This is a genomic window from Brevundimonas sp. (assembly GCF_036659295.1).
In the GTDB taxonomy this organism is placed as follows: domain Bacteria; phylum Pseudomonadota; class Alphaproteobacteria; order Caulobacterales; family Caulobacteraceae; genus Brevundimonas.
This window is the reverse complement of record NZ_JAVXCU010000011.1, coordinates 1-50077: the sequence shown is the minus strand read 5'-3', so window position 1 is coordinate 50077 and position 50077 is coordinate 1. Positions and strand designations below refer to the sequence as shown.

The window sequence follows — 50077 nt, the reverse complement described above, 5'->3', positions numbered from 1 at the left end:
GCACGTTCAGCCCTGTGGCGGTTGGCGTCCATTCCGAGGCGGCCGTTTCTGCGCCTGTGCCATCTATAGCGGGCGAGGCTGTGGCGGCGGTGTTGGGGCTGGGCATTGCCGAGATGAATGCGCGTCGTGCGGTCGAGCAGGCTCTGTCCGATAAGGGCGAGGAAGCCGGACTGTCGGCGATTATCCGTGCCGCCCTTCAGGAACTGGGCAAATGACGGACCATCAGGATTTGAACCGCCTGCTTTCGGCAGAGGCGGCGGCGGGCGAGGCGTTTGATCGCGCCTTGCGCCCGCAGACCTTTTCCGAGTTCGTTGGTCAGCCCAAGGTCAAAGACAATCTGTCGATCTTTATCGAGGCGGCACGCAAGCGGCAGGAGGCTCTGGACCATGTGCTGTTGTTCGGCCCTCCGGGGCTGGGCAAGACAACGCTGGCCCAGATCGTGGCGCGTGAACTAGGCGTTGGCTTTCGGGCCACCTCCGGTCCGATCCTCGCCAAGGCCGGTGATCTGGCCGCCATCCTGACCAATCTCGAACCGCGCGATGTGCTGTTCATCGACGAAATCCACCGCATGTCGCCGCAGGTCGAGGAAATCCTCTATCCGGCCATGGAAGACCATGTGCTGGACCTGATTATTGGCGAAGGCCCGTCGGCGCGTTCGGTGCGGATCGATCTGGCACCCTTTACGCTGGTGGGGGCCACGACTCGGGCAGGACTGCTGGCCACGCCCTTGCGTGACCGTTTCGGGATTCCGCTGCGACTGGAATTCTATACGCCCGAAGAACTGACCATGGTGGTGCGCGGCACGGCCCGTAAAATGGGTGCGGAGATCGACGCCGATGGGGCCTACGAAATTGCGGCCCGTTCGCGTGGCACGCCGCGTATTGCGGGGCGTCTGCTGCGCCGTGTGCGCGACTTTGCCGATGCGCTGGGCGAGCCGATCATCAACCGTTTGGTGGCGGCACAATCGCTGGCACGTCTAGAGGTTGATGAGGCGGGACTGGACAGCAATGACCGCCGCTTCCTGAAAGCTTTGATTGAAAACTATGGCGGTGGTCCCGTCGGCATGGACACCCTTGCCGCCGCCATCGCCGAAGCCCGCGATGCTGTCGAGGACGTGATCGAGCCCTATCTGTTGCAACAGGGGTTCATCCAGCGCACCCCGCGTGGGCGCATGGCCTGTGCGCGTGCCTATGAACATCTGGGGCTGTCGGCTCCGCCGCCGGTGCCGAGCGCCGCACAGGACCTGTTCGGTAAATAATAAATGGATGGGGAAATCGAGAATGAGCTGCTTTGGACGTACTTTTTTCGATATGTCCATAAATGTTTTCAACGATTAGCAATCGTTGGAGAGCCCTTCAGTCGAGAGGCCGAACATACTGGTGAGATTCCGCCATTAGCTCACGCAGTTGTCTTACGCTCGTTGTGTTCATCAGACGCAATTCAGATATTACTCGACCGGCATTTTCTTATCGATGCCACAACGCTCGCAAGAGGTTTGTCTGAAGCCGAAATATTCCTTGGAGCTCTGCGTGTGAAGCCGGTCGAGGCTGTCGAGCGTTTGAGACAAGACTGGTTCATAGGGCGAGTAGGGCATGCCAAAGTTGTAAAAGACATCCTTGAAGCTCGGCCCCAAGACCGGCGCGAAGCAGCGAAGGTAGTGAGCGAAGCTCAGCCGGGTCAGCTGATTAAATGGGCTGATTTTGCCAAATGGGTAGGTGATAATCGGCCTTACGCAGTCTTTAAAAAAATTCTCATCGAATGCAGCGCATATCACTGCTGGATCATTAGGCAGGCACATTGAGCTGAATGATGATGAGAGTGCTTGGTCCGGATATGTAGTTCGGCCTTTTGAACTAATTGAAGCCGACCAACTCGCGTTCGAGTGCGCGCGCGCATTAATCAAAATTGGCGAAGAATATGTTGCGTTGTTGGGTATCCCCTCGGAAGTGTCTGGCTGGATAGAAGTAACTCAAAATTTCAATGCGGGAGTGTTGCCTCTCGGAGAGATAGGCGCGAAGTCAGGCCTATGACTGATCTTCCCACCGCTGGCCGTTTTGACGGTACGGACCATCTGCTGCCCATCCGTGTCTATTACGAGGACACCGATTTCACGGGTGTGGTCTATCACGCCAACTATGTGCGCTATTTCGAGCGGGGGCGTTCGGACTTCCTGCGGGCGGCGGGGATCGGCCATACGGATTTGCTGGAAAGCGAAGATCCGCTGGCCTTTGTCGTTAGCGAGCTGAACATCAAATATGTCCGCCCCGCCAAGATCGACGACGCCTTGATTGTTCGCACCCGCTACGAGGTGGTCAAGGGCGTGCGGATGCTGATTAAGCAGACGATCGAACGCGATGGCGAGGTGATCTGCTGGGCCGATGTGGTGGCCGCCTGTATCCACATGGATGGTCGCCCGCGCAGACCGTCGAAACTGTTGATGCAAAAGGTCGAGCCGTGGCTTTCGGGAGCGGCGGAAAACTGAAATCCGTCAAAAAACGACCCGATAACGCTTATGTCAGCCCTAGACGGGGTGACGGGGGCAATCAGGACCGTTAGACGCCGGTTCTTGCCTTGAATTCGCCATCGGATGGCGTTCTCAAGGATGTGAATATTCAAAACGATCAAGGATCATTGAATGGCTGCCCCTGTCGACGCCTCGTTGTTGAACCCTATCGAGCTGTTCCTTGCTGCCGACTGGGTGGTGAAGGCCGTGATGATCGGCCTTGCTGTGGCGTCGATCTGGTCGTGGACGGTCATTATCGACAAGGCTGTGCGCTTTAGCCGGATGTTCCGCCGTGCCAACGAATTCGAGCAACTTCTGGAAAGCGGCCGTTCGCTGGAAGAAGCTGCCGCTGCTGCTGGCCCCAATCCGGTCGAGCCTTTGCCGCGCATGCTGCAACTGACCCTGCATGACTGGAAAGAAGCCCGCCAGCGCGGACAGATGACCGATGCGCAAGGTCAGGCCCTGCTCAACCGCGTGGACCGTGCGATGGATTCGGTGATCTCGCGCGAGAGCCAGAAGATCGAGAACGGTCTGGGCGTCTTGTCGGTGGTGGCGACCGCTTCGCCGTTCATCGGCCTGTTCGGCACGGTGTGGGGCATCATGAATGCCTTTGACCGTATCGCCGCCGCCGGTAACACCAATCTGACCACGGTGGCCCCCGCCATTGCCGAGGCTCTGTTTGCGACGGCAATCGGTCTGGCTGCGGCTATTCCGGCCTATATGGCGTTCAACGCGTTTTCGGTGACGGCAGGCAAGTTTACCGGCCGTCTGGAAGCGTTTGCCGACGATCTTCAGGCCGCGCTGGCGCGTCGTTTGTCGGGGCCGTCGGCTCCGCCGCCCCCGCCGCCGCCACCTTCGGACAACCTGAACCTGCGCCGGGGTAACTAATGGGCATGGGTGCAGGTGGTGCATCGGGCGGCGGTCGTGGCCGTCGCCGTGCGCGCAAACGTCCCTTGAGCGAAATCAACGTCACGCCGCTGGTCGATGTGATGTTGGTGCTGCTGATTATCTTCATGATTTCGGCACCGCTGATTACGGTAGGTGTGCCAGTCGAGCTGCCCAAGACCGAGGCCAGCGCCGTCGAGGTCAAGGAAAAGCCGGTGGCCGTTTCCATCAAGGAAGACGGACGCATCTATGTCGGCGAGGCCGAGGTCAGCTGGGAACAGCTGCCGCTGCGCGTGGCCGAAGAAGGCGGCGAAAACGCCGCCGAAAAGTCCGTCTTTATCCGTGCCGATGGCCGTGCCCCCTATCAGGCTGTGGCGCGTGTAATGGCGCGTCTGTCATCGTCGGGTTTCACCAAGCTGAACCTGATCACCGACACCGCCGAGGCGGCAGGAGCTTAAGGCCGGATGCGTAAGCCATCCCCCGCACTGGCAGGTTCGGTTGCGCTGCACGTCGGTGTGGCGCTGCTGGCTCTCGTCACCCTGACGGGCCGCAAGATCGAGCCTGTGCCGATGGTCAATTCGGTACCGGTCAGCATTGTCTCCGACATGGTGATCGAGGCAGGCCCTGCCGATAATCCGCAACCGGAAGACAGCCCAGAGGACGGTTCCTCAGCCCCGCTGATCTCGCCGCCGGAACCAGACCCGGAGCCGACGCCCGCACCGCCGACGCCTGCGCCACCCGCGCCGAAACCGCCGACGCCGCGTCCGACACCGCCAACGCCTGCGCCGCGCCCGACACCCACACCGCCCCGGCCGACGCCAACACCGGCACCGCGTCCGACGCCCACGCCGACACCGCCCAAGAAGGCGGAACCGACCCCGCCGCGCATCAACCCTGCGCCCGCACGTCCGAACCCGACCCCGCCGCGTACCAATCCGGCCCCCAGCCGCCAGCCTCCGCGCGAGGAAGGCGTCAATCTGGCCGATCTGGTCAATGGTCCGCGCCGCGTGACCGGCAATACGGGGCGTCCCGCCCCAGGCCAGCAAGGTCGCGGCACGGCGCCTCAGGCCGTGGGCCGCCCCGCGCTTCAGGCACTGGGCGCACAGGTGCGTCCGCAGCTGAACTGTGATCTGGTGGATGCAGGCGAGGTTGTTCGGGTGCTTGTGCGTCTGGATGCGCGTGGACGTCTGGTGCGTGCCCCACAGGTGCAAGGCCGTGGCACACCAGCATCCGCACGGGTCGTCAGCGCCATCAATGCGGCTGTACCGTTCGACATGCCGGCAGGTTACGAGGAACAGGACCTGCCGTTCGCGTTTAATACATCAGACTTCTGTTGATACGGTCGTTTACGACGCGGCATCAGAGTACGGATAAACAGGGGGCACTATACCGTTCCCGACAGACTTGGAGATCAAAGGTGCGCAACAAAACTTGGCTAGGCTTGGCGGTTCTTGCGGCAATGGCACCGGCTGTGGCGACAGCGCAGGTTTCCAACCGCTCGCAGACCGAAGACATCATCATCAGTCAGGCCGACCTGACGCCGTTGCAGATTGCCGTGGTGCCGTTCACCGGCGTTAACGGCCCGCAGATTTCCGATGTCATCAGTGGCAACCTGAAGCGCTCGGGCTTCTTCTCGCCGCTCAATCCGGGCAGTTTTGTCGAAACCGGCCTGACCTTGGCCAATGCGCCCAACTATCCGCAATGGACCTCGATCGGCGCACAGGCTGTCCTGTATGGCGGCGTTACCCAGCGTGCCGATGGCCGCGTGGATGTGGGCTTCCGCCTGTATGATCCTTATCGCCAGTGCCAACTGGTCAGCTACCAGTTCACGGCCACTGCCGAGCAATGGCGCCGGATGGCCCACAAGATTTCGGATGTGGTCTATCAGCGCCTGACCGGCGAGCCGGGCTATTTCGACAGCCGCGTGCTGTTCGTGGCCGAGAGCGGCAGCCAGACCAACCGCCGCAGCCGTCTGACGATTGTGGATCAGGACGGTTTCAACCCCGTCTTCCTGACGCAGGGCGACGAGGTGATCATGTCGCCGCGCTTCTCGACCCATAATCCGGACGAAGTCACCTATGTGGCGCTCGGCAAGGATTATAGCCGTATCTACCTGTACAATCTGGCGACCGGCCGTCGCGAGAGCCTCGGCGAGTTCGACGGTCAGGTTCTGGCCCCGCGCTTCTCGCACGACGGTTCCAAGATGGCTTTCTCCATCATCCGTAACGGCAATACCGACGTCTATGTCATCAATCTGCGCACGCGCCAGCTTTCGCGCCTGACCAGCGATCCGGGCATCGACACCTCGCCGTCCTTCAGCCCTGATGGCTCGCAGATTGTGTTTACGTCCGACCGTTCCGGCTCGGCACGTCTTTACACCATGCGTTCTGACGGTTCGGGACAGCGCCCGATCAGCCGTGGTGGCGGCAGCTATACGGCACCGGCATGGTCGCCGCGCGGCGATCTGATTGCCTTTACCAAACAGTCCGGCGGCCGTTTCCATACCGGTGTGATGAACACCGATGGCACCGGCGAGCGCACCTTGTCTTCTTCCTATCTGGAAGAGGGCGCATCATGGGCACCGAACGGTCGCTATGTGATGTTTGCCCGTCAAAGCCCGGGCGGTGACACCCGTCTGTGGACGGTGGATCTGTCGGGTCGTGTGGTGGCACAGGCCGGTTATACCGAGCGCGGTTCCAGCCCTGCATGGTCGGGTCTGCTGGATGCGCCTCCGGCCAATCTGGGCGTCAATCAGGGGCCGGATTCTTGTGCAGCCTCATAGGCTTGTAACGTTCCGGATCAATAGCTTCACTCCTGCGTTATCAAGTGTGTCTAGCGCTGGTACGCAGGCGTGAGGCGATGTAGCTAAAACTCACTTTTTAAAGCTCAGCTTGGATCGCACGAAGCGATCCTGTCTCTCGGAGTCGATCATGACCAAGGTTTCGATCATCAAGGTGGCGACCATCGGCGCAATCGCTGCTGCAATGGCCGCCTGTACGCCAAAACCGCCGGTTGAAACGGCCACGCCGACCCCGCCGCCGGCTGTGACCAACCCGACCTATCCGACTGCCCCGACCGGTCCGGTCGGCGGTGCCAACACCGGTCCGGTGGCTGGCTCGGAACAGGACTTCGTCATCAATGTCGGTGACCGCATCTATTTCGACCTCGATTCGTATGAAGTGAACGCCGAGGCGGGCATGCGTCTGGGCGCTCAGGCGCAGTGGCTGCAACGCTATCCGTCGGTCAACATCCGTATCGAAGGCAATGCCGACGAACGCGGCACTAGCGAGTACAACCTGGCTCTGGGCGCACGTCGTGCCGAGTCGGTTCGCAACTTCCTGATCTCGCGCGGCATTCCGGCCAACCGTATCGACACTATCTCGTTCGGCAAGGAGCGCCCGATCGTAGAAGGTTCGAACGAATCGGCATGGGCGCAAAACCGTAACGCCCGCACCGCCATCGCTTCGGGCGCGCCGCGCTAAGCGATCGCTACGACAGCTAAAAAAGAACAGGGTGTCGCCTTTCGGGGCGGCACCTTTTTCTTTGGGCTTTTCATCGCGGTTCGGCTGATACAAACAGGGGGCGAATTTTCGGGGGGAGTTTCAGATGGCCACAGGCGCATCGGCAACAGGACAGGCTGACGGTCATCATGCGGACGCTCACAGCGTCTGTCCCGATTGCGGGGCGCCCGCACAGGGTAAGTTCTGCGTCGACTGCGGACAGGAAATCCACGTCCACCGCACCCTGTTCCATCTGGGCCACGAACTGCTGCACGGCATCATGCATTTCGATGGCCGTTTCTGGCGCACCCTGCCTTTGCTGGTCAGCAATCCCGGAAAGCTGACGCGCGAATGGATCATGGGAAAGCGCACACGCTATGTGTCGCCGCTGGCCATGTTCCTGTGCACGCTGTTTGTCATGTTCATGGCGCTGAGCTTTGCGCCGCCGCCCAGCAATGTGGTGGTCAATCTTCCGAACCAGATCGCTCACGAGAAAGAGCTTCTGGCCGAGGCCGAAAAAGCCGTCACCGAGGCGCAAGCGACGATTGATGGGGCAACAGATGGCGCGACAGCGGGCGTGGCGGCAGGCAAGATGGCCTCGGCCTCGATGCGTGCGCAGACGGCGCGGGAGCGTGTCGCGACCCTCGAAACCGAAGCCCGTGAAGGCCGCAAGGATGGCTTGAAGGCCGGTAGCTGGCAGGCGCAGGTGGCAGACCTGAAATTTGATGATGCGGACAAACCGCACAGCCTGAGCGGCTCGGTCGAAAAGAAGCTCAAAAACCCCGATCTGGCGCTCTATAAGCTGCAGCAGACGACCTATAAGTTCGCCTTCCTGCTGGTGCCGTTGTCCATTCCTTTTATGGCGCTGATCTTTTTGTGGCGTCGCCAGTACACCTTGTACGACCACGGGGTGTTTGTTCTTTATTCGCTGACCTTTATGGCTGTGTTGCTGATGGTCGCGATGATTTTGCGCACCGTGTTTCCGTCGATGAGCAATATCGTATCGGGCCTGTGTATGGCGATCGCGCCTGTCCATATCTTTGCCCAATTGAAGGGCACTTATAATCTGGGTGTATGGGGTGCGTTGTGGCGGACGATGGTGCTGGGGGTGTTCTGCACCATCGTGATATCGTTCTTCATCATCGCCATCATCTATCTGGGTCTTGGGCACTGAAGCCTGGGACGCTGACAGATTGGGACACTGAAGGTTGACTTGCGGGATCGTGCAAACGGTGGAACGAACAACGACATGAACAATAAGCCTTTTCGCCTTAAACGTTCGGCGGTTGCCACCGCTGTAGGCCTGTGTTTGCTGGGCGGCGGTTTTGCCATCGCGCAACAACAGCCGCTGGAGCCGGTACAGTGGGACAAGCGCCGTCTGGACCAACTGGACCGCAATGTGCGCCGTCTGGAACGCGCCCTGACCCAACGCAACGCCGCCGGACAACCCGTGCTGGTGGAGCCGGATCCCGAGGTTGTGGTCCTGCAAGGTCAGGTCGAGATTCTGGATCGTCGTCTGGGGGACCTCGAGGCGACCTTCCGTCGTGTGAACGCCGAGAGCGAGCGCATGACGTTTGATCTGGACGAGGCCAATCGCAATAATCGCGAACTGTCATCGCGCGTCGGTACGCTGGAAAACCGTCTGAAACAGATGGAAGAAGAGGCCGAACTGAATGCGCCGATCGAAGCCCATTCGCCGACCGGCAATGCGGCGGGCGACCTTCAGGCAGCCATGCGCCTGAGCGGGGACGATGCCCGTCGCGGTATGCGCGCTCTGGAGACGGTGACGGTAACGTGGCCGGACACGCCGCAGGCCCGCGAGGCCTTCAGCCGTCTGGGCGACATGTATGTGGCCTCGCGCGATAGTGCAGGGGCTGTCAGCTTCTATGCCCAGGCTCTGAATGGCTGGCCGCGCACGCCTTGGGCGGCCGAGACCACGCTGAAACTGGCCGAAGCTCTGCGGGTGACCGACCGCAAGACGCAGGCCTGCGCGACCCTGACCGACTTTACCCGCCGCTATGGCGAGACGGCGACGGCCCAGCAAAAGACCCGCGCGACCCAGATGCGTACCCGCGCGGAGTGCAGCTGATCTCACCATCCGAAACGGACGGGCTGAAGGCGCGGGTATTCCGCCAGCTTTCAGCCTGTCTGGATCATGGGAAGCAGGATCAAAGCAGGCAGGCTCCCGTAGCCGTTGGCTTATCGGGGGGCGGCGATAGTCTCGCGCTTCTGGCGCTGGTCTGTGAATGGGCCAAGGCGGCAGATCGTCCGGTTCTGGCCCTGACCGTGGATCATCGTCTCAACCCTGCCAGTGCGGACTGGACCGCGCAGGCAGGGCGCATGGCCACAGGTCTTGGGGCCGAGTGGCGCGCCCTGAATTGGATGGATGCAGCGGCAGGATCGGGGGTTCAGGCCCGCGCCCGTCAGGCCCGACACGGATTACTGGCCGATGCCGCCCGCGAGGCAGGGGCGACGATACTGGTTCTGGGCCATACGGCTGATGATGCGGCCGAAAACCACTGGATGCGGGCCGAGGGTATTCCTGTGGGTCGCTTGCGAATATGGTCGCCTTCGCCGGTCTGGCCACAGGGGCGGGGCATCAGCCTGTTGCGGCCCTTGTTGAACGAACGCCGCCAGACTCTGCGCGATTATCTGCAGCAGCGGGGGCTGGACTGGATCGATGATCCGGCCAATGAGGACGAACACTATAGTCGGGTGCGAGCGCGCACGGCTTTGGGGGGCGTATTGCCTTTGGACCGGCCTGAGATTGCCGCGCCCTTCGTGTGGCAGGCATCATCCGAGGCCGAAACCCATGCGGGCGTTTTGCGGTTTTCACGACGGGCCATGCTGGATGCGCCCGATCGCATATTGGCCATGGCACTGTTGTGCGTCGCGGGCGGGGATGTGCCGCCGCGAGGCTATCGGCTGGAGCAGTTGAAAGCGCGACTGGCTGCGGGCGAGGATGGCGTGGCGGTCTTGTCCGGCACGCGAATCGAAATGCAGGGCGACGATCTGACCCTGATGCGCGAGGCCGGAGAGCAGAAGCGCGACGGCTTGGAGCCGCAAATCCTGCACGCGAACAGGCTGACGGTTTGGGACGGGCGTTTCGAGGTGCGTGTCAGCGGGCCGGACTGGGCGATTATGCCGGCAAAAGGACGATTAAATCGTCTGGATGAAAAACATCGTCGTGACCTGGTAAGCCTGCCACCTGCGGCACGATCCAGTCTGCCGGTTTTCCATAATATCAAGCAAGATCAGTATGTTCCGGCTTGGATTGTGGCCGAGGTCCGGTGTCTGGTGGGACCCAGATTTCGTGTGAACTGCCTTGTCGGTGCGGACGAAACGCCGCAGGAGGCCGCACTGTTTGACCTGTGGCATGGCGAAACCGTTCCGACTGCCCTATTTTCCTAAGTGAATGACTGCTGTCCGGTATGGCCCTGTGGCGATGCCGGGGAACCGAGGACCGCATGAACCTGCGAAATATTGCCATCGGCGCCGGGATCCTACTGATCATGGCCGTGGTGTACTCAACCATGTCCCAGACCGGAGGGCTGGCCTCCAAGGCTGTTGCGCCCGGTGCTGCGGGGCGTCCGGCCGAGATCAACTATTCCCAGTTGATGACCGCTATTGAAGCGCAAGAAATCAAAGAGGTCACTGTACGCGGCGAAGCCGTCAGTGGCGTCTATAAGAACGACAGCAAGTTTACGACTGTCCTGCCGTTCCCCAATCCTGAACTGATCGACAAGATGAATGCCTCGGGCATTCTGGTGGACGCCAAGTCCACCAAGGCGCCGTGGTGGTCGGGCGTGCTGGGCCTTCTGCTGCCGGTCGTGCTGATCATCGCCTTCTGGCTGTTCATCATGAACCGCATGCAGGGCGGCTCCAAAGGCGCGATGGGCTTTGGCAAGTCCAAGGCCAAGCTGCTGACCGAGCATAAGGGTCGCAAGACCTTTGCCGATGTCGCAGGCGTCGATGAAGCCAAGGAAGAACTGCAAGAAGTCGTCGACTTCCTCAAGGACCCGTCGAAATTCCAGCGTCTGGGCGGCAAGATTCCCAAGGGCGCTCTGCTGGTTGGCCCTCCGGGTACCGGTAAGACGCTGCTGGCCCGTGCCGTGGCGGGTGAAGCGGGCGTGCCCTTCTTCTCGATCTCGGGTTCGGATTTTGTGGAAATGTTCGTCGGTGTGGGTGCCTCGCGCGTCCGCGACATGTTCGAACAGGCCAAGAAAAACGCCCCCTGCATCATCTTCATCGATGAAATCGACGCCGTGGGCCGTCACCGTGGCGCAGGCCTCGGCGGTGGCAATGACGAGCGCGAGCAGACCCTCAACCAGTTGCTGGTTGAAATGGACGGCTTTGAAGCCTCGGAAAACATCATCCTGATCGCCGCGACCAACCGTCCGGACGTTCTGGACCCGGCTCTGCTGCGTCCGGGTCGTTTTGACCGTCAGGTCACGGTGCCGAACCCCGATGTCATGGGGCGCGAACACATCCTGCGCGTCCACATGAAGGATGTGCCGCTGTCGGCCGATGTGAACGTGAAAACGATCGCACGCGGCACGCCGGGCTTCTCGGGTGCGGACCTTGCCAACCTTGTTAACGAAGCGGCCCTGACCGCTGCGCGCAAGGATCGCAAGATGGTCACCCAGCGTGATTTCGAAGACGCCAAGGACAAGGTCCTGATGGGTTCGGAACGCAAGTCCATGGCCATGAGCGAGGAAGAAAAGCGTCTGACCGCCTATCACGAAGCCGGTCACGCCATCGTCGCGCTCAACGTCAAGAAGACCGATCCGGTCCACAAGGCGACCATCGTTCCGCGCGGTCGTGCACTGGGCATGGTGATGCAGCTGCCGGAAGGCGACCGCTATTCCATGAGCTATCAGCAGATGGTCGATCGGATCGCCATTCTGGCCGGCGGTCGTGTTGCTGAGGAGCTGATCTTCGGCAAGGAAAACATCACCTCGGGGGCTTCGTCGGATATCGAGCAGGCGACCAAGATGGCACGCGCCATGGTCACCCGCTGGGGCTATTCGGAGAAACTGGGCACGGTGGCCTATGGCGAGAACCAGGAAGAAGTCTTCCTGGGTCACTCGGTGTCGCGCACCCAGAATATCTCTGAAAAGACTGCGCAGCTCATCGACGAGGAAGTGCGCGCTCTGGTCATGGGTGGCTGGGACGAGGCACGTCGTATCCTGACCGAAAAGGCCAAGGATCACGAAGCCCTGTCGCAGGCCCTGCTGGAATACGAGACCCTGTCGGGTGAAGAGATCAACCAGCTTCTCAAGGACGGCACCCCGCCGAACCGCGAGGATGTTGGCGAGCCGATCTCGGGCCCGTCGTCGTCGGTGCCGCTGACGCCCGAAGAGGACAAGGCTGCGGCCGAGGATGTGACACCGCAAGAACAGGCGGCGGCTGATATCACAGCGGCCACCGGTGTTCCGGTTTCCGATCCGGAGGAGCCCAAGGCTTCGGCCTGATCGCTCTGGTCTAAATAAAAAGGGGCGGCACCATCAGGTGCCGCCCCTTCTTTTTGCCCCAAAGCGCGGGATCAGTCGCGATAGTTCAGCGCCGGTGTACGGTCACCCAGCAGGGCGCGGTACTGGAAGTTCGGGCCACGACGGCGCTCGAACTCGGCAGTGGCCTCGGCAATGACTTCCGGCGACTGGAACAGCTCGGCGGTGGTCAGGGCCAGGGTCTTGGTGGCCAGATGCGCGCCCTTCAGACCGATGGTGGAACCTGCGGCCACCACATTCTGCCAGCTGTGACCAGCCGAGCCGGGGACGAAGGTGGCCGTGGACAGGCCAACGGTCGGCGTCACCCACGACACGTCCGACACATCCGTAGAGCCGCCGAAGTCGCCACCCAGAACCGCCGGTTCGATCTGGCCGACCGAAGCGAGGTCCGGCTGGGTCGGCAGGGTCTTCTGGATCTCGCGGGCCAGCGCGATTTCCTCGGGCGTCCATTCGATGCCGCCCACGCTGCGTAGATTGCGGTCCATGACGTTCATCAGGGTTTCGTTGGTCAGCATCGAATAGACGCCGCCAATGGCCTCGAACTCGACACGGGTGCCGGTGCCCAGCGCGGCACCATCAGCCGCCAGCTTCACGCGCTCTAGGACGTCACGGACAATCTCGGGATTGTTGTGGCGCACATAGTAATAGGCCTCGGCATAGGCGGGCACCACGTTCGGGGCCTTGCCGCCGTCGGTGATGGCATAGTGGATGCGGGTGCGATCGGGCACATGCTCGCGCATCAGGTTGACCATGGCGTTCATGGCCTCGATGCCGTCCAGCGCCGAGCGACCCTTGTCGGGTGCTGCGGCCGCGTGGGACGAGGTGCCATAGAAGCGGAACTTGCCCGAGACATTGGACATGGTGTCGCCCTGACGGGCCGAGTTCACATTGCCGGGGTGCCAGTGCAGGCTAACATCGACATCGTCGAACAGGCCGTCACGGACCATATAGACCTTGCCCGAGCCGCCTTCTTCGGCGGGCGTGCCATAGACGCGCAGCTCGCCCTTGATGTTGTTGGCCTGCATCCATGCTTTTACGGCAATGGCGGAATGAACCGAGGCCGCACCGAACAGGTTGTGGCCACAGCCGTGACCGGCATGGCCGCCGGCGCTTTCCTGAACGGGATTCATCGTCTGCGACAGACCGGGCAGGGCGTCATATTCGGCCAGAACCGCGATGACAGGGCCGTCGCCATTCTTGAAGCTGGCCAGAAATGCGGTCGGCTCGTTGGCGATGCCGGTTTCGACATTAAAGCCCGCATCGCGCAGTTGCTGGGCCAGCAGGGCCGCGCTCTGGTGTTCCTGATAGCCCAACTCGGCGAACTTCCACAGTTCCAGCGCAGCGTGGTCGATGGCGGCCTGATTGCTCTCGACGCTCGAGACAATGGCGCTCTGGTGCTCGACGCTAAGCGGACCGGCGACTGCGGCCGAGGAAAGGGTGAGGGCGGCCATGCCGAATGCGGCGGCCGTGATGGCACGCATGGAGGTCAGGCGACGCGAAGCCTTGTTCATAGTCTGCTCCGTTACTCTTGAGGTACTGATAAAGAGAAAGGGCGGAAGGCGATCATCGCCTCCCGCCCCGATAGTCTCAAGACTGATTAGAAGGTCTTACGGACGCTGGCGTACCAGTAGCGGCCGTAGGGCTGGTAAACCGTGCCAACATAACCGCCGCTGGCCAGAGGTGGCTGCTCGTCGGTGATGTTACGAACGCCAACACGAACTGAAGTGTCCGTCAGAGCATGGCTGAACTTGGAGCCGTCGAAGGCATACTCGGCGTAAAGATTGCCGGTGATGGTGTCGTCGACAGTCCAGTAATCGCCGTCTGCATTGGTGACGCTGTCGTCATACAGCGACGAGATGTACTGGGTGAAGGCACCCACGGTCCATGCATCCTTGCGCCAGGTGGTGGACAGCGACCACTTCCATTCCGGACGGCCCATGTCGGCGATCATGTCGCCCATGGAACCCGAGATGAAGACGTTCGAGTCCAGAGTGCCGTCGGCAACCGCATTGGCCAGCAACTGGGTATCCGGCGCCATGTCGAGGTAGTATTTCAACAGGTGCGAGACGTTCAGGTTGGCGCTGAAGTCACCGAAACGGTCGGTGCGCAGCTTCCACATGACGCCCAGGTCCAGACCTTCAACCGTTTGCGGCTGCTGGTTAGTGTAGGCATCCATGATGTAGTCGATTTCACCGGCAGGTGCGAAGCCCGAACCCGCGAAGATGCGTTCGTCGGCAGCGGTGACTTCCTTACGGACCACGTTCGGGTTGTAGGAACCCTGTTGACGCAGCAGGTAGTCCAGCGTCACAGCGTTCTGGCCGCGGAACAGACCGACCATGCCGGTTTGTTCAACCTGCCACCAGTCGGCGGTGATGGTGAAGTCACCCAGTTCAGCCGGAATGAAGCGCGGCTGGAACACCACGCCGAACGACAGGGTTTCCGACTCTTCCGGCTCCAGGTCCGGGTTGCCGGAGCGACGTTCCGGCGTCGACTTGCGGGCATGCGCTTGTCGGAAGTCGTTGATGTATTCGGCGGTCACAAAGTTGCCGGTCGAAGCACCGCAGTTACGCAGGCCACCCGTCAGGGCCCCATTGGCGTCCAGAGCCGCGCAATAGGTCCAGTCGATGGTTTGGTTCGAACGGGTGATGACGGTCGCGTTGATCTGCTCCAGGTTCGGTGCGCGGAAGCCTTGGGCCCACGAACCACGAACGCGGAAGCCATCGACGATGTCCCACGCTGCTGCGATCTTTGGTTTGGCGATCGAACCGAAGTCCGAATATTCCTCGAAGCGGCCAGCGAGCTGGATTTCAAGGTTGTGAACCAGCGGCACGCCCATGTCAGGCGAGACCAGCGGCGCGGCGATTTCGGCATAGGCCGAGAAGACTTCGCGCTCACCGTAGGTGTCTGGGTTTTCGTTCTGGTTGATCAGGTCCGAAGACCAGGCGCCTGCCAGATTCTGATAGCGGATGGTGCCGTCCATGCGGGCGTCACGGTCATCCAGCTGGGTTTCCTTGCGGAACTCGATACCCGCTGCCACGCCCACCGGACCTGCCGGCAGTTGATAGATGTCCGGACGCGAGATCTTGAAGTCCCACAGGGCCAGCTCGGTCTTGGTGCGACGGACCAGATCGACGCGGATGCCATCGATGGCCGCTTGGCTCGATGGCGTGCTATCGCCAACGCGCGGGTTGGCAGCGTTACCGCCGTTGAAGAAGTTGTAGGCGTCCGGCGTGGTCTTGCTGGCCCATTCTTGCAACTTGGTAGCCGAAATGTTGTCCGACACGTCCTTGGCGGAGGCTTCGGTATACAGCAGGGCCGATTCCCAGTCCCAGCCATTCCAGTCACCGCGCAGACCGCCGAGGATGCGGAACTGCTTGTTGGTTACAGCGACGCTGATCGGGCCAAGGTCCGAGAAGCGGTAGCCGGTCATGGTGATGTCCGGGCTGCCAGCAATCGGATTATAATAGTTCGAACCCGGGATGATGAAGTTCACAGCCGAGGCCGAGGCGATCGGCTCTTGGTAGGCTTGCGACTTGGCGTGGTAACCGCCCAGTTCACCGAAAGCTTCAATGTTGTCGGTCAGCTGGTAGCGACCGGTGAGGAACAGGTTGAAGCGATCCACTTCCGGCATAACCGACAGGCCCATGGCTGCGGTGTCTGCGTTATACTCGGTCGGCAGGGTGCCGTTGTTACGCAGGCAGACACCATCGCCGATCTGGGTGGCGCAGAGCGGGGACGTGCTCGGAAGGACGGTAAAGGCTTGGCCAGCCGAACCGTTGGCGTTGCGAACGGTGAAACGGCCCCACGGAGCAATGTTCGAGGTGCCGACCAGAGTGCTGTCACCCTCGAAGCCAGTGCCTGCGAAGAGGTGGCGGATGTCGTTGGTGGACGTGTAGTCCTGATCCAGCGTGTTCAGTTCGTCACGATGGTCGTAGTTGAAGAAGACCGAAACATTGGCGCGACCGTCCAGCAGGTCCTTGCCGCCATACAGCGACAGGTTGGTCTCGCGCATGCCGGTGCCCTCGGCACCGCCGTGCTGGGCCGAGACGGTCCAGTTGTTCATGTCATCGCGCAGGACGGTGTTGACCACACCGGCCACGGCATCGGCACCATAGATGGCGGCGGCACCGTCACGCAGCACTTCAAGGCGCTTCAGGCCCGAAACCGGAATGGCGTTGGTGTTGTAGGTCAGAACCGGAACGAGGTGCTCGTTGGCCTGCGAGGTCGGGTGGCCCACGACGCGGCGACCGTTCAGCAGCACCAGGGTATTGCCGATGCCGAGGCTGCGCAGGTTGACCGAACCGGTATCGCCACGCGCCGAGTTCGAGGTGTTCGGCTGGTAGGCCGAGTTGAACGTCACGTCGCCCATCTGCGGGATGGAGCGGAACAGATCATCGCCCGAAACCGGAGCGGCGGCGATGATGTCTTCTTCGCTCAGGACGGTGACCGGCAGGGCTGCCGTGACCTTGGCTCCGCGAATTTGCGAGCCGACGACGACGATTTCGTCAACGGCGGTGGGTTCTTCGTCGACAACGGACTGGGCCGTCGCCGAGGAGGCGGCGACGACGCCGAGCAGGGCGCTGGAGGCCAGCATGGCTGCGCGCAGAGAGTTGCGACCCGAACGGGTGGCCGGTTTGCGTTGAGACATCTTGAAGAGTTCCCCTCTTGTATTTTTCTTATCTGGCGACCGGCTGTCCGAAGCGCCCCCAGCCTATGCGGAAACAGAACCGGAAGGGTCGTATTGCCAGAAGCTGTACTGCGCGCAGTTGTTGCAGCACCAAGACAACTAGGCAACCATATAGGGGCGTAATATTGTTCGAATAGCGACGATACTTAAGATCAATTTCTAAAAAATGCTTGTTCTAAAGGATTTTTTGGAATGGTATCGCTTTGAAGGCCTCGACGTTTTCGAGGCTCCGTTGCGCAATAGTGACGGTTTATATGCTTTAAAGTGGCCGTACTGTGGCGCTGGCGAGAAGGCGGGGGATGACGATGCATCGTCGAATGAATTTGTGGGCGGCCGTTTCGGCGGCGGCGCTGCTCGGTTTTGGCCCGATGGTGGCTCCTGCCTTGGCGCAGGAAGCGGCGGTTCGTCCAGCGGCGGGCAGTGGCGGCGATATCGTCAGCTATGGCCAGATCCACAATCCGGTCATCGGTCGTGACGGCATGGTGGTGTCCCAATCCGATCTGGCCACCCGCGTCGGGGTCGAGATTCTGGCCAAGGGCGGCAATGCCGTTGATGCGGCGCTGGCCGTCGGTTTTGCCGAGGCTGTGACCCTGCCGCGCGCGGGCAATATCGGTGGCTCGGGCTATATGGTCATCCATATGGCGGCCACGAGCGACCGTCCGGCACAGGACATTGCCATCAACTATTACGGCACGGCCCCTTCGGCCATGACCGGCCAGACCCTGTTGGGCGCAGACGGCAAGTTCGACCGTTCGCACCCGTCCGATATGCGCAATGTGGCGGTACCGGGTACGGTGATGGGCTTCCATGAAGCCTTTACCCGCTTTGCCTCCCTGTCATGGTCGGACCTGATCCAGCCCGCCATCAAACTGGCCGAGGACGGCTATGTGCTGAGCGATGGCGAGGCCAGCGCCACGGGTGGACGGGCGCGTTTTCTGGCCCTCGATCCGGGCGCAGCCGAGGCCTATCTGAAGGCTGACGGCAGTGCCTACCAACCGGGTGAGATGTTCAAGCAGCCGCTTCTGGCGCAAAGCCTGCGCGAACTGGCGGCGGGCGGGGCCGATGCCTTCTATAAGGGTGATCTGGCCCAAAAAATCGTTGACGGGGTTCAGGCACGCGGCGGCATCATGACCATGGCAGACATGGCCAGCTATCGCGCCGTGGTGTCCGAGCCGATCTGGGGTTCATACCGTGGCCACCGCATCGCCTATATGCCGCCGACGGCCTCGGGCGTCAGCGTCGCACAGGCGCTGAACATGCTGGAGCATTTCGATCTGGCCGAGATGGGCTGGGGCAGTGTCGACAGCCTGCACCTGATTTCCGAGGTGATGAAGGTGGTCAATGCAGACCGCCGTCTGATCGGTGGCGATCCTGACTGGGCGACACCGGCCAAGGGTCTAGCCAGCAAAGGCTTTGCCGAAGAGCGGGTAAAGCTGGTGGCGCTGGACAAGGTTCTGAACGGCAATCAGGTGCCGGACGGCAACCCCTATCCGTATGAGAGCCAGGACACGACCCACTATTCGGTGGCGGACAAGTTCGGCAATGCGGTGTCGGTTACCTATACCCTGTCCAACTCTTATGGGGCGCACGTAGCGCCGGTTGGAACGGGTATTCTGCTGAACAACCACGTCGACAACTTCTCGTGGGGAACCGAGGGCGAGCCGAACTCTCCGGCTCCGGGCAAGCGTCTGGGTTCGACCATCACACCGATGATCGTGTTCAAGGACGACAAGCCGTGGCTGGTCACCGGTACACCGGGTGGTGGCTATATCATCGCCACCATGGTGCAGTTGCTGTCCAACGTTATCGACCATGATCTGAACGTGGCCGAGGCCGCCATGCGTCCGCGCATCAATCAGGGCTGGGGCGGCGCACCGCTGGAACTGGAGGGTGGTTTCTCTCCGGATGTGGAGCGTCTTCTGCGCGAGCGTGGTCACCGGACGCGCGGTTCCAACACGATGGGCTCGACCCAGTCGATCATGATCGAGGGGGATCGCTTCTACGGGGCCGCCGATACGCGCCGTCCCGACGCCTCGGCGGTGGGCGTGCGCTGAAATAGCGGTTGAATGGAAAGGCCCGACCCTTGCGTCGGGCCTTTTCTTGTATGACGACTGGTTCGGGACTTCGTCTGAGGGGGCGGGGGGAATGGTGAGGGGCTTTTATGCGTAAGATGATGATGGCAGGGGCTGCGGCTCTGGTGCTGGCGGCGGGTATGCCTGTGGTAACGATGGCGCAGACGCCGTCTGTGGCCACAGCGGCTTGGCAGGACGGCCTGTTTGCGGTGCGCACCGATGCGGCGCGCGGCAAGGTCAGCGCCCGTTTTGGTGCGCCGGACGCCTCGGGTGTTGTCGGTCGCTATCTGTACCAACCGGGTATTTCGGCGGGCATCGGCATGGACGGCACCGGCCTTGACCGCTCGGCACTGGGACAGGCGCAGGTCGTCGCCTTTAGCGTCGTTGGCAACAAGGTCTATGCCCGTTTCGAAAACAATCGCTATCGCGCCGAAGGGGCCAGCGCCGACGAACAAAATGCGGTCGCCGCCAGTTTTGCCACATCCATTGTCTGGTCCGGAGATGTCGTTGAGCGCCACGCCGATGGCAGCCTCAGTGTGGACCTGTCGGGCTTTCTGGAGCGCGACGCCGTCAATGTCGTCTCGCGCCTGAAACGTGCGGGGCAAGGCAACTATAAGCCCGCTCCCGCCCTGTCCTATCTGGAAGCCGGCGAGACGCTGGTCTTCCCCGACAATGTCGAGTTCCAGACTGTCCAGACCTTTACCTCGGACGAGCCTGCCGGATCGATAGGCCGCGTAGCCCCTGATGGCCGCTCATTGTCGTTGGCCATTCGCCACAGCTTTATCCGCCTGCCCGATGACGGCTTTACCCGCGTGCCGCACGATCCGCGTTCGGGCACTTCGGCGCAGATCACAGTGACCGATTTTGCCACCGATCTGGATACGCCGGTGGTTAGCCGTCTGGCGCGCCGTTTCCGTCTGGAAAAGACCGATCCTTCGGCCGCTCGCTCAGCCGTTAAAAAACCGATTGTCTTTTATGTGGACCGCGCGGCCCCACTGGCCATCCGTCAGGCCCTGATTCAAGGCGGTGACTGGTGGGCCGAGGCGTTCGACAAGGCGGGCTATATCGACGCCTTCCGTATCGAGGTTCTGCCCGAAGGGGCGCATCCGATGGATGCCCGCTACAACATCATCGCCTGGGTCCACCGCGAGACGCGCGGCTGGTCCACCGGCACCAGTGTCAATGATCCGCGCACCGGCGAGATTGTGCGCGGTGTGGTGCAACTGGGCTCGTTGCGCGACCGTCAGGACAAGATGATTTTCGAAGGGCTGCTGGGGGCCGACAAGTCGGGTACCGGCCTTGTCGATGATCCGGACCAGTTGGCCTATCACCGCCTGCGTCAACTATCGGCGCACGAGATCGGCCATGCGCTGGGCATTTCGCATAATTTTGCCGCCTCGCGTTATGAGGGGCGTGCTTCGGTGATGGACTATCCGGCTCCGTGGGTGATCGCCCGCGATGGCGAACTGGACGTGTCGGGCTCCTATACGACCGGTGTTGGCGCTTGGGATCTGTTCACCGTGGACTGGTTGTATGGCGACCAGCAGGGCGTTGATCCGGTGGCGCGTCGTGCGGCGCGGGCCGCCGAAGCACAGGCCAAGGGCTATCGCTTTGTATCCGACAGCGACACGCGCCCGCTGGGTTCACTGCAACCTTACGGGGCCATGTGGGATAACGGTGCCGATCCGGTGGCGGAACTGGCCAATGTGATGGAGGTGCGCCGTATCGCCCTGTCGCGCTTTGGTCTGAACAACCTGCCGGACGGTGCGCCGATGGCGGACCTGCGCCGCGTGATCGTGCCGATCTATCTTTATCACCGCTATCAGACGACCGCCGTGGCCCGCCAGATTGCAGGGCTCGACTATGGCTATGCGGTCAAGGGTGATGGACATGAGCGGGCATTGTCTGTCGATGCGGCCACCCAGCGGGCAGCGCTGGATGCACTGATGGGCGTTCTGGCACCGGCGCAACTGGATATCCGCGACGATTTGCTGGACCTTCTGTCATCGGAGCAGTCGGGCAATAATGAACGCCAGTTCGGTATCGAGCTGTTCGAGGGCCGCGTGGGCGGGGTGTTTGATCCGGCCTCGGCGGCTTCGGCGTCTTCCGAGGTGGTGTTTGAGACCCTGCTGGCTCCCGAGCGCCTGAACCAGTTGGTCGAACAGAGCCGCCGCGATGCTGGGCAGTTGTCCCTGACCGAGGTGCTGGACCGCCTGCAAACCGAACTGGCGGGAAGTGCCGGTCTGTCCCCGCGTCAGGCTGAACTGCGCCGCGTGGTCCGCAGCCGCTATGTGTCGTACCTTGCGACACTGGCCGAAGGTCACGCTTTGACGCCAACGGCCAAGGCGATGGTACTGGATGCCGGTAAACGCTTTGGCGAGGCGTTGAAACGCAATCGCGGAGATCGTCTGGAAGTGGCGCATGCCACCTATCTGGGCAATATCCTCAGCGGTCCTGTTGAGGGGTGGGAGGTTCTGAAGGTTGCACAGGCGGTGCCGCCCGGAGCGCCGATTTAAGGGCGACCAATAGGGAAGCTGCCCCGATTTAATCGGGGCGACCAGCTCTCAATCCTTCGTCATCCTCCGGCTTGACCGGAGGACCCAGCGGCGCGCGTAAGCGCGAAAACTGCAGGCACTGCGGATGAAGCCAACATCACCTCCGGTGCCGCTGGGTCCCCCGGTCTCGCTTCGCTCGCCGGAGGATGACGATATTAGAAGGGGGTTAGTCTCTGGCTTTGATCTTCGCACAGCGCCTTGATCCAGCGGGTGACGGTGCGGATGCGGGCGGTGTCGGCAAGGTCGTGGTGGATGCTGAGCCAGAAGCGGCGTTGCAGCAGCACCTGCGGCAATATACGGACCAGTCCGTCGGCCATGAAACAGGGCAGCACACCGATTGCACCGCCCGAGCCGATAATCTCCTGCTGGGCGCGGATTGATGATGACGCCAATTGCGCGTGAAGTCCCGACGACACCTCGCCCAGATAGTTCAACTCCGGCGCATAGATGAGGTCCTCGACATAGCCTGTCATCACATGGCTGTTCAGGTCGGCGATGGTGAGCGGCGTACCGTGGGCGGCCAGATAGTCGGGGTGGGCATAGAGCGCCAGTTGGTAGTCTGTCAGGGGCGCGGCGACGAGGCGTGCGGCATCCAGCTGGCTGAGCGTAACGGCCAGATCGACCTCGCGGCTGGACGGTGACAGGAAGCCGGAGTTGGCCGCCAGTTCGATACGGATACCGCGCCCTTCGCGCAGAAGGCGAGGCAGGGCGGGGGCCAGAATGGCGGTGCCGAACCCCTCGGAGGCGGAGATTCTGACGGTGCCGCTGACGGTATCGGGGCGCACGGCCTGTTCGCCTTCCGTCAGGGCGCGTTCGGCCGCTTCGATGGATTTCAAAAACTGCGATCCCGCCGCAGTCAGGCGCAAGCCCGAACGGTCGCGCACCACAAGGGTGGCCTTGAGCGCCGTTTCCAATCGTGCGACGCGGCGTCCGACTGTGGCGGCATCCATGCCCAGCCTGTCACTGGCGCGACCCAGCGTTCCCGAACGGGCGGCTTCGGCAAAGACACGCGCATCATCCCAGTCGAACATTCAGCCGTATCCTGCGTATTTGCATCATAGGTATTGCGTTATTGCATTATGGCAAGTGCAGCAGGATTGATAGGACTTGGGGCAACGAACCGGACCATCCGGTCATCTGGAAACATCAGGAAGGGCGGGACGCTATGCGCGACATCAACCACTTCATCAACGGCAGCAGCTTTACGGGTGCATCGGGTAATTTCGGCGACGTGTTCGATCCGAACACCGGCGAGGTTCAGGCCCGCGTGCAACTGGCCACGGTTTCGGAAATGGACAAGGCCGTTCAGGCGGCACAGGCCGCTTTCGAGGGCTGGTCCACCACCAATCCGCAGCGCCGCGCCCGCGTGATGTTCGAGTTCAAGCGTCTGGTCGAAGCCAATATCGACGAACTGGCCGCCCTGCTGTCCAAGGAACACGGCAAGGTCATCGCCGACTCCAAGGGCGACATCCAGCGCGGTCTGGAAGTGATCGAGTTCGCCTGCGGTATCCCGCACGCCCAGAAGGGTGAATATACGTTCGGTGCCGGTCCGGGCATCGATGTCTATTCCATGCGTATGCCGCTGGGCGTTGTGGCGGGTATCACCCCGTTCAACTTCCCGGCCATGATCCCGATGTGGATGTTCGGCGTGGCGATTGCCGTGGGTAACACCTTCATCCTCAAGCCGTCGGAGCGCGATCCGTCGCTGCCGGTACGTCTGGCTGAACTGATGATGGAAGCCGGTGCCCCTGCCGGTGTGCTGAACGTGGTGCATGGCGACAAGGTCGCTGTGGATGCCATCCTGGAGCACCCGCTGGTTCACGCTGTCAGCTTCGTTGGATCAAGCGACATCGCCCACTATGTCTATCAAAAGGGTGCCCAGAACCATAAGCGCGTTCAGGCCATGGGCGGTGCCAAGAACCACGGCATCATCCTGCCGGACGCCGACATGGATCAGGTCATCAAGGACCTGACCGGTGCGGCCTTCGGTTCAGCAGGCGAGCGCTGCATGGCGCTGCCGGTCGTGGTGCCGGTCGGCCAGCGCACCGCAGACGAACTGCGCGAGCGACTGGTTTCGGAAATCCCGAACCTGCGCGTTGGCGTGTCTACCGACAACGACGCCCACTATGGTCCGGTCGTCACCCAGGCGCACAAAGAGCGCGTGATCGGCTGGATCAATAAGGGCGTCGAAGAAGGTGCCGAACTGGTCGTTGATGGCCGCGAGTTCAGCCTGCAAGGTCACGAGAAGGGCTTCTTCATCGGCCCGTCGCTGTTCGACCACGTCACACCGGAAATGACGGCCTATAAGGAAGAAATCTTCGGTCCGGTTCTGCAGATCGTGCGCGCCGCAAACTTCGAAGAAGCGCTGGCCCTGCCGTCGAACCACCAGTACGGCAACGGCGTCGCCATCTTTACGCAGAACGGCCGGGCCGCCCGCGATTTCGCGGCGCGTGTGAACGTCGGCATGGTCGGCATCAACGTGCCGATTCCGGTGCCGGTCGCCTATCACACCTTCGGTGGCTGGAAGCGTTCGGCCTTTGGCGACATCAACCAGCACGGCATGGAAGGCGTCCGCTTCTGGACCAAGACCAAGACCGTGACGGCCCGCTTCCCTGACAGCGAGCTGGAGCACACGGACTCGTCCTTCGTCATCCCGACCATGGGTTAAGGACGGCGATATGGACTTCCAACTGAACGAAGACCAGCGGGCCATCGAGGATGCGGCCCGCGCCTTCGCCGAGGCGGAACTGCTGCCGAACTCGGCCAAGTGGGACGAAGAGAAACACTTCCCGCGCGAACAGCTGAAGCTGGCTGCCGAAATGGGCTTTGCCGGTATCTATGTCGGTGAAGAACATGGCGGCATGGGCCTGGGTCGCATGGAAGCGGCGGTGATCTTTGAAGAGCTGTCGCGCGGTGACGTGGCGACGGCGGCTTTCATCTCGATCCACAACATGGCCTCGTGGATGGTCGACAAGTTCGGCAGTGCCGAGCTGCGTGCACGCTTTATCCCGTCGCTGGTGTCGATGGACAAGATCGCCAGCTACTGCCTGACCGAGCCGGGTTCCGGCTCGGATGCGGCGGCCCTTCGCACCACAGCGGTGCGCGATGGCGACTACTATGTGCTGAATGGCTCCAAGGCCTTTATCTCGGGCGCTGGCGCATCGGACGTTTACGTCGTGATGGTTCGCACCGGTGGTGAAGGGGCCAAGGGTATCTCGGCCATTGTCGTTGAAAACGGCACAGCGGGCCTGTCGTTCGGTGCGAATGAAAAGAAGATGGGCTGGCATGCCCAGCCCACCGCAGAGGTCGTGTTCGACAACTGCCGCGTTCCGGTCGAGAACCTGATCGGCGTTGAGGGCGATGGCTTCAAATATGCCATGGCGGGTCTGGACGGGGGGCGTCTGAACATCGCCGCCTGCTCTCTGGGCGGAGCACGTCTGGCGCTGGAAACGGCACAGGAATACGTTGCGGGCCGTAAGCAGTTTGGTAAGGCGATTGGCGAGTTCCAGAACACCCAGTTCAAACTGGCCGATATGGCAACCGATCTGGAGGCTGCCCGTCTGATGGTACGTCGCGGGGCATGGGCGATTGATACGCAGCATCCCGAGAAGACCAAATGGTGCGCCATGGCCAAGCGCTTTGCCACCGATGCCGGTTTCCAGATTGCCGATGAAGCCCTGCAACTGCATGGCGGTTATGGCTATTTGAAAGACTATCCACTGGAACGCATCGTGCGTGATCTGCGTGTTCATCGTATCCTCGAGGGCACCAACGAGATCATGCGTGTGATCGTGTCACGGGAACTGTCCAAATGAGCGAAGCCGAAGTCATCACCCGCATTGAAAATGGTGTGGGCCGGATCACGTTGAACCGCCCCAAGGCCATCCATGCGCTGAACCGCGCCATGTGCGAGACGATGATCGAGGCCCTGCTGGCTTGGCGCGATGATGCGGCGGTATCGTCGGTTCTGATCGACCATGCGGGGGAGCGTGGTTTTTGTGCCGGTGGCGACATCCGCATGATCGCCGATAGCGGCGCGGGCGATAGCAGCGAGGCCAAGGCCTTCTTCCATACCGAGTATCAGTTGAACCATCTGATGTTCGAGTACGCCAAGCCGATCACCGCCATCGTGGACGGTATCGTCATGGGCGGCGGCGTCGGCATTTCCGAGCCCGCCTGTGTGCGCGTTGCTACGGACCGCACCACCTATGCCATGCCGGAAACGGGTATCGGTCTGTTCCCCGACGTGGGCGGCGGCTGGTTCTTGCCGCGCCTTCCGGGCCAGACCGGCGTGTGGCTGGCCCTGACGGGTGCGCGTTTGAAGGCGGCCGATACGGTCGCTCTGGGCATCCACACCCACTTTGTGGCGTCCGATGCTGTCGAGGCGCTGAAGGCCGATCTGCTGTCCAATCCTTCGGACCCGAAGTCGGTGGCCGATCGTGTGTCTGGCGATGCAGGTGAGGCTCCGCATAATGCCCACCGCGAAGCCATCGACCGCCTGTTCGGTTTTGATCGCGTCGAGGACATCTTCGCCGCGCTCGAAGCCGACGGTTCGGAATGGGCGCTGAAACAGCTGTCGATCCTGAAGACCAAGTCGCCGCAATCGCTGAAGGTGTCTTTGCGCCAGATCCGTCTGGGTGCAGGCATGAAAACCTTCGCCGACAATATGGCGATGGAGTATGCGCTGGGGGGCCGTATCGTCTCCAGCCATGATTTCCAGGAAGGCGTCCGCGCCGTCATCATCGACAAGGACAATGCCCCCAACTGGCAGCCTGCCGATGTTTCGGGCGTTAGTGATGCCAGCATAGAGGCCCTGTTCGCGCCTCTGCCCCAAAACGAAAAATGGACACCGCTGGCTTAATCAAGCGACGCCAAATCTAGGGAAGAAACCATGAGCAAGATCGCATTTATCGGCCTTGGCAATATGGGCGGCGGCATGGCTGCCAATCAGGCCAAGGCGGGCCATAAGGTGATGGCGTTTGACCTTAGCGCCGATGCTCTGAAGCGCGCCGAAGCGGCGGGCTGCACGCCGGTCGCGTCGGTGGCTGATGCTGTCGCAGGGGCCGATGTGGTCATCACCATGCTGCCCGCTGGCCCGCATGTGATGTCGGTCTATGCCGAACAGGTTCTGGTCCATGCGCCGAAATCTGCCCTGCTGCTGGATTGCTCGACCATCGACGTGGACACCGCCCGCAAGGTGGCGACGCTGGCGACCGAAGCAGGCTTTACCTTTGCTGACGCCCCCGTTTCGGGTGGTACGGCAGCGGCGGATGCAGGCACGCTGGCCTTCATGGTCGGCTGTGACGAGGGTGTGTTCGCCAAGGTTGAAGCCGCTCTTGAACCGATGAGCCGCATCACCATCCGCGCGGGCGATCATGGCGCAGGCCAGGCCGCCAAGATTTGCAACAACATGCTGCTGGGCATTTCGATGATCGGCACCTGCGAGGCCATCGCCCTTGCCGAAAAGCTGGGTCTCGACCCCGAGCGTTTCTTCGAAATCGCGTCCAAATCGTCAGGCCAGTGCTGGAGCGTGAGCAACTATTACCCCTGGCCCGGCCCCGTGCCGACCGCCCCGTCCAACCGCAACTATGAAGGCGGCTTTGCCACTGCCATGATGCTGAAAGACCTGAAACTGGCCCAGGACGCCGCCGCCAAGGCCGGAGCCTCCACCCCGCTCGCCGCCCAAGCCGAGGCCCTCTATGCGCTGTTCAACAACATGGGCAACGGCCAGAAGGACTTCTCGGCCATGTTGCAGATGCTGCGCGGCAAGCAGGACTGATCCTGCGTAAATATCGAATGACACAGGCTCCGGGCGAATGCTCGGAGCCTTTGTTTTTGGCGAGGCTATTAGGGATGTGACGCCGCGCTGCCTTGGCGCTACAAGGCGGGAATGACCCTGATCCTGTTTAACAAGCCGTTTGATGTGCTGAGCCAGTTTACCGACAAGGGAACCGAAGGCAGCGAGCGGAGCACCCTGTCCAACTATATCCCTGTGCCGAAGGTTTATCCGGCGGGGCGGCTGGATCGGGACAGCGAAGGCCTGATGCTGTTGACCGACGACGGGCGGCTGCAGATGCGCATTACCGAGCCGCGCTATAAGACCAAGAAAACCTATCTGGCGCAGGTCGAGGGCATTGCGACCGAAGAGGCGCTGGAGAAACTACGTCGCGGCGTGATGCTGAAGGACGGCATGACGCGCCCTGCCGAGGCCGAGATGATTGACGACCCGCAATTGTGGGAGCGTGTGCCGCCGATCCGCGTGCGTAAATCCGTGCCGGATTGCTGGATCAAGATCACTATCTCCGAAGGCCGAAATCGTCAGGTACGCCGTATGGCGGCGGCGGTGGACCTGCCGTGCTTGCGTCTGGTGCGCTGGAGCGTCGGCAACTGGTCGCTGGACGGCCTCGCCCCCGGCGAATGGAAAGAAGTCGAGCGCTAAGCAAAACGTGCGGCTATTCGGGTACTTCGAGTTCGCCAATAATGTCCCATCCGTTTCGGGTCTCGCGACGGATCACATAATAGCCGGGGCGTAAGTATAAGGTGGTGCTGGTGTCACCGGCGGGAACCAGAGCATGGTCGGAAGGGACTACGCCCATGCCTTCTACCGAACGGACAGCCTGTATCAGGCAGATGTCGGAACTGGCCGCAAAGCGGACAGGAGCGGCCCGCCGCTTCGGATCATTAGCCCACCATTCGGGTCTGTTGTTCACGGCCGGTTTGCGCGGGTGAAATACGGACAAATCGACCTTGCCAGAATAGGATTCGGCGGTGAATGCCTGACCTGAGGGTTCGAAGACACAGACGGGCTGATCCGGTTTCAGACGCTCCAACACTGTGCGCGTGAGAGAAGGATCATTAGCTGGATCAAAGGCAGGCCAGTTGAGCGACTGTTCGACCGTCAGTGGGTCGATACCGGTATAGCGCTTCAGTCTTGAGGCAAACCATTCCCGTTCGCCCTGTGGCGCTTCCAGAATGTGGGAGTGACCGCACAGGACAATGATCTTGCTGTCGGGGTGGGGCGTCAGAATATTGTCGATGAAGTTTCGGGCCTGCGCTTCTTCCCGCTCGTTGATCTGGTCCACACTGCTGGCACTGTCGGGAAGCAGGCTTTGATGTTCAGCCTGTTCATAGGCGGCCAGCCGATAGCCTAGCTCCAAGGCTTCACGCACCGTCTCGGCATAGACCGGATCGCGACTGTAATAGCCGTAGAAAGGCAGGAAGGGCATTTTGTGCCGCAATTCCTCGACAAGGACAGGGTGATGTTGGCGCGGTTTTCCAATGAAGGTTTCTGCAGCAAAAATATCGAACCCCAACGGTCGTAGCGCCCGTAAAACCTCAAGGGTGAAACTGCGATGGCGTGAAATACAGTGATGCTCGTTCAGGATCACGACGCGCGTGTCGCGGGCGCGTTCGACGATGGCATTAATGGCGGGTTCAGAGGTGAGAACAAGCTCTTGCGGCACTGTAAATTGCCGCTGGGGAGAGGCGGTGGCTCGAGCCTCGTCGCCAACAAGGGACGCGAACTGATACAGGAAGCTTTGTGCCGCTTGGTCACCGGCCTCGGATTTCTCGATGAGCTCCAGGTACTGGGGCAAGTACAGGTTCGCGCTGTTATTGAGCGCGTTCCCATCCATCTTTTCTTGCGCCCAGAGCGCGGTGGGAGCGAGGGCGGCTGCTCCGGATATCAGGCTGAAGGCGCGGCGCGAGATCATGGCGTCTGTTCTCCACTAGAAGCATCACCATAACCGTGTGTATCAAGCTTGAAAGTGAAAAGCCCCGAACCGATGGTTCGGGGCCTCCGTTTATCCTGAACTTGTGAGGGGACAGGATGGTGGGGGAGCTTTAAGCCGCCTTTGCTGCGGCGGCGCGGTTCTTGACCAGATCATCGACCACACTGGGATCGGCGAGGGTCGAGGTATCGCCCAGAGCGCCGATCTCGTTTTCGGCGATCTTGCGCAGGATGCGGCGCATGATCTTGCCCGAGCGGGTCTTGGGCAGGCCGGGGGCCCACTGGATCACATCGGGAGCAGCGATGGGGCCGATCTCGTTGCGGACCTGTGCGATCAGGGCTTTGCGCAGTTCCTCGGACGGCGTCACATCGGCGTTCAGCGTGACATAGGCATAGATGCCCTGACCCTTGATGTCGTGCGGGAAGCCGACCACGGCGGCCTCGGCCACGTCATGGTGCAGCACCAGCGCGCTTTCCACCTCGGCGGTGCCCATGCGGTGGCCCGACACATTGATCACGTCATCGACGCGGCCGGTGATCCAGTAATAGCCGTCCGCATCGCGGCGACAGCCGTCACCCGTGAAATACTTGCCCTTATAGGTCGAGAAATAGGTCTCGAAGAAGCGGGCATCATCGCCGTAAACGGTGCGCATCTGGCCGGGCCAACTGTCGGTGATGCACAGATTGCCTTCGGTCACGCCATCCAGCACCTGTCCCTCGGCATCGACGATTTCCAGCTCGACCCCCGGCAGCGGCTTGGTGGCCGAGCCCGGTTTCAGGTCGGTCGCCCCCGGTAGCGGCGAGATCAGGATGCCGCCGGTTTCGGTCTGCCACCATGTATCGACGATGGGCAGTTTTCCGTTGCCAACCACCTCGTGATACCAGCGCCATGCCTCTGGGTTGATCGGTTCCCCGACCGTGCCGAGCAGGCGCAGTGACTGGCGGCTGGAGGACTTCACCGGATCGTCGCCGTCCTTCATCAGGGCGCGGATGGCGGTGGGGGCCGTGTAGAAGATATTGACCTTGTGCTTGTCCACCACATCCCAGAAGCGCGACACGGTCGGATAGCTGGGGATGCCCTCGAAGAACAGGGTGGTGGCCGCATTGGCGAGGGGGCCGTAAACCGCATAGGAGTGGCCCGTCACCCAGCCCACATCGGCCGTGCACCAGAAGACCTCGCCCGGGCGATAATCAAAGACGTTTTCATGCGTCCAAGAGGCCCAGAGCAGATAGCCGCCGGTGGTGTGCAGCACGCCCTTGGGCTTACCCGTCGAACCGGACGTATAGAGGATGAACAAAGGGTCTTCGGCATTCATCGGCTCTGGCGGGCAGTCGGGGGAGGCGGCATCAACGGCGGTCTGCCAGTCGATGTCGCGGCCATCCACCATCGCGGTGGGCGTGTCAGTGTGGCGCAGCACCAGCACGTTCTTGACCGATACCTTTTCCAGCGCCTTGTCGACATTGGCCTTGAGGGGAACCTTGCGGCCCCCGCGACAGCCTTCATTGGCGGTGATGACAAAGGTGGAGCGGCAGTCTTCGATGCGGCCCGCGATGCTGTCGGGCGAGAAGCCGCCAAAGATCACCGAGTGAACGGCCCCGATGCGCGCGCAGGCCAGCATGGCATAGGCGGCTTCGGGGATCATCGGCATATAGATGGTGACGCGGTCGCCCTTTTGGACGCCGCTCGATTTCAGCACATTGGACAGACGCGAGACGCGGTCATGAAGTTGGCCATAGGTGACGTGCTCGCTGTGGGTCGGCTCGTCGCCTTCCCAGATGATGGCGACCTCGTCCTTGCGGGCAGGCAGGTGGCGGTCGATGCAGTTGGCCGAGACGTTCAGCACGCCATCCTCGAACCATTTGATGCGGAAGTCGTCCTTGTTGAACGAGACGTCCTTGATCTTGGTCGGGAAGGTCATCCAGTCGAGGCGTTTGGCGAGGTTCGACCAATAGGCATCGGGGGTTTCGCGTGCCGCCTTTCGGGCCGCTTCATAACCGGCGGAATCCATGTGGGCCTTGGCGGCAAGGTCTTTGGGGACCGGATAGATTTCAATCTCTGACACGCGTTTTCTCCCGATGACTTTTACTTATTATTTCGGCTTAAAAGCCGTATTTGGCGAACAGGCTGAGACGGTTCATGTCACCGCTTTGACCGCTCTGGAGTTCCCGTGTTCCGAACATCAGTTCGGCACCGACATCAACGCCCGTCAATGGTGTCCAGATCAGGTTTGCGCGAGCGCTGGAGGCCGAGCGGCTGACGCTAAGGCCCGTCAGTGTTTCGGGGTTATCAATTTCCTGATGGGACAGAATGAGGCTGGAGCGCCAGCCTGCCTGCCATACATGGCGATAGGCGGCATAACCGGCCAAGACCCCGATGGCTTCGATATCGCCGGTCGCATCCAGCACACCGTCATTGGCCAGATTCAGGCCGACATAACGGCCAATGCCTTCGCCGCCGGTCAGCATCAGACGGATATCGTCGGATGCGCCCAGCTTGAACTTGGCCGAGGCCGACAGACCCCAACCATAGGTCGAGCTATCAATGGCACTGGTCGGATTTTCATATTTGAGCTGACGAACCAGACCGGCCAGTTGCAGTTCGCCCCAAGGCCGGACATGCGCATAGCGTGCCGTGATGTCGGGCAGGGCGTTGTCGTCGGCAATGATGCGGGCACCCCCCCCAAACGGCGTCAGGGTGGTTTCGGGGTTTTCAACCGATAGCGACAGCGGGCCGCGCGTATAGCGAACCTGAACCTGACGCGACAGGATCATGCCCTCGCTGGGGCCGAGATAGTCGGCGCTTTCGGGGATGACGTTCAGGTTCTGGAAGTTCGACCATTCCTGACCGATCAGCCAGTTGTCGATGGTGACAAAGGCACGGCGCAGGGCCGGTGATGATGGATTGGTGGTGCGGTGGTCGCCGCTGCCGGGCAGGGCCTGAAAATCCATCTCGATACGGGCACCGACCTTGTGGCCGCCGACCTCGCCATCGGATGTCAGCCAGAAACGGGTCTGGCGGGCGCTGAAATCGGTGGCGGTGCCTTCGGATGTTCCGCCAACCGGAATGGAAGAGGGCAGGTAGAAGTCACGGCCCAGATCGCCTGAGGGGATGTCGCCATCGCCATAGTGCGAGACATTGACATCGGCCTTGATGAAACCGCCGAACCGGATCGTATGGTCGCCGACGCGCAGACCGTCAGCGGGGCGCTGTGAAGCAGGACGGGGGGCTTCGGCCATAGCGGCAGGCTGGGGGCGCTGCTCGATACGGATGATGTTGTCGTTGAGGGTGCGGTTCTGGGTCTGCTGCTCGCTGCGGGCAGTACGAATCTCGGATTTCAGGCTGTTCAGTTCGGCTTCGAGCAGGGCAATGCGGGCTTCGAGCGCCGCAGTTGTGTCCTGGGCATGCGCATGCGGAGCATAGGCTACAGACGCGCCAAGGAGCGCGAACGCAGCCGCCCCGCCTAAAAGGCGGTGTCTATCCATAGGTTTCCTCCCGGGCCTGAACTTTTGCAGGTCTCCGATTGTCACCTTTTCGCGTTGCAACGGTTTCCGACATCTAGCCATTGGTCTAATCTCGACCAAAGTCGGTGCATGTCATTCTGTCGCCATGACAGTCGGGCAAGCCTCGGAATCATTTGATGGAAGGACATCCATGGACAGAATCGTCGTCGCGGACGATCACCCTCTCTTCCGTGAGGCGCTGGTCTCGGCTGTGCGAAAAGCACGACCGGACGCCAGTGTGGTGGAATGTTCCAGCTTTGCCGAGGCCGAGACCGCCCTGAATTCGGGGACGGTGGACCTGATGCTGCTGGACCTTAAACTGTCGGATGTCGAAGGGATGACGGGCTTGAATCTGGTCCGTGCCAACCATCCTGCTGTGCCTGTTGTCGTGGTGTCGGCCAGCGAGGAACCGCACACAGTGCGTCACGCGCTGGCGGTCGGTGCGTCGGGCTTTATTCCCAAATCGGCTTCGTTGGAAACCATGGTCGAAGCGATCGGCCAGATTCTGGAAGGCGAGACATGGGCCCCCGATGTCGGCGAGGCCGAGGGCGAGGAAGCCGATCTGCAAAGCCGGATTGCCAGCCTGACCCCGTCGCAACTGCGTATTCTGGAAGGCCTGAAGGCAGGCCGTCTGAACAAGCAGATCGCCTATGACCTCGGCGTGACCGAGGCCACGATCAAGGCGCACCTGACCAGCGTGTTTCGCAAACTGGGCGTCCAGAACCGCACCCAGGCCGTCATCCTGTCCCAGCAGATCGATCTAGGCTGAGCTTAGCCGGTCCCCACAGATCGCGCCATGATGCGGTCTGTGGGCGGTATCAAACAATGCCCTCAAGCAGCGAGCCACCGCGTGGCGAGCGAAAGGGCAGATCGCACCGCGATCATCCTTAAAGAAGAAGCCCTCAAGCAGTCAGCCTCCGCGAGGCTGACGTTAGGGCGTGATCGCCATGCGATCACTAACTTAAGAAAGCCTTCAGGCTGGCGGGTTTGACGGGTTTTGCCATCAGGGTGGCACCGGCCTCGGCGGCCTGTTCGGCCAGTTTTTCCTGTGTCGAGGCGGTCATCAGGGCGATACGTTTGACACCGCGCGCTTTCAGCATCCTGACGACGCTCAGGCCATCGGGCTGACCGATATCCAGATGCAGATCGACAATGGCAGCGTCGAACGGGCCCTCCATGGCCTCGACCTCGGCCGCGGAACTGGCCAGTATGGGCACCGCGCCCCAGCGTTTCAGCAGGGCCTCCATCGCCTCGATAATGGCCGGTTCGTTGTCCACGCACAGCACACGTTTGCCCGATAGGGGCGTCTGCGAGGTGACGACCGCTTCGGCGGGGGCTGTCACGGCGGCTGTACGCGGGGTGGAGATACGGAAGACCGATCCGTACCCGACAGTCGATTCCAGCGATACCGGATGGCCCAGAAGTCCTGACAGGCGCCGGACAATCGCCAGCCCCAGCCCTACGCCCGGTTCATCGACCGGCGCGCCGGGAAGACGAACAAACTCGCCAAAAATACGCGCCTTTGCGTCTTCGGGAATGCCGCGTCCGGTATCGGCGACCACCACATCAATACGGTCCTTATGGCGACGGGCACCGACCAGAACCGCGCCCTCGTCGGTATAGCGGATGGCATTGGCGACAAGGTTTTGCAGCATGGAGCGCAAAAGGTCCCTGTCGCTCATTATCCATGCGCTGGTCGGGTGGACGCGCAGTTCCAGACCCTTGGCCTCGGCCATGGGGGTGAACTCGCGGGCGATGTCGCTGAACAACGGGTTCAGGGCCATAGGCGCGACACTGGGGTCCACGCCGCCGGCCTCCAGCTTGGACAGGTTCAGCAGGGCCGTCAGCAGGCGGTGGGCGCTTTCGATCGAACGGTCAGCATTGACGGCGAGGGTTTGCGAGCGGCTGTTGGCGACGGCCTCGTCCTCGCGCAGGGCGGCGATAAACAGGCGCGCAGCGTGCAGCGGTTGCAACAGATCGTGGCTGGCAGCGGCCAGAAAACGGGTCTTGGAGGCGGTGGCCTGCTCGGCCATGTCCAGAGCGGCTTTAAGCTGGGTGGTGCGCTCGGCGACGCGGCCTTCCAGTTGCTCATTGGCTTCTTTTAGCTGGCGGGCAGCGCGGCGCAGGTCGGTGATGTCGGTATAGGAGGTGACATAGGCCCCACCCGGCAGTGGCTCGCCGACGGCTTGCAGAATGCGGCCATCCGACAGTTCGCGCTCATGGAAGTGGCGCTGGCGACGGTGCAGGGCTTCCAGCCGGCGCTCGATCCAGTTGTCGATGTCTCCATCCACCAGATCGCGTTCGCCATGCTCGGCATTATAGCGATACACCGAAGCGATCGGCATGCCCACATGCAGGAAACCGGCGGGCAGGTTGAACATCTCGATATAGGGGTGGTTCCACGCCACCAGACGCAGATCGTCATCCACCACCACCACGCCCTGATCGATATTGTCGAGCGTGGTCAGCAAGATCTGGCGGTTGAACTGTACGGCCTGCGAGGCTTCGTCCAGCATCCGCACAACGTCTTCGGGGGCGCGGCCCCCACCGGACAGGGCGGCACCGATGACGCGGCGTGCCGCGACGGCCCCGACCGCACCGGCCAGCATACGTTCGGCCGCACGGGCAAGGCCGGCATCGGCGGGGTCGCTGTTTTTCAGCCGCACGCCGACCTCGTCGGCCCATGCCTCAAAGGCTTTGTCGGCGCGTTCCTGTCCGATGAAGCGGGCGACCAGAACCTTCAGATCCTGCACCGATGCCCCAGACAGATGGCCGCGCCCTTCCAGCCATTCGGCCTCCTTGTGATCGACAAAGGCGCGCGCCTGTACACGGTCGATCAAGCGGGGCGCAGACCGGCGCGAGACGATGATATAGATGCCCAGATTGAGACCCAGAGACAGGAAAACCCCGACAGCGAACGGGTCTTCCAGTCCGAAAATATGGTGGACATGCAAGGGCAGGTCGGGGGCCAGTTGCGGCATGGCCAGCATGAAGAACCATACCACCATGCCGATGCTCAGACCGGCCATTGCGCCACGGCTTTGCCCGCCGCGCCACAGAACCGCACCGAACAGGGCCGGTGCCAGTTGCGCCAGTGCCGCAAAGGAAACCAGCCCCATATCGGCCAGACCCGAGGCCGGATCCATCGCCAGATAATACAGCCAGCCCAGAAACAGGATGGCAACGATGGCGATCCGGCGGACGTTCAAAATCTTGCTGGCCATCGCGCTCATCGGCGCGGGCGGGTGACTGCCGGACGGGCCACGACGGGCGCTCATGAGCGGCAGGACGAGGTTGTTGGAAACCATGGCGGACAGGGCCACGGTTTCGATAATGACCATGGCGGTAGCCGCCGAAAAACCGCCGACAAACACCACAGAGGTCAGCAGGCTTTGTTGGTGGGTAAAAGGTAGGGCCAGAACCAGCAGGTCGGGATTTGTCCCCGACAGGGACAGACTGCCTGCCGCGACCAGAGGCAGAACCGCCAGCGAGGTCAGGCACAGATAGAGCGGGAAAATCCATTGGGCGCGGCGCATCTCGTCGGGGGCACCGCCCTCGACAAAGCCGACGTGAAACTGGCGCGGCAGACAAAAGACCGCCAGCGTCGCCACAAGGGTAATGGCCCAGAAGCGGGCATCGGTTTGTGGCCAGCGGGACAGGTCCCCCAGGCCCGATGTGAAGGCGGTGATCGGCTGGGGCGTTTGGGTCAGCAGTATGACGGCAAATACGGCCACGGCCAGAAGCGCGCCCAGCTTGACGATGGACTCCACGCCAATGGCCTGGATCAGGCCGCGATTATGCTCGGTCAGGTCTGTGCGACGCGCGCCGAACAGGATGGTGAACCCTGCCAGAACCGCTGCCAACATCAACACGGTCAGGTTTTCGGAGCCTGCAACAGGGCTGTTCACGTTCAGCATCTCTCCGGCCATGGAGAGCGAGCGCAGTTGCAGGGCGATATAGGGCAGGGACCCTAGAATGGCGACGAGGGTAACGGCGGCACCCAGCACGGGGCTCTTGCCATAGCGGGCAGAAATGAAGTCGGCGATGGAGCCGACATTGGCGCGTCTGGCCGCCGACGCAATGCGCCGCCATAGCGGAAACAGCAGGGTCAGCCCGATGGCGGGGCCGATATAGATGGGCAGATAGTCCCAGCCATCGCGCGAGGCGGTACCGACGGCACCGTAATAGGTCCACGAGGTGCAATAGATGGCCAGTGACAGGGCATAGAGGCTTGGGCCGATAAGGCCGGAGCCCTTGGCCTTGATGTCGGGGCGTTCATACCACCATGCGATGGCGAACAATGTGGCCATATAGGCCACGGTCATGGCCAGTGTTGCAAAGCTGAACATCATGGCATCTGGGCCTTCTATGGCAGGCGCGACAAGGGAAAAGAGGCACCAACGGCCATAAGCGACCAAAAAGGGCGGACCGCTTGACGGCCCGCCCTCGTAAGGATCGGATCAGAACCTGTCCGGACTAGTCGTGAATATTCACGTCCTTGCCTTCCTTGACGAAGATGACCCCGATGATGACGGTCAGCACCGCAATCACGATCGGATACCACAGGCCGTAATAGATATTGCCGGTGGCCGCGACCATGGCAAAGGCGGTGGTGGGCAGGAAGCCGCCGAACCAGCCATTACCGATGTGATAGGGCAATGACATGGAGGTGTAGCGTACATTGGTCGGGAACATCTCGACCAGAGCCGCTGCTATCGGGCCGTAAACCATGGTCACATACAGGACGAGGATAAACAGGATGGCGATCACCATCGGCTTGTTCACCTGCGCGCTGTCAGCCTTGGCTGGATAGCCGGCCTCGGTCAGGCTGGCGGTCAGGGCCGTGTCCCAGTTCTTTTTCCGGGCATCAAAATCGGCCTTGGACAGTGCGGTGCCGTCAAACGATTGCACCGTTACATCACCGATCTGGACATGGGCGATCGTGCCCGCCGGAGCGGCGACGTTTTCATAGTTGATGCCTGCCCGCGCCAGATGGGTTTTGACGACATCGCACGAGGTGTTGAACACGGTCCCGCCGACGGGGTCGAACTGCAGATTACAGTTGGCCGGATCGGCGACAACCTTGATCGGAGACGATGCCACCGCAGCCGCCAGTTGCGGGTTGGCGGCCTTGGTCAGTCCGTGGAACAGCGGGAAATAGGTCAGGGCAGCCAGCAGGCATCCCACCAGAATGATGGGCTTGCGGCCGATCTTGTCTGACAGCCAGCCGAAGATAATGAAGAAGGGCGTGGCCAGTGCCAGCGCTGTGGCGATCATGATGTTCGACAGCGACGGGTCGACCTTGAGAGTCTTTTCAAGGAAGAACAGGGCGTAGAACTGGCCGGTGTACCAGACCACGGCTTGACCAGCAGCCAGACCGAACAGCGCGATCAGCACCAGTTTCAGGTTCGGCCACTTCATGAAGCTGTCTTTGAGCGGGGTGGTCGAACCCTTGCCCTCGGCCTTCATTTTCTCGAATGCCGGACTTTCGGACAGTTTCAGGCGGATCCACAGCGACACACCCAAAAGCAGGATGGAAACGAGGAACGGAATACGCCAGCCCCATTCGCGGAAGGCGTCCTCGCCGATGGCGCTACGGACCCCCAGGATGACCATCAGGCTGAGCAGCAGGCCGACCGTGGCGGTGATCTGGATGAACGAAGTATAGAAGCCGCGCTTACCGTGGGGCGCGTGTTCGGCGACATAGGTGGCCGCGCCGCCATATTCGCCGCCCAGTGCCAGACCCTGAATCAGGCGCATCAGCACCAGAATGATCGGGGCGGCAATGCCGATGGCGGCATAGGAGGGCAGAAGGCCGACCACAAAGGTCGACAGGCCCATCAGCAACATGGTGACGAGGAAGGTGTTCTTGCGACCCCAAAGGTCGCCCATCCGGCCAAAGACGATGGCCCCGAACGGACGCACCGCAAAGCCTGCAGCAAAGGCCATCAGTGCAAAGATGAAGCCGGTGGTCTCGTTAACGCCCGAAAAGAACTGGGACGAAATAATCGCGGCCAGCGAGCCGTAGAGGTAAAAGTCGTACCATTCGATGACGGTACCGACAGACGAGGCCGCAATCACCAACCGGTCATTCTTTTTGACCGTGCGATCACCCCCGTCCGCCCCGTGAAGGGTGCGGTCGGTCATAGGTGTTATCCCTTCCTGTAAGGCCGCCCCCTCAGGCGGCCATGTTTCCCTGATGCGTTGCGTCTTGGTGCGCAGCGTCATCAGGGAGACTGACAGGAAGAAAATCGGTTTGCAGAGATCGACGTTCGTCTAAATCGCTGCGCCCGAACCTAGATGCCCATGCACAGGTATTTGATTTCCATGAAGTCTTCGAGGCCGTGGCGGCTGCCTTCGCGGCCCAGCCCGGACTGTTTTATGCCGCCAAAGGGGGCGATTTCAGTGGAAAGTATGCCCGTATTGATGCCGACCATGCCCGTTTCCATTGCCTCGGCGACACGCCAGACGCGGCTGATATCGCGGCTGTAGAAATAGCCGGCCAGTCCGAAGATGGTGTCATTGGCCAGTGCAATGGCCTCGTCTTCGGTTTCAAACTTGATGACACCGGCCAGAGGACCAAAGGTTTCCTCGCGGCACATCTGCATGTCCTGCGTCACGTCGGCCACGACGGTCGCCTCGAAGAAGGTATGGCCCAGCGCATGGCGGTTGCCGCCCGTCAGCACGCGCGCCCCCTTGGACAGGGCGTCGGCCAGATGTTCCTCGACCTTTTCGACGGCCTTGTCATCGATCAGAGGGCCCATTTGAACGCCGTCTTCAAGGCCGTTGCCGACCTTCAGGGCCTGTACCGAAGCGCACAGCTTTTTGACGAATTCGTCATAGACGCCCGCCTGCACATAGAAGCGGTTGGTGCAGACGCAGGTCTGGCCCGAATTGCGGAATTTGGAGATGGTGGCACCGGCCACGGCAGCATCGATATCGGCATCGTCAAATACGATGAAAGGGGCGTTGCCACCCAGTTCCAGCGACATTTTTTTGATGCTGGCGGCGGACTGGGCCATCAGAGTACGGCCCACCTCGGTCGAGCCGGTAAAGCTGATCTTGCGCACAATCTCGTTGGAGGTCAGTTCACCACCAATGGCCGAGGCCTTGCCGGTCAGGACGTTGAACAGGCCCGCAGGCAGTCCTGCTTCCTCGGCCAGAACCGCCAGTGCATAGGCGCTGAAAGGTGTCTGGGCAGCGGGCTTGAGCACCACCGCGCAACCGGCGGCGAGGGCCGGACCGATCTTGCGGGTAATCATCGAGGACGGGAAGTTCCACGGGGTGATCGCCCCGACCACGCCCACCGGCTGTTTCAGGGTGACGATACGTTTTGTGTTGTCGTGGGTGGGGATGACCTCGCCATAGGCGCGTTTCCCCTCTTCGGCGAACCATTCCAGATAGGCTGCGCCATAGGCGATCTCGCCCTTGGCTTCGGCAAGGCTCTTGCCCTGTTCGAGCGTCAGAAGGCGGGCCAGTTCGTCCTGATTTTCCATCATCAGCTCGAACCAGCGGCGCAGGATCTTGGCGCGGTCATTGGCTGTGCGGGCGGCCCACGGCTTCATCGCCTGTTCGGCCGCTTCGATGGCGCGGCGCGTCTCGGCGGCACCCATATTGGGGACGGTGCCGAGCACTTCGCCGGTCGCCGGATTGGTGACGCTCAGGGTTTCGCCGCTGTCGGCATCGACCCATTGGCCACCGATAAAGCCCTGCTGACGCAAAAAGCGATTCTGACTCATAACGCACTCCCTCTTGTTGGGAGTGAATAAGGGATATCGCCGTTAACGGATCAAGAGCTTATGCCGTCTTCGTTACGCAAAAGAAGGCCGGTTTTGATCAGGTCCGACAGGCTTTCTGCCTCGATCTTCTGCATGACCTTGGCGCGGAAGACCTCGACGGTGCGCGGGCTGATGTCCAGGGTCTGGGCGATAGCCTTGTTGGACAGGCCTTCGATCAGGGCATTGAACACCTGTGCCTCGCGTGGGGTCAGGCGGTCGAATTTCTCGCGGGCCGCTTGGGTCAGGCGTTGTTGTTCGCCCACCTGTGTCAGGCGCGACAGGCATCCACGGACGCTTTCGATCAGGCGCTGGGGATCGAACGGCTTTTCGATGAAGTCCACCACACCCTGTTTCATCAGGCTGACGGCGACGGACACATCGGCATGGGCGGTGATGACCAGTATCGGCCACGCCGCGCCGCGCTCCTCGCTGACCCGCCGTACCACCTCGGCACCGTCAACTTCGGGCATGCGCAGGTCGGTGACCACACAGGCGGTTTCGTCCTGTGGCATGGAGCGTAAGAAGTCGGCCCCGCCCGCAAAGGCGCGGCACCGTATGCCCTGACTGCGCAGCAGGGCTACCAGTGAGTCACGCATGCCTGCGTCGTCATCAATGATGAAGACTGAAGGGGTCATTCTTGCTCGTCCTGATTGGCAATGGCGAGTGTAAACGAAAAACGGGCACCACCCCAGCGCGAAGCGCCGACGCGCAGGTTGCCGCCGTGGCTTTCAACAATGGTGCGGGTCACAGAAAGTCCCAGCCCCATACCGCCCGACTTGGTCGATATCATGGGCTGGAAGACGCGATCGACCTGATCGGGGGCGATGCCGGGACCACTGTCCTCGACGGCGACCTCGAAGCTGCGGTCGGTGACGGGATGGCCGGTAATCAAAACGCGCGAGCCATTGGGGCTGGCCTCGACAGCATTGCGGACCAGATTGACCAGAGCCTGCTGAAGCTGGATGCGGTCCAGACGCACCAGATCGGGCATGGCGATATCGGTTTCGATACGGATATTCCGGTCCTGACCGGTCAGGATCAGAATGGGCAGTACGTCATCGACGACAAGGCTCAGCCGTTCCTTGGCCAAGGTGCGCATTTCCATCGTCAGCAGTTCGCGCATGCGGCGGATGATCTGACCGCCGCGCAGCATCTGGGCCTTGGCCAGTTCGGTTGTGCGCAGGGCGCTTTCACCCAGAGGGCCAGCGGTCTTCATGTCCTCTTGTGCGGCATGCAGATAGGCGGCGGCGGCCCCCAGTGGCTGGTTCAACTCATGGGCCAGTGTGGCGGCCATTTCCCCAAGCGAGTTCAGTCGCCAGACCTTGTTGAGTTGGGAGTGAAGTTCGCGGGCCTGTTCGTCGGCGGTCAGGCGCGGGGTCAGATCGACCAGCCGGATCAGAGGACCATCGGGCGTGTGGTCCAGCCACAGCTCGACATCGATATGTGGCTGGTCGGGGCGGATGATCTGCCAGTTGTTTCCGGCGGGTTTAACTAGACCTGCCTCGGACTCCGCGCGGGCATGTTCTTGGTGGTCAAAGCCGGGAACCAGTTCGCTGAAAGGGATGCCCCACAATTGTTCATCGGCGCGCTGGAAGATGTCGTGGCTGGCAGGGCTGGCGCGTTTGATGCGGCCTTCCTGATCCAGAAGCACGATCGGCGTAGCGGCCAGCAAGGAGCGCAAAACCTCGTGCTCGGTGGACTGGTACAGACCGTACATGCCGATCAGAGGGCGCTCGGGGCGGAACGTCAGCAGGGCGGTCAAGGCCGAGACGCCCCCTACCATTATGGCATCTGCAACCATGACAAAGCCGCTCAGGGTCAACAGGGACAGTCCTGCCCACAGCAACGCCACGCAGGCAGAAACCAGACGCCATCCTCCCAGACGGGCGATTATGGCGGTGGCCATGACGGGTAAAAGCAAGGGCAGTTTACCGGACGGCTCGATCAGAAATCCGGCCAGCGAGGCCGCAACCAGACCGGCGCACAACACAAGACGCATCGCCGTCTGCAAACGGACATTTTGGGGCGGGTGATGTCCGGATCTGGCAGAGGATTTGCCGGAAGAAGGGAGCATGTGCGTTACGGTAGGCTTTTGAATCGGGGCTGATAATTTACCGGTTTCCCTTCTGGGGTGAACCGGCCACGGGGATCAAGCCGCACTAAAGGCGAAGTGTAACATTGCAGATAACGAAGTTATCACAAAAACCTCCAAGCGGGGCAATAAAATACCAAACAACTACAGTTCGGTAAGACATCTCCCTTAAGCCTATAGGGGATTGCCCGTACCTGCTGGTTTACAGAAACCTACGTTTGTACGTGCAGATAGTCGCAAATCTTTGTCGAGGTTGGGATGGTCCCCGTGCTGCAGCTGTGTGCGCTTCAGAAAGAATCGCAGATTGCTAAAGACGTCGCGTCTGCTGTGCAGACCGCGCGGGCCAACCGTTCTGCCTTGGCACTTGCCGGTGGTTTATGGGGCTGTGACCCCTGCTGCGGCAAGCACACCGGGGGAAGTGTGTAATGACGGGTTTCTTGAACAATCTGAAGATCCAGCAGAAGCTGACCTTCGCGTTTGGCGGCATTATTGCTGCGATTCTGGCCATGAGCCTGTGCGTGTATGTGGGCGTCAGCGGCGTCCAGAATATCCGCCGCGATATGGAGCGGGTAACGGCAGCACAGCAGGCAGCCGTAAACGCCCAGTTGCAAATGTCGCGTCAGGACGCGGCCCTTCGCGCCTATGTAATGTCGCGCATTCCGTCGGCCATTGATCTGGTGAGCGAGCATCGCTCCAGCTTTAATGACGCGCTGGACGAGTACAAACGCATGGACCGGACCTCCGATGAGCAGGTCGAAAAAGCGCGAGCCGGTGTTGAAAGCTGGTTCGAGGCTGTGGCCGTGCGCGGTGTGGGCCTCGACGATCCGGCTAATTATGACAGCTCGGGCCTGTTGGCCCCTGTCGATCAAATCTTGCAGACCCTTGTCGATGAACGCGGCAACGAGGCCGAGGCTCTGGCCCAGCGCCAGATGGCTCTGGCCAATATGATGCGCCTCGTCATGGGTATCGGCAGCGTGTTCGCTCTGGTCATGGCTGTGGCATGCGGCGCGTGGCTGACCATGGGGGTTGCCAATCCCCTGCGTGCGGTGGCCTCAGCGACGCGCAAGCTGGTGGGCGGTAATACCGAGGTGGTGATCCCGGCTCTGGGCCGCACCGACGAGGTGGGTCTGATGGCATCAGCCGTCGAGCATTTCAAACAGGTCACGCTCGAACAGAACGCCCTGAAAGCCCGTAATGATCTGATGCTGAAAGAGGCCGAAGAGGCCCGTCAGCGCCGCGAGGCCGAAATCGAGCAGGGCCGCCGCAATGACACGGTTGTTGTGACCGCTCTGGCCGAAGGTCTGGAAAAGCTGGCCAATGGCAATCTGACGTGGCGCATTACAACCGACTTCCCCCAGTCGGCTGAGACGCTGAAGGTCGATTTTAATGCCGCGATCGAAAGCCTCGAAAAGGCTGTCTCGCTGGTGAATGCCAATGTGTCGGTCATCAATATGGGGGCCGAGGAAATCAGCGCGGCCTCCAACGACCTGTCGCACCGCACCGAGCAACAGGCGGCCACTCTGGAACAGACTGCAGCGGCTCTGGACCAGATTACCGCCACTGTCGGCCGTACCGCCGATGGCGCAAAAGAAGCTGCGCAGGTTGTCATGGGCGCGCGGGACGATGCCCAGCGCAGCGGCGCGGTGGTCAGCAACGCCGTTGACGCCATGACCGCGATCGAGGCGTCGTCGCGCAAGATCGGCGACATTATCGGTGTGATCGACGAGATCGCGTTCCAGACCAATCTTCTGGCCCTGAATGCCGGTGTCGAAGCCGCCCGTGCGGGTGATGCGGGGCGCGGCTTTGCCGTGGTGGCCTCCGAAGTGCGGGCACTGGCCCAGCGTTCGGCGGGGGCTGCCAAGGAAATCAAGGCACTGATCTCGGCCTCCGGCACACAGGTCAGCCAGGGTGTGAATCTGGTCGGACAGACCGGTGATGCTCTGGGCCGCATTGTGGACCGCGTGGCACAGATCGACGCTCTGGTGCGTGAGATCGCGGCGTCGGCACAAGAGCAGGCCACCGGTCTGGCTCAGGTAAACTCGGCTGTGAACCAGATGGATCAGGTGACCCAGCAGAACGCGGCCATGGTCGAGGAATCGACCGCCGCCTGTCAGGCACTTGCGTCCGAGGCTGCGGATCTGACGGCATCGGTGGCGCGCTTCGAGGTGTCGCAAAAGCTGGCGGCCAAGCCTGCGCCCTACAAGGCGCAGGTGTCGGCGGCGGCTCCGGTGATCAGCGCACCCAAGCCGGTGTCGCAACCCGCTCCGAAACCGGCCTTTACGCCGCAAGCTGTCGAGGCACCGACCATGGCCCGTCCGGCCCGTCCTGTGCGTCCGGCCAATGAGTATGTTGCAGACCGTGTTCAGCAACAGGCCGTAGCCGTTGCCGGTGAGGAGCGCCCGCGTTCGGTCGCCGAAACCATTTCGGCATTGCGTACCAAAGGCATTGGCAGTGTCGCTTTGAAATCACAGCCGTCAGAAGACGGTTGGGAGGAGTTCTAATGACGCAAGACACCATTCTGGATCCTGTCATCACCCTGCCCGCAATACTGGATATCCGCGCGGCAGAGCCGTTGAAGTCGGAACTGATGCAGTATCGTGGTCATGCCGTAACGCTGGATGCCTCGGGCGTAGAGCGTCTGGGTGGTTTGTGCCTGCAGATTCTGCTCTCGGCTGTCAAAACCTGGAAGGCCGACGGCCAAGCTTTGATCTTTCTCAATGTTTCCAAAGCCCTGAACGAGCAATGGCTGGGCTTTGGAGCTTCCCCCGATGAACTCGTAGCGCAGGACGCCGCCTGATGACCAAAACCGTTCTGACCGTTGATGACTCGCGCACCATGCGCGACATGCTGATGCTGGCCCTCCAGGATGCGGGCTATAATGTTGTGCAGGCTGTGGACGGTGTTCACGGCCTCGAAGTACTGGCCGAGCAACGTCCCGATGTCGTGATTACCGACATCAATATGCCGCGCATGGATGGCTTCGGCTTTATCGAAGGTATGCGCGCCGATCCTGCCTATAGCGGCGTGCCGGTTCTGGTTCTGACCACCGAAAGCGATGCGGCCAAGAAGCAGCGCGCGCGTGATGCCGGTGCGACGGGCTGGATCGTTAAACCGTTTGACCCTGTTCGACTGGTGGACGCTGTCCGCCGCGTAGCGGCCTAAGGCCGGATTAGATTTCAAGGACTTCCCCCAGCCATGAGTGACGATCCGTTCGAGGCCATCAAGGTCACCTTCTTCCAGGAATGCGAGGAGCTTCTCGGCGACCTCGAGACCAATCTGATTGCACTGGAATCGGGTGATACCGATATCGAGACGATCAATGCCTGTTTCCGCGCCGTCCACTCTGTAAAGGGCGGGGCAGGGGCGTTCGGTCTGGATGATCTGGTTCGCTTTGCCCACGTTTTCGAGACCCTGATGGACGAGCTGCGCTCGGGCCGTAAAGAGGTGGACGAGGATGTGGTGCGCAGTCTGTTGCGCGCATCGGATGTCCTGAATGACCATGTGACCGCCGCGCGTGGCGCGGGGCCTGCGGTTGATCCCGAGCGTTCACAAACCCTGATTGCCGAACTGGAAACCCTGACCCACGGCGCGCCGGTTTCGGGCGCGGACATCGCCGCATCCGCGGATATGGACGACGATTTCGGCTTTATGCCGGTGGCGCTCAGTCTGGATGATTTTGGTGCCGGTGACGGTATGGGCCTGATGGACTTGCAGCCTCTGGACCTGCCGTCGCTTGATCTGCCTTCGCTGGACGAACCGTCTGCTTCGGGTGGTCAACAGACGGGCTGGAAGATCATCTTCCGTCCGCATCCGCGCCTCTATGCCAATGCCAATGAAACGGCGCTGCTGCTGCGTGAACTGGGCCGTCTGGGGCCGATCTCGGTAGAGATGGACGATAGCGGCCTGCCGTCGCTGGAGGCACTGGAGCCGCTGGAATCACATCTGGTCTGGACCATTCATCTGGATGCGCCTGTGGCCGAGCTCGATGTGCGCGATGTGTTCGACTTTGTGGAAACCGATTGCGACCTGAGCATCACGCCTGTCATGTCCGGTGAGGCCGGCGCTCCGGTGGTGCTCGACAGTCTGCCGGATCTGAATGATGGCCTGCCGTCTCTGGATACGGGCGCATCGGCCGAGTTCGATATCGCGGCACTGGTGGCCATGGCACAGGCTGATACGGCTTCGCGTCTGGGCGGGGGCAGCGAGGCTGCACCTGTCATCGACGACACCCCAAAGTCCAAGGCCGCTCCGGCACCCGCAGCACCTCTGGTGGCGGCCAATAATGCATCTGCGGCCCCCGCAACAGCAGCCCCCGTTACGATCCGCGTCGATCTGGAGCGCGTGGACCGTCTGATTAATGCGGTGGGCGAACTGGTGATCCAGCAGGCCATGCTGGCACAGCGCGTCTATGAAAGCGGTCTGGCCCGCTCGTCCGATATTTCGCTCGGCCTCGAAGACCTCGAACTGCTGACCCGCGAGATTCAGGACAGCGTGATGGCGATCCGCGCCCAGCCGGTGAAGTCGGTGTTCCAGCGCATGCCGCGTCTGGTCCGCGAAGTGGCCGCCATGACGGGCAAGAAGGTGAAGCTGGTCACGGCCGGCGAAGACACCGAGGTCGACAAGACCGTGGTGGAACGTCTGTCTGAACCCATCACCCACATGCTGCGCAATGCTATCGATCACGGGCTGGAAACGCCGCAAGAGCGCGAGGAGGCGGGCAAGCCTGCCGAAGGCACGGTCAAGCTGGCCGCGCTGCATCGCTCGGGTCGCATTGTCATCGAGATTTCGGACGACGGCAAAGGCATCAACCGCCAGCGCGTTCGCGCCATTGCCGAGGAGCGCGGTCTGGTCACGCCGGACCAGATTCTCAGCGACGACGAGGTGGACAACCTGATCTTCCTGCCGGGTTTCTCGACCGCCAAGGAAGTGACCGATGTGTCCGGTCGTGGCGTGGGGATGGATGTGGTGCGCCGCTCTATCCAGTCACTGGGCGGACGGATTTCGATTTCCTCCAATCCGGGCAAGGGCTCGGTCTTCACCATGTCCCTGCCGCTGACACTGGCCGTGCTTGACGGCATGGTGGTGGGCGCGGCCGAGCAAACCCTGGTGGCCCCGCTGGCCGCCATTGTCGAAAGCCTGACACCCAAGGCCGAAGACATCCATCTGGTCGGCGGTGTCGATCCGGTGCTGATGTTCCGCGACGAGTTCGTGCCGCTGGTCGATGTGGGCCAGACGATGGAATTCCGCAGCGAACCGACCGACCTGAAGGGCGGGGTGGTGATGATTGTCGAAACCGAAGGCGGCCAGCGCGCCGGTCTTCTGGTGGATGCGATCCACGGCCAGCGTCAGGTCGTGATCAAGAGCCTTGAAACCAATTACCGCCATGTCGAAGGCGTGGCGGCTGCAACCATTCTGGGTGACGGGCGCGTCGCCCTGATCCTCGATATCGACGCTCTGGTCACCACCGGACGTCGACGGACTACCCCTCTTGCTGAACTGAAGATGGCGAGCTGACCCATGACCCAAGTCACCCCTAATGTCGCCGGTTCCGACCGCGAACTGATTGCGTTCCGTATCGGCGAACAAGAGTTCTGCGTAGATATTATGAGCGTGCGTGAAATCCGTGGCTGGACACCGGCCACGCCGCTTCCGCGCTCGCCTGCCTATATGAAGGGTGTCATCAACCTGCGCGGTACGGTGCTGCCGATCATCGATCTGGGCTCGCGTTTCGGTCTCCAGACCGGCGAGCCGACCGAGCGCCATGTCATCATGGTGGCCCATGTGGGCAGCCGTCTGGTGGGCCTTCTGGTCGATGCCGTGTCCGACATTGTACAACTGACCGACGCGGCCATCCAGCCGACGCCGGACGTCGCTTCGGAAAGCGTGAAGGCCTTTGTGAAGGGCATCTTCGCGGTTGAAGGCGGCCGTATGATCAGCCTGATCGACCTCGAACACGTCCTGCCAGCCGAGGCGGAAGCCGAAGCCGCATGACTATGACCGCCGGACGGGAGACACTGGTGGACGGCGAGTTTGCGTTCACCCAGGCCGACTTCCGTCACATTGCCAGTGCTCTGCACAGCCATGCCGGTATTGCCCTGCATGAGGGTAAGGCCGCGCTGGTCTATTCGCGTCTGGCCAAGCGTCTGCGAACGCTGGGTCTGCGCAATTTTGCCGAGTATATCGCCCTTGTGGAATCTCCCGAGGGTAAGGAAGAGCGTCAGGCCATGACGGCGGCGCTGACGACCAATGTCACCCGCTTTTATCGCGAGCCACACCATTTCGACCATCTGCGCGATGTGGTGATGCCGCAACTGGCGGCGCGGGCGCGTGCCGGTGGGCGGGTGCGCCTGTGGTCGGCAGCCTGTTCCAATGGGCAGGAGCCGTATTCGATGGCGCTGACCGTTCTGGAGAAGCTGCCGGAAGCCAATGATCTGGATGTGCGGATTCTGGCGACCGATATCGACCCGAACATGGTCGTAGAGGGCAGGGACGGCATCTATTCGGATGAACTTCTGGCCCCTGTACCCGCCTCGGGGCGTCGCCACTTCAATCCGGTATCCGGACGTCCCGGCTATTCGCAGGCCAGCGAGACGCTGCGCCGTCTGGTGGTGTTCAACGAACTGAACCTGATCGGCAAATGGCCGATGAAGGGGACGTTTGACGTGATCTTCTGCCGCAATGTGGTGATCTATTTCGATGACGCCACGCAGGAGAAAATCTGGAGCCGTTTTGCGCCGATTCTGAACCCGGGCGGGTCAATGTATATTGGCCATTCCGAGCGTGTGTCGGGGCCTTCCACGGGGGCCTTCAAGACCTGTGGTCTGACCACCTACCAGCGCACTGAAGGTGGCGCATGAGCCGCGTCAAAGTCCTCGTTGTCGATGACAGCGCCACGATGCGCAGCCTGATTTCGGCTGTCCTGCGCCGTGATCCGGACATCGAGGTTGTCGGCACTGCCGAAGACCCTCTGGATGCCCGCACCAAGATCAAGGAATTGAATCCCGATGTCCTGACGCTGGATGTCGAAATGCCAAATATGAACGGGCTGGAATTCCTAGAAAAGATTATGCGCCTGCGCCCCATGCCGGTGGTGATGGTCTCGACCCTGACGCAGGCGGGCACGGATGTGACGCTGGCGGCGCTGGAAATCGGCGCGGTGGATGCGGTGGCCAAACCGGCTGTGGGGCATCCTGCCTCGGAAGCGTTTGCCGATCTGGCCGACAAGGTGAAGTCGGCGGCCCGCGCCCGCGTGCGTCCGCTGGAAC

The 50077-nt window shown here is 61.5% G+C and carries 37 protein-coding genes and 2 pseudogenes; 28 read left to right on the top strand and 11 right to left on the bottom strand.

Translation table 11 applies throughout. From position 1 onward, the window contains the following. The 13 genes and pseudogenes from RSB01_RS03980 to ftsH all read left to right on the top strand — a co-directional run. Positions 1–215: pseudogene (locus RSB01_RS03980) on the top strand (Holliday junction branch migration protein RuvA); the annotation flags it as partial. Further along, positions 212–1258, top strand: coding sequence for a Holliday junction branch migration DNA helicase RuvB (gene ruvB, locus RSB01_RS03975; protein ID WP_332591492.1), 1047 nt, complete (start codon positions 212–214; stop codon positions 1256–1258). The pseudogene RSB01_RS03980 and the gene ruvB, both read left to right, overlap by 4 nt. A gap of 3 nt (positions 1259–1261) precedes the next feature. Further along, a complete protein-coding gene (locus RSB01_RS03970) occupies positions 1262–1801 on the top strand; it encodes a hypothetical protein (RefSeq protein WP_332591493.1) in 540 nt (179 codons plus the stop codon). A gap of 225 nt (positions 1802–2026) precedes the next feature. Next, positions 2027–2482, top strand: a complete 456-nt coding sequence (gene ybgC / locus RSB01_RS03965) for a tol-pal system-associated acyl-CoA thioesterase (RefSeq protein WP_332591494.1) — start codon at positions 2027–2029, stop codon at positions 2480–2482. Between the two features lie 153 nt (positions 2483–2635). Beyond that, complete coding sequence (gene tolQ / locus RSB01_RS03960; RefSeq protein ID WP_332591495.1) at positions 2636–3391, top strand: protein TolQ; 756 nt, start codon at positions 2636–2638, stop codon at positions 3389–3391. After that, positions 3391–3846, top strand: a complete 456-nt coding sequence (locus RSB01_RS03955) for a biopolymer transporter ExbD (protein ID WP_332591496.1) — start codon at positions 3391–3393, stop codon at positions 3844–3846. Before tolQ ends, RSB01_RS03955 begins: the two co-directional genes overlap by 1 nt. A 6-nt stretch (positions 3847–3852) precedes the next feature. After that, positions 3853–4725, top strand: a complete 873-nt coding sequence (locus RSB01_RS03950; RefSeq protein ID WP_332591497.1) for a hypothetical protein — start codon at positions 3853–3855, stop codon at positions 4723–4725. A gap of 80 nt (positions 4726–4805) precedes the next feature. Then, positions 4806–6170: a Tol-Pal system beta propeller repeat protein TolB gene (tolB, locus tag RSB01_RS03945; RefSeq protein WP_332619814.1), complete on the top strand. Its 1365-nt coding sequence runs from the start codon at positions 4806–4808 to the stop codon at positions 6168–6170. Positions 6171–6318: 148 nt separating this feature from the next. Then, a complete protein-coding gene (gene pal / locus RSB01_RS03940) occupies positions 6319–6870 on the top strand; it encodes a peptidoglycan-associated lipoprotein Pal (protein ID WP_332619813.1) in 552 nt (183 codons plus the stop codon). Between the two features lie 124 nt (positions 6871–6994). Next, a complete protein-coding gene (locus tag RSB01_RS03935) occupies positions 6995–8062 on the top strand; it encodes a DUF3667 domain-containing protein (protein WP_332592012.1) in 1068 nt (355 codons plus the stop codon). A gap of 75 nt (positions 8063–8137) precedes the next feature. Then, positions 8138–8977 carry a tol-pal system protein gene (locus tag RSB01_RS03930; RefSeq protein ID WP_332592011.1) on the top strand — a complete coding sequence of 280 codons (840 nt, stop codon included), beginning with the start codon at positions 8138–8140 and terminating at the stop codon, positions 8975–8977. Beyond that, a complete protein-coding gene (gene tilS / locus RSB01_RS03925; RefSeq protein WP_332592010.1) occupies positions 8968–10299 on the top strand; it encodes a tRNA lysidine(34) synthetase TilS in 1332 nt (443 codons plus the stop codon). The genes RSB01_RS03930 and tilS overlap by 10 nt, the downstream gene beginning before the upstream one ends. A 56-nt stretch (positions 10300–10355) precedes the next feature. Beyond that, positions 10356–12362, top strand: a complete 2007-nt coding sequence (gene ftsH, locus RSB01_RS03920) for an ATP-dependent zinc metalloprotease FtsH (RefSeq protein ID WP_332590728.1) — start codon at positions 10356–10358, stop codon at positions 12360–12362. 71 nt (positions 12363–12433) lie between these two features. On the opposite strand, the gene RSB01_RS03915 is transcribed toward ftsH, so the two are convergent. After that, the gene (locus RSB01_RS03915) at positions 12434–13909 is read right to left on the bottom strand and encodes an amidohydrolase (RefSeq protein WP_332590727.1); all 1476 of its coding nucleotides are present in this window, start codon (positions 13907–13909) and stop codon (positions 12434–12436) included. Between the two features lie 86 nt (positions 13910–13995). Continuing rightward, the gene (locus tag RSB01_RS03910; protein ID WP_332590726.1) at positions 13996–17046 is read right to left on the bottom strand and encodes a TonB-dependent receptor; all 3051 of its coding nucleotides are present in this window, start codon (positions 17044–17046) and stop codon (positions 13996–13998) included. Positions 17047–17402: 356 nt separating this feature from the next. Between RSB01_RS03910 and ggt the strand changes: the two genes are divergently transcribed. Further along, a complete protein-coding gene (ggt, locus tag RSB01_RS03905; RefSeq protein WP_332590725.1) occupies positions 17403–19139 on the top strand; it encodes a gamma-glutamyltransferase in 1737 nt (578 codons plus the stop codon). Between the two features lie 107 nt (positions 19140–19246). After that, positions 19247–21673 carry a zinc-dependent metalloprotease gene (locus RSB01_RS03900; RefSeq protein ID WP_332590724.1) on the top strand — a complete coding sequence of 809 codons (2427 nt, stop codon included), beginning with the start codon at positions 19247–19249 and terminating at the stop codon, positions 21671–21673. Positions 21674–21867: 194 nt separating this feature from the next. Here the strand turns inward: RSB01_RS03900 and RSB01_RS03895 are convergent, their stop codons facing one another. Beyond that, positions 21868–22743 carry a LysR family transcriptional regulator gene (locus RSB01_RS03895; protein WP_332590723.1) on the bottom strand — a complete coding sequence of 292 codons (876 nt, stop codon included), beginning with the start codon at positions 22741–22743 and terminating at the stop codon, positions 21868–21870. A gap of 134 nt (positions 22744–22877) precedes the next feature. Between RSB01_RS03895 and RSB01_RS03890 the strand changes: the two genes are divergently transcribed. The 5 genes and pseudogenes from RSB01_RS03890 to RSB01_RS03870 all read left to right on the top strand — a co-directional run bounded on the left by RSB01_RS03890 (position 22878) and on the right by RSB01_RS03870 (position 28151). Beyond that, on the top strand, positions 22878–24380 hold the full coding sequence (locus tag RSB01_RS03890; protein WP_332625089.1) for a CoA-acylating methylmalonate-semialdehyde dehydrogenase: 1503 nt from the start codon (positions 22878–22880) through the stop codon (positions 24378–24380). 10 nt (positions 24381–24390) lie between these two features. Continuing rightward, positions 24391–25527 (top strand): acyl-CoA dehydrogenase family protein, encoded by a 1137-nt coding sequence (locus RSB01_RS03885; protein WP_332620198.1) that lies wholly within the window; start codon positions 24391–24393, stop codon positions 25525–25527. After that, the gene (locus RSB01_RS03880) at positions 25524–26573 is read left to right on the top strand and encodes an enoyl-CoA hydratase/isomerase family protein (RefSeq protein ID WP_332591455.1); all 1050 of its coding nucleotides are present in this window, start codon (positions 25524–25526) and stop codon (positions 26571–26573) included. The genes RSB01_RS03885 and RSB01_RS03880 overlap by 4 nt, the downstream gene beginning before the upstream one ends. Before the next feature lie 27 nt (positions 26574–26600). Continuing rightward, positions 26601–27491 (top strand): annotated as a pseudogene (gene mmsB, locus RSB01_RS03875) (3-hydroxyisobutyrate dehydrogenase); the annotation flags it as partial. A gap of 111 nt (positions 27492–27602) precedes the next feature. Further along, the gene (locus RSB01_RS03870) at positions 27603–28151 is read left to right on the top strand and encodes a pseudouridine synthase (RefSeq protein WP_332591456.1); all 549 of its coding nucleotides are present in this window, start codon (positions 27603–27605) and stop codon (positions 28149–28151) included. Positions 28152–28164: 13 nt separating this feature from the next. On the opposite strand, the gene RSB01_RS03865 is transcribed toward RSB01_RS03870, so the two are convergent. The 3 genes from RSB01_RS03865 to RSB01_RS03855 all read right to left on the bottom strand — a co-directional run bounded on the left by RSB01_RS03865 (position 28165) and on the right by RSB01_RS03855 (position 32924). Then, positions 28165–29424, bottom strand: coding sequence for a hypothetical protein (locus RSB01_RS03865; RefSeq protein ID WP_332591457.1), 1260 nt, complete (start codon positions 29422–29424; stop codon positions 28165–28167). Positions 29425–29554: 130 nt separating this feature from the next. After that, positions 29555–31504, bottom strand: a complete 1950-nt coding sequence (gene acs, locus RSB01_RS03860; RefSeq protein WP_332625087.1) for an acetate--CoA ligase — start codon at positions 31502–31504, stop codon at positions 29555–29557. Between the two features lie 37 nt (positions 31505–31541). Further along, positions 31542–32924 carry a DcaP family trimeric outer membrane transporter gene (locus RSB01_RS03855; RefSeq protein ID WP_332591624.1) on the bottom strand — a complete coding sequence of 461 codons (1383 nt, stop codon included), beginning with the start codon at positions 32922–32924 and terminating at the stop codon, positions 31542–31544. Positions 32925–33093: 169 nt separating this feature from the next. Here RSB01_RS03855 and RSB01_RS03850 point away from each other — a divergent pair, with 169 nt between their 5' ends. After that, positions 33094–33711, top strand: a complete 618-nt coding sequence (locus tag RSB01_RS03850; RefSeq protein WP_332591625.1) for a response regulator transcription factor — start codon at positions 33094–33096, stop codon at positions 33709–33711. Positions 33712–33898: 187 nt separating this feature from the next. Here RSB01_RS03850 and RSB01_RS03845 read toward each other — a convergent pair whose 3' ends face one another. The 5 genes from RSB01_RS03845 to RSB01_RS03825 all read right to left on the bottom strand — a co-directional run bounded on the left by RSB01_RS03845 (position 33899) and on the right by RSB01_RS03825 (position 42719). Next, positions 33899–37294, bottom strand: a complete 3396-nt coding sequence (locus RSB01_RS03845) for a PAS-domain containing protein (RefSeq protein ID WP_332625086.1) — start codon at positions 37292–37294, stop codon at positions 33899–33901. 124 nt (positions 37295–37418) lie between these two features. Beyond that, the gene (locus RSB01_RS03840) at positions 37419–39089 is read right to left on the bottom strand and encodes an MFS transporter (RefSeq protein ID WP_332590698.1); all 1671 of its coding nucleotides are present in this window, start codon (positions 39087–39089) and stop codon (positions 37419–37421) included. 149 nt (positions 39090–39238) lie between these two features. Then, the gene (locus tag RSB01_RS03835) at positions 39239–40681 is read right to left on the bottom strand and encodes an NAD-dependent succinate-semialdehyde dehydrogenase (RefSeq protein ID WP_332590697.1); all 1443 of its coding nucleotides are present in this window, start codon (positions 40679–40681) and stop codon (positions 39239–39241) included. A gap of 50 nt (positions 40682–40731) precedes the next feature. Next, a complete protein-coding gene (locus RSB01_RS03830) occupies positions 40732–41355 on the bottom strand; it encodes a response regulator (protein WP_332590696.1) in 624 nt (207 codons plus the stop codon). Continuing rightward, positions 41352–42719 carry an ATP-binding protein gene (locus tag RSB01_RS03825; RefSeq protein WP_332590695.1) on the bottom strand — a complete coding sequence of 456 codons (1368 nt, stop codon included), beginning with the start codon at positions 42717–42719 and terminating at the stop codon, positions 41352–41354. Before RSB01_RS03825 ends, RSB01_RS03830 begins: the two co-directional genes overlap by 4 nt. A 518-nt stretch (positions 42720–43237) precedes the next feature. On the opposite strand from RSB01_RS03825, the gene RSB01_RS03820 reads away from it, so the two are divergent. The 7 genes from RSB01_RS03820 to RSB01_RS03790 form a co-directional block, all read left to right on the top strand. Then, positions 43238–45313 (top strand): methyl-accepting chemotaxis protein, encoded by a 2076-nt coding sequence (locus RSB01_RS03820; protein WP_332590694.1) that lies wholly within the window; start codon positions 43238–43240, stop codon positions 45311–45313. Beyond that, a complete protein-coding gene (locus tag RSB01_RS03815) occupies positions 45313–45609 on the top strand; it encodes an STAS domain-containing protein (protein WP_332590693.1) in 297 nt (98 codons plus the stop codon). Before RSB01_RS03820 ends, RSB01_RS03815 begins: the two co-directional genes overlap by 1 nt. Continuing rightward, positions 45609–45974 carry a response regulator gene (locus tag RSB01_RS03810; RefSeq protein WP_332590692.1) on the top strand — a complete coding sequence of 122 codons (366 nt, stop codon included), beginning with the start codon at positions 45609–45611 and terminating at the stop codon, positions 45972–45974. The genes RSB01_RS03815 and RSB01_RS03810 overlap by 1 nt, the downstream gene beginning before the upstream one ends. Before the next feature lie 33 nt (positions 45975–46007). Beyond that, positions 46008–48326 carry a chemotaxis protein CheA gene (locus tag RSB01_RS03805; RefSeq protein WP_332590691.1) on the top strand — a complete coding sequence of 773 codons (2319 nt, stop codon included), beginning with the start codon at positions 46008–46010 and terminating at the stop codon, positions 48324–48326. 3 nt (positions 48327–48329) lie between these two features. After that, positions 48330–48803 (top strand): chemotaxis protein CheW, encoded by a 474-nt coding sequence (locus RSB01_RS03800; protein ID WP_332590690.1) that lies wholly within the window; start codon positions 48330–48332, stop codon positions 48801–48803. Further along, positions 48800–49669, top strand: coding sequence for a protein-glutamate O-methyltransferase (locus tag RSB01_RS03795; RefSeq protein WP_332619764.1), 870 nt, complete (start codon positions 48800–48802; stop codon positions 49667–49669). The genes RSB01_RS03800 and RSB01_RS03795 overlap by 4 nt, the downstream gene beginning before the upstream one ends. Then, on the top strand, positions 49666–50077 hold a 412-nt coding region (locus RSB01_RS03790; protein WP_332625084.1), incomplete at its 3' end, for a response regulator. The genes RSB01_RS03795 and RSB01_RS03790, both read left to right, overlap by 4 nt.

What these genes read in the sequence shown, in the direction of transcription:
- RSB01_RS03910 (WP_332590726.1), bottom strand. Translation starts at nt 17,046, where the DNA reads ATGTCTCAACGCAAACCGGCCACCCGTTCGGGTCGCAACTCTCTGCGC.
- RSB01_RS03840 (WP_332590698.1), bottom strand. Translation starts at nt 39,089, where the DNA reads ATGACCGACCGCACCCTTCACGGGGCGGACGGGGGTGATCGCACGGTC.
- RSB01_RS03825 (WP_332590695.1), bottom strand. Translation starts at nt 42,719, where the DNA reads ATGCGTCTTGTGTTGTGCGCCGGTCTGGTTGCGGCCTCGCTGGCCGGA.
- RSB01_RS03870 (WP_332591456.1), top strand. Translation starts at nt 27,603, where the DNA reads ATGACCCTGATCCTGTTTAACAAGCCGTTTGATGTGCTGAGCCAGTTT.
- RSB01_RS03800 (WP_332590690.1), top strand. Translation starts at nt 48,330, where the DNA reads ATGACCCAAGTCACCCCTAATGTCGCCGGTTCCGACCGCGAACTGATT.
- RSB01_RS03815 (WP_332590693.1), top strand. Translation starts at nt 45,313, where the DNA reads ATGACGCAAGACACCATTCTGGATCCTGTCATCACCCTGCCCGCAATA.
- RSB01_RS03915 (WP_332590727.1), bottom strand. Translation starts at nt 13,909, where the DNA reads ATGAACAAGGCTTCGCGTCGCCTGACCTCCATGCGTGCCATCACGGCC.
- RSB01_RS03950 (WP_332591497.1), top strand. Translation starts at nt 3,853, where the DNA reads ATGCGTAAGCCATCCCCCGCACTGGCAGGTTCGGTTGCGCTGCACGTC.
- RSB01_RS03880 (WP_332591455.1), top strand. Translation starts at nt 25,524, where the DNA reads ATGAGCGAAGCCGAAGTCATCACCCGCATTGAAAATGGTGTGGGCCGG.
- ruvB (WP_332591492.1), top strand. Translation starts at nt 212, where the DNA reads ATGACGGACCATCAGGATTTGAACCGCCTGCTTTCGGCAGAGGCGGCG.
- RSB01_RS03935 (WP_332592012.1), top strand. Translation starts at nt 6,995, where the DNA reads ATGGCCACAGGCGCATCGGCAACAGGACAGGCTGACGGTCATCATGCG.
- RSB01_RS03805 (WP_332590691.1), top strand. Translation starts at nt 46,008, where the DNA reads ATGAGTGACGATCCGTTCGAGGCCATCAAGGTCACCTTCTTCCAGGAA.
- tolQ (WP_332591495.1), top strand. Translation starts at nt 2,636, where the DNA reads ATGGCTGCCCCTGTCGACGCCTCGTTGTTGAACCCTATCGAGCTGTTC.
- RSB01_RS03970 (WP_332591493.1), top strand. Translation starts at nt 1,262, where the DNA reads ATGGATGGGGAAATCGAGAATGAGCTGCTTTGGACGTACTTTTTTCGA.
- RSB01_RS03855 (WP_332591624.1), bottom strand. Translation starts at nt 32,924, where the DNA reads ATGGATAGACACCGCCTTTTAGGCGGGGCGGCTGCGTTCGCGCTCCTT.
- RSB01_RS03810 (WP_332590692.1), top strand. Translation starts at nt 45,609, where the DNA reads ATGACCAAAACCGTTCTGACCGTTGATGACTCGCGCACCATGCGCGAC.
- RSB01_RS03895 (WP_332590723.1), bottom strand. Translation starts at nt 22,743, where the DNA reads ATGTTCGACTGGGATGATGCGCGTGTCTTTGCCGAAGCCGCCCGTTCG.
- RSB01_RS03795 (WP_332619764.1), top strand. Translation starts at nt 48,800, where the DNA reads ATGACTATGACCGCCGGACGGGAGACACTGGTGGACGGCGAGTTTGCG.
- RSB01_RS03845 (WP_332625086.1), bottom strand. Translation starts at nt 37,294, where the DNA reads ATGATGTTCAGCTTTGCAACACTGGCCATGACCGTGGCCTATATGGCC.
- RSB01_RS03955 (WP_332591496.1), top strand. Translation starts at nt 3,391, where the DNA reads ATGGGCATGGGTGCAGGTGGTGCATCGGGCGGCGGTCGTGGCCGTCGC.
- RSB01_RS03865 (WP_332591457.1), bottom strand. Translation starts at nt 29,424, where the DNA reads ATGATCTCGCGCCGCGCCTTCAGCCTGATATCCGGAGCAGCCGCCCTC.
- RSB01_RS03830 (WP_332590696.1), bottom strand. Translation starts at nt 41,355, where the DNA reads ATGACCCCTTCAGTCTTCATCATTGATGACGACGCAGGCATGCGTGAC.
- RSB01_RS03835 (WP_332590697.1), bottom strand. Translation starts at nt 40,681, where the DNA reads ATGAGTCAGAATCGCTTTTTGCGTCAGCAGGGCTTTATCGGTGGCCAA.
- RSB01_RS03900 (WP_332590724.1), top strand. Translation starts at nt 19,247, where the DNA reads ATGCGTAAGATGATGATGGCAGGGGCTGCGGCTCTGGTGCTGGCGGCG.
- ggt (WP_332590725.1), top strand. Translation starts at nt 17,403, where the DNA reads ATGAATTTGTGGGCGGCCGTTTCGGCGGCGGCGCTGCTCGGTTTTGGC.
- RSB01_RS03885 (WP_332620198.1), top strand. Translation starts at nt 24,391, where the DNA reads ATGGACTTCCAACTGAACGAAGACCAGCGGGCCATCGAGGATGCGGCC.
- ybgC (WP_332591494.1), top strand. Translation starts at nt 2,027, where the DNA reads ATGACTGATCTTCCCACCGCTGGCCGTTTTGACGGTACGGACCATCTG.
- pal (WP_332619813.1), top strand. Translation starts at nt 6,319, where the DNA reads ATGACCAAGGTTTCGATCATCAAGGTGGCGACCATCGGCGCAATCGCT.
- RSB01_RS03850 (WP_332591625.1), top strand. Translation starts at nt 33,094, where the DNA reads ATGGACAGAATCGTCGTCGCGGACGATCACCCTCTCTTCCGTGAGGCG.
- RSB01_RS03820 (WP_332590694.1), top strand. Translation starts at nt 43,238, where the DNA reads ATGACGGGTTTCTTGAACAATCTGAAGATCCAGCAGAAGCTGACCTTC.
- ftsH (WP_332590728.1), top strand. Translation starts at nt 10,356, where the DNA reads ATGAACCTGCGAAATATTGCCATCGGCGCCGGGATCCTACTGATCATG.
- RSB01_RS03890 (WP_332625089.1), top strand. Translation starts at nt 22,878, where the DNA reads ATGCGCGACATCAACCACTTCATCAACGGCAGCAGCTTTACGGGTGCA.
- RSB01_RS03930 (WP_332592011.1), top strand. Translation starts at nt 8,138, where the DNA reads ATGAACAATAAGCCTTTTCGCCTTAAACGTTCGGCGGTTGCCACCGCT.